Here is a 41,934-nt window from a genome sequence, read left to right as displayed (position 1 = left end):
TCCGCGGACGAGGCATCGACAGCCTCCCCAGCATCCGCACCACCACCGCAGAAACGCCTGACTAGACTGCCCGCAACCGTTCACTTTTCAAGCGCCGGAATCGACCAGTTCTGCAGCGCCGCCGACAATGAGCACAAGCTAGCGGCATCGACGGTGCGAGTAAAGGGGGCTACGTGAATAGCCGGCCGGGGCGACTGTGCGCCATGGGATTCTGCGCGGCCGCGCAGAATCCTCGGCCCAAATCTGACCTCCGCCCAGTGTGGTGGGCACCGGAATCCACACGCGGGCGGGCGTCCGAGCCGGACCCGTGATCGCGCGGTGTGAGCGTGCACGTGCGAAGAACGCCTCGGCGCCCTATGGAAAGTCGTCCAAACGTGAACCCCTTCCTCAACTGTGGGCGACAGGCGCCGGCCACCCGGACGCTGGCGGCGCGGGGACGGCACGACGCGCGCCGGGCGGACTCGACGACTACCACGAGGGGCCGCAGCAGCGGCCGGACTTCAACCCGAAGCCCGGACCTTGCGATCGGTGACTGTGCGGCGGCGGGTCACAGCGACCCAAAGACCGCGTCGGGGTCGGCCCGAAGTTCGAGTCTGTCGAGCAGGGGCTCCAGCTCTCGCTCCTCGAATCGGAAGTGCGACTCCATGATCGCCGCGAAGCCCTCCAGATGCTGCGCGAGGCTCGCGGGGGATGCGGCGGATTGCACCGCCGCGTCGAAGCGGGTCACAAGGGTGGAGATCATGTCGTGATCCTGCTGGAGCAAGCGGACGACGCGAGCAGCCTCTGGGTACTGCGCGACGAGGGCTGGGAAGAGCAGCGCGTCTTCCCCTCGATGGTGTCCGTCGAGGGCCACGCAGAACCCGTGGCAGAAGAGCAGGAGGTCTCGCGAAGCGTCCGGGACATCACCGTCGTCGCGGGCTGCCTCCTGTGCGGTGGCGAGCGCGAGACGAAGCCGTGAGTGCGCCTCGAGGAGCTGTCGTCGCCATGCGACGAGCCGGGGAATGTCGCTCACGCGACGATATCGGTACGAGCTTTCATAAGTGACCGCCTTGTTCGAGCGCCGAGCTGATCATGGGACCAGGCAACGCCGTGCCAGCTTAGTCGCGGCAGGCATCGTGGTTTGAGTGCCAGCGCTCACGATCGCGATTGCTCAGCGTCCGCCGGCCCGCGTGGACGTACGTGGTGCGCGACAACGCCGCGTTGGTTCTCCGGCCGGGTGGCACGGAACAGAACGAGGTGCTCGCGGTTGGCTTGCGCGCCAAGAATGGTGGAAAGTCGCGCGATCTCCTCGAAACCGAATGCCGCATGCATCTGCAAGGAGGCGACGTTGTCTTCGTCGGTGAAGTAGTGCACGGCATCGGCACGCGCCCACACCCACTCGACGCGCGCCCGGGTCAGAGCCAGACCGATGCCCTCTCGGCGATGGGAAGGATGTACGGCCAGACCACCGAGGTAATACCCCTCCGGCGCACCGCCTTCGGGGGCCGATTGGTGATGCGTCTTGGCGGCTGCGACGATCTTGCCGTCGACGACTGCGACCACGACGAGCCGATCGTCGAGATCGCTCATGACTGCGAAGTCCCAAGCTCGCCTGCCGCACGCTTCATGGACGGCGTTGATCTCCGCGAGGTCGTCGAGCGATGCCGACCGGATGATCACGTCGCCGAGCGTAGTGCGCGCCGCGAGACAGGAACAGCTTCACGACACCACCCTGTGCTTCCCCAGTCCGGAGGTTCCTCAACCGGGCACCGCGCGCTCGTGCCATTCCGCACGCAAGGCGGCCGCGGTCTTTCACGATGCGGGCGTGGCTCGCGACAAAGTAGGCGCGGCGTGGGGATCCATACCCGACAATGATCGAGTCATGAGACGTCATTGGACACCGCTCGCCTTCGCCTACCTAGGGCTCGCGATCGTCGGCCTGATCGGCACCTGGTACTTCAACGTGCTCGCGATCATCCAGATGCGGGACTACCTCGGCGACCTGGCGACCAGTGGTCCTGCCGTGTCGTCGTTCACGGTCGACCTGCTCGTGGTAGCTGTCGCAGGGAGCATCTTCATCATCGTCGAGGCTCGGCGCCTGCGGATGCGTTTCGGCTGGCTCTACGTCGCCGGTGCGGCGATCACCGCGTTTGCCTTCACCTTCCCGCTGTTCCTCGCGATGCGCCAGCGACGCACCACCGAGCTCGCCCGCTCCGAATTGTGACGCCCCTGGCGATGCGGGGCGGCGATGCGGGGCTGCGGCTGAACGCGCCTGAGGGACTGATCGCGCCTGAGGGAGGGAGCCGACCGGTCGCCAGCTTCAGTGCGTCGGTGCGAGGCCCCACGACGTGCGATCGATGACTCGCGGGGATCTCTCCGCGAGCAGGGGGAATGATCGCTGGTTGCGCGGAACCTGCGCGTGGAGCGGCTCGACTGATGGGGTCACCTCCTTCGATCCGGCGCGGCCATCTCGAACCAGCCCGGGCTCGCGGGCCTCGCCAGGAAGATCCCGAGCGGCGAGTCCTCCTGCCTCGCTCGCCGCCTGTTCACGGTAACGCCGGACCTCGGGGGCAAGGCGGTGAGAGGACACATCAGCTGTCGTTGATCTCCATGGTCATGTAGGCCGCGCCGCCCCATCCGAAGGTCACCTGCTGATCGGGTGTCATGCCCGGGGGCCGCTGATCTTCGGCGAGCTTGTCAAAGGCGAGCGACACTCCAACCGCCCGCTCCGCGGTGGCATCGTGGGGCGTGCACTGTACTTCGGTCGCAGCGCCATCGGTCAGCAGCAGGCAGTTCTGCGGTCCGTGCCCGCTCGATACTCTGGCGACCCAGAGCGCCCATCCGTAGTGGACGCCGAGTGGCTGCGCCCACATTGTCACGCCGTTGGCGGGGAACATCGGCGCATCGGGCCGCGAGGAGACGTCGATGAACTCGCCGCGCACCCTGTCGACGAGCAGAGGGATGGACACACGACCGTTCGCGGTGAGGTCGGTCGCAGCGGGCCTTATGAGAGACGGCGTGGTGGCCGCGCCAGCGCGGATCGGGTCCGGCACCGTCTGCGCCCCGTCGACCGCGCCGAGGGCGGCCGCGAACAGCGTGACCGAGGCGACGAGGCCGACGATCAGAAGGCGGCGGGGCGAGGGGCGGCCTGTGGCCGGTCCGTCGGCCGTCGGGCCCGCGTCGGATGCCGGTCCTCGGTGAGTGAAGGGATCGGGGGTGGAGGCCTCGGGCCCTGGGGTGCCTGCCGTCCATGACGGCGCGGGTGCGGCCTCAGACCGGGCTGCGAGGGCGAGCCCTTCGAGCTCGGACAGACGCTCCAACGCGACTTCGTCCCCGGCGATGTCGGCGTCCCGGTCGTACGCGCGGCGACGTAGTGCGGCCAGTTCCGCACGGGCAGCGGCATCCATCGTCAGCCGATCCTGCCCGCGCCGGGTGTGCGCGTCTTTGAGCTCGCCACGTTGTCACGCTACGCCCCGACAGGGGCGGCAGCGACAGGGTTCACAAGACGGATCTTCGGGTGCTCTTGGGCCCAAAGGCTCGGTTGGAGTCGTGCGCGCCCTCAGCCGTATCAGCCCCGTCCGGGCCGTTCTCCTCATCCGACGCGCGTCCGGCGTCGGTCGACGCTCGGACCGTGATCGTCGACCCGATGATCGCGATGATCCCGATCCCCAGGGCGAGGGCCAACGCGGTGAAGCCGCCGAGGGTCGATGAGATCGTGGCACCGACGAGCGCGTAGCACGCGGTCGCCGTGTACCAGATGGACCCGTGGCTGATCACGACGAACAGGACCGCGGTTCCAGCGGCTGCCGCCACGACGAGCAGCTGCCACGTGGTGCCCCAGCCCCCGCCGATGGGGGCGCCGGTCGCCTGAACGACGGTGGCGACGTTCAGGTACAGGGCGATGGAGGTCCATCCGGCGTACAGCCCTTCCGACAGATACAGAACCGTGCGGTCAATGCGTCGCCATCCGGCGACCTCTTCCCGGTGGGCCGTGATCCTCCGCCACGCGACGACGTGGGCGGCCACGATGACGACGAACACCACGAGTGTCAGTGGCGACTGCTGACCGAGGGATGCCGCCGCCAGCCACACGCCGAAGCCGGCGTAGACGACGCTCAGGGGCGCCACGAGACGGTCCCTCAGGGGCGATTCCCGCACCGCCGGGCGGAGCTGCAGGATCGACCACAGGATGCTCGCCGTGATGATGACCGCCCAGATCGAGAACATCGCCCCCGGCGGGATCAGCGGCGAGAACTCGACTCCGGATCGGAGCTGGTTCGGCGACCAGAGCGTGAACGCCAGATTGGAGACGAGCTGGCCTACCGCGAAGAAGACCACGCATGCGCGGCCCACGAGACGGCGGTCGATACGGACGCCTCGACGTGCTTGCGACGCTTCGACGGAAGATGACATCGGATACCTCGTCCCCTTCGGGATCGACTTCTCACGGCCACTCCCGCAGACCGCTCGATGGGTCCGCGCGAGAAGAGCTGCGCTCGATGGTGTCTTCCGGATATCGGCTCCGTGCGGATGCACCCGTCGAACATTCGCGCGCACGCCGAACTCCGCATCGGCATCCGACGACCGGGCGGCTGGAGGGAGGGGGTTCTCTTAGCGCTCACGCAGTTGTTTGGCAGATACTGATGCATAAGATGCAGTCACTGTAATTTAGCGGAGAGGAATCGCATGCCCGAGAAGACCCGTCCGCCCCTCGTCGACGAGGGGCGACAGCATCCGTCACCCGTCGTGCGAGCGGTCGACGTCACCCGCACCTACGGACGCGGCGATGCCGCTTTCCACGCCCTCCGAGGTGTGAACCTCGAGGTGCGCCGCGGCGAGTCACTGGCGATCGTGGGCAAGTCCGGCTCGGGCAAGTCCACCCTCATGCATCTGCTCGCCCTGCTCGACCGCCCGACGGGCGGACGCATCGAAATCGACGGGCGCGACGTCGCCGTCCTTCGCGAGCGCGACGCCAACGCCCTGCGGAACGCGCAGTTCGGCTTCGTGTTCCAGCAGTTCTTCCTCACGGCCGGGCAGACCGTGTTCGAGAACGTGAGCCTTCCTCTCGTCATCGGCGGCATGCCCGCCAGGGAGCGGCGGCGCCGGGCGATGGATGCGCTCACCGCGCTCGGAATGGCAGACAAAGCCGACAACCGAGCCAACGATCTCTCCGGCGGCCAGAAGCAGCGAGTCGCCATCGCCCGCGCCCTCGTGAACGACCCGTCGGTCATCTTCGCCGACGAACCGACCGGCAATCTCGACTCCGCGACCGGTCAGACCGTGGAGGAGATCCTCTTCGGGCTGCAGCGCGAACGTGGCATCACACTCGTCGTGGTCACCCATGACGCCGATCTCGCCCGCCGCTGCGATCGCACGATCACGATCGCCGACGGGCTCATCGCCGCAGACTCCGTGCCTGGCGATCTCGCGACCGAGGGGGTGAGCGGATGAAGACCGCAGACATCCTCCGCGCTGCTGCGCGCAACTCCTTCCGCAGCAAGCTGCGGACGACGTTGACAGTGCTCAGCCTGTTCGTCGGAGCCTTCGCCCTGACGCTCACGACAGCTCTGGGAGCCGGCGTCAGCGACTACGTCCAGCGTCAGGTCGCGACGCTCGGCGCGAACGACATCCTCCTCGTCTCGCCGGCTGCGACGACGTCGACGTCCGACGGCCCGACCGAGTACGACCCCGACGGGCGCCAGCAGTCGGGCCAGGCGACGCCGCTGACCTCGGGAACACTCCTCAATCAGGCTGACGTCGACACGATCGACGGCATCGACGGCGTGCGCCGCGTCGACGCGATCGACCAGATCTCGGTCGACTGGATTGAGGCATCCAGCGGCGGCGCGCGCTACGAGGTCGACATCAACCCGACGTCCTCGATCGGGCAGAGCGACCTCGTCGCCGGCGAGCAGCTCGACCAGGATTCCTCGGAAGCCCAGATCGTCCTGCCTGAGGACTACGTGAGCGCCCTGGGCTTCGAGGACGCGGATGCCGCGATCGGCCAGAAGGTCAGCCTCGGATACACCGACGCCGAGCAGGCGCAGCAGCAGGTCGAGGCGACGGTCGTCGGTGTGGCCCGTGCGAGCCTCTTCGCCGCCGGCGCCGGGACCAACTCGGCGCTCACCGCAGAGGTGGCGGATGCGCAGGCCGTTCCCGGGCAGCCGCGCGCCTGGCCGATCGCTGTCGCGTATCTGGACGGGTCGGGAAGCGGCGGAGCAGTGACCGAAGACGATATCGCCGCCGTGAAGTCCGACCTCCAGGCCGACGACCTCGCCGGGCAGACGATCGAGGATCAGCTCGGCGTCGTGCAGACGGTCATCAACGGGATCATCGGGGTGCTGAGCACCTTCGCCGTCGTGGCACTGCTGGCCGCATCCTTCGGCATCGTCAACACGCTGCTCATGAGCGTGCAGGAGCGCACTCGCGAGATCGGCCTCATGAAGGCGATGGGGATGTCGAACGGGCGGGTCTTCGCGCTGTTCAGCCTCGAGGCCGCGGTCATCGGGCTGCTGGGAGCGACGATCGGGGCCCTCGCGGCGATCCTCGTGGGGTCGGCGATCGCGAACGTCGCGGCCGACACCCTGCTGGCCGACCTTCCGGGCCTGCGGATCCTGCTGTTCGATCCGGTCAATGTGATCGCTGTGGTCGGCATCATCACGGTCATCGCGTTCCTGTCCGGCGTCCTCCCGGCGCGACGGGCGGCGCGCCAGAACCCGATCGAGTCGCTACGGTACGAGTGACCCCAGGAGTGCAGATCATGTCGACCCCACCGCCTCCGCGGCGACGCGACGCCGTCGCGAAGACCGCCGCGATCGAGCGTGCCGCCATCGATCTCGTGATCGAGCACGGCTACGACTCGGTGACGGTCGACATGATCTGCGCCCGGGCCCACGTCAGCCAGCGCACCTTCTTCAATCACTTCCGGACGAAGGATGCCGCGGTCATCGGCGCCGGTCCTCCATCGATCGACGAGCGGGCGGCACGCGAGTTCATCGTGTCGAGCGGACCGCTTCTGATCGGCGCGGCCCAGCTCATCCGCATCGATCCGGGTGCCATGGCCGCCGATCCCGAGCTCCTCGCCCGCCGCATCCGGGCCGTCGGGACCAGCTCCGCCCTCATGGCGAGGCAGATGGAGCGGCTGGCCGGCCTCGAGCAGGAGCTCGCCGAGATCATCCTGCTACGGCTGCGCACGCAGTTCCCATCAGAGGATGCGTCGCGCCTCGCCGTGCAGGCGGAGCTCACGACGCATATCCTCGCGGGAGTCATGCGGTACATCGGGCAGTCCTGGGCCAAGCAGGTCGAGGCGGGCGATGCGCCGCAGATCGACCCCTCCGCCATCGGCGAGGTGCTCTCCGCCACGCTCGCGAAACTGGGGTGACGGCGGCCTCCGAGCCCATGTCACCCTGGAACTTTCGTTACTTGCGTTCGGTTAACTAGACATTTCGTAATGCCTGTTACATGATGGGACCGGCGCTCACCGTCGAGCTCCCACGAGAAAGGTCCACCGATGGCAATCCTCACCCCCCGCCTGCGCCGCGCCAGTCTCGCGACCGCCGCGCTCGCCGCTGCTGGCATCCTCATCGCCGGCTGTACCGCCGCCTCGGGGGCCGACAAGAGCTCCGACGAGGGAGCGTCCGCCGCCCCTGTCGACATCCTGGGCACCGACATCGCCGTCGATGAGGATGCGCGCGCGCTGCTCCCCGCCGACGTCGCCGAGGCCGGCGCCGTCAAGGTCGCGACGGACGCCCCGTACGCACCCTTCGAGATGTTCGTCGAGGAAGGCTCGGAGGAGCTCACGGGCGTCGACGTGCTCCTCGGCCAGGCGATCGGGGCCAAGCTGGGCATCGACTTCGACTTCGCCCAGCAGGGCTTCGACGGCATCATCCCCGCCCTCCAGGCCGGCAACTTCGACGTCGCGATGTCGGCGATGACCTCGAGCGTCGAGCGCATGGATGTGCTGACGTTCGTGGACTACTCGGCGTCGGGAACCGGCATCCTCACCCGCGCCGGCAACCCCGACAAGATCGAGACCTACCTCGACCTGTGCGGAAAGGACGTCGCCGTTCAGACCGCGACGAGCCAGGTCGACCTCGTCAACGAAGTGTGGCAGGCAGACTGCAAGGCCGAAGGCCTCGAGCCCGTGAACCTCAGCGAGTTCCCCTCGGATTCCGACGCCCAGCTCGCGATCACCGCGGGCAAGGCCGTCGCCTCGCTGCTCACGAAGCCCAGCGCCGGGTACGTCGCGAAGACGACGAACGACGGCAAGACCTTCATGGTGGTCGAGGACTCCACCGCCCCGAACGGCTACGATGCGACGCTGAACGGCATCGGGGTGCTCAAGGACGACCAGGAGCTCGCCGAAGCGATCCAGGCGGCACTCCAGAGCCTCATGGATGACGGGACCTACACGGCGATCCTCGGCGAATTCGGCGTGGAGGGCATCGGCATCGACGCAGCGACCATCAACGGCGCCAACTCCTGAGCCGACTCCGGTGCGGCCGCCGTCGTCGGCGGCCGCACCGGTTCACCGCGGAAGCGGCACGCCGTTCCGCAAACCGATCGATCACCCCACCACGAACCTGAACTCACCGAGGAGCATCATGGCCGCACCGTCGCCGCAGGTCGTCACCCCGACCGCGGGGGACGCATCGGAGCCCCGCAGCCCCGCGCCTATCACCGCTGTCCCGCTGCGCCACCCGTGGAGGTGGGTGTCCGGCATCATCGTGGGCCTTGTCGCCGCCTCGCTCGCCCTCGCCTTCGCGCAGAATCCCAACATCGACTGGCCGACCGTCGGCGAGTACCTGTTCGCACCACTGACGCTTCAGGGTCTCGCGACCACGATCTTCCTCACCGTCGCCGCCATGGCGATCGGGCTCGGCGGCGGCATCGTCGTCGCCATCATGCGCCTCTCTCCCAACCCCGTCATGCGGGTGGTGAGCGGTCTGTTCGTCTGGGTGTTCCGTGGCACGCCCGTGCTTCTGCAGCTCATCTTCTGGGGCTTCATCGGGGCTTTCCTGCCGGAGATCGTGCTCGGCATCCCCTTCACCAGCATCGAGTTCTGGTCGGTCGAGACGAGCGACCTGATCCCGGCCACCATCGCCGCCCTCCTCGCACTGGGCCTCAACGAGATGGCCTACGCCTCCGAGATCGTGCGTGCCGGCATCCAGTCCGTCGACCACGGCCAGACCGAGGCGGCGCACTCTCTCGGCATGACGCCGGGGCGGACGATGCGGCGCATCGTGCTGCCGCAGGCCATGCGCGTCATCGTTCCGCCGATGGGCAACGAGGTCATCACGATGCTCAAGACGACGGCCCTCGTGTCGGTGATCGCCGGCCGCGATCTCATGTCGAACCTGCAGGCCGCCTACGCACAGAACTTCAAGATCATCCCGCTGCTCATCGTCGCGGCGATCTGGTACCTCGCGCTCACGAGCATCCTCGCGATCCCGCAGGCATGGCTCGAGCGCCGATTCGGCCGCGGCGTCGCCGGCGCCCGCGAGTCGGCCGTCAGCCGCGTGCTGCGCACCTGGAAGGGCGGAAAGAAGTGACCATCATGCTCCCCACCGAACCCACCGACGCCCTCGCGACCGACACGACCGCGATCATCGATGCGCGCGACGTGCACAAGCGCTTCGGCTCGCTCGAGGTGCTCAAGGGCATCACGCTCCAGGTCGAGCGCGGACAGGTCGCGTGCCTTCTCGGCCCCTCCGGCTCAGGCAAGTCCACGTTCCTGCGCTGCATCAACCACCTCGAGAAGATCGACGCCGGCATGATCCGCGTCGCCGGCCGCACTGTCGGCTACGAGGAGCGCAACGGCAAGCTCTACGAGTTGCGCGAGAAGGATGTCGCGAGCCAGCGCCGGGGCGTCGGCATGGTCTTCCAGCGGTTCAACCTCTTCCCGCACATGACGGCGCTGGAGAACATCATCGAGGCGCCGATGCAGGTGCGCGGCACCTCCCGCGCTGCGGCCAAGGAGCGCGCGGCGGAGCTGCTGAACCGCGTCGGTCTCGGCGACAAGGCCGGCGCTTACCCGAGCGCGCTCTCGGGCGGTCAGCAGCAGCGGATCGCGATCGCCCGCGCCCTCGCGATGGACCCCGAGGTCATGCTCTTCGACGAGCCGACGTCGGCGCTCGACCCCGAGCTCGTCGGCGACGTGCTCGACGTCATGCGCGACCTCGCGGCATCCGGCATGACCATGATCGTCGTGACCCACGAGATCGGCTTCGCCCGCGAGGTCGGCGACGTAGCGGTCTTCATGGACGGCGGCGTCGTGGTCGAGCAGGGTCGCCCGGCGGATGTGCTGGTCAACCCGCGTGAAGCTCGGACCCAGGCGTTCCTCGCCAAGGTGCTGTGATGACGGCCGCTCCACGCGCCGCCGCGCCGCCGTCCGCGGTCGCGCTCCGCGACCTCGCGCAGGCGGCCATGCCCGTCTTCCGGCGCGAGCTCGCCGAGCTTGTCTCGATCGACTCCGGCTCCGACTCGCCGGCCGGTGTCGACGCCGTCGGCGACTGGTGCGCCGCTCGGCTCGCGTCCCTCGGGCTCGACGTCGAGCGGATCCCCACTCCTGCCGTTGCGGGCAGGCGCTTCGGCGGCGTCGTCGTCGGGCGCCTGCGGGGGAGCGGCAGCCGACGCATCCTGCTCTTCGCGCACCTGGACACCGTCTTCGTCGAGGGCACTGCGGCCGCGCGGCCCTATCGGGAGGAGGGCGGGCGGGCGTACGGGCCCGGGGTCTGCGACGACAAGGGCGGCGCGCTGGCCGGGGTCCACGCGGCCGAGCTGCTGATCCACGCCGGCTTCACCGACTTCGCCGAGCTCGTGATCGCGCTGACCCCGGACGAGGAGGTGGGTTCGCCCGCGTCCGGCAGTGTTCTCACCGGGCTCGCGGCGGAAGCGGATGCTGCGCTCTGCCTCGAATGCGCGCGGGAGAACGGCGACCTCGTCGTCGCGCGGAAGGGTGTCGCCGATGTGCGCATCGACATCCGGGGGCGCGCCGCTCACTCCGGGGTCGAGCCGCACCGAGGCCGCAACGCCGCCGTCGAGGCCGCACATCTGCTGCTCGATGTGCAGGCCCTCAACGGCATCCGGCCGGATGTCGCGGTCAACATCGGCGTCGTGAGCGCCGGGGAGCGCACCAACGTCATCCCGGCCGCGGCCCTCCTCTCGGGTGAGGTGCGTTCGACGACACTGGCCGACCTCGAGTGGGCACTCGATGCGATCGAGGAACGCGCAGCAGCGACCGTGATCGACGGCGTCACGGCAGGCGTCGAGCGCCTCGCCGTCTGCCCTCCGCTCGAGACGGGGTCGACGCTCGCACTGTTCGAGAAGGCGATCGCGGCCGGAGAGGAACTCGGCATCGAGCTCTCCGGCGCTGCGACCGGCGGTGTCTCGGACGCCAACTTCGTCGCCGCGACCGGCACGCCGGTCCTCGACGGCCTGGGCCCGATCGGCGGCGACGACCACGCCGAGTCGGAGTGGCTCGACCTCGAGAGCGTTCCTGAGCGACTCGCTCTGCTCGCCGCCCTCGTCGTGCGCATCGCGAGCGAGTGAGCGCGATACTGTCGACTGCGGAGGTGCTCGAGATGGCCGATGCCGGCATTGCGGAATCGATCCGTCGGGGATTGAGCGACTGCTCTCCTGCCGAGCGCAAAGTCGCCCGCGTGCTGCTGGCCGCCTACCCCTCGGCGGGATTCGAGACGGTCGCACGGCTCGCCGACCGCGCGGGGGTGAGCGGGCCGACCGTCCTGCGTTTCGTTCAGCGGCTGGGCTACCGCGGGTTCCCCGACTTCCAGGAGGCACTGCGCCGCGATCTCGATGAGCGCTCGGCCTCGCCGCTGCGGATCCACCAGACCCGGGTTCTCGCCGAGGAGCCGAGCGGGTCGCTCCACAGCCGGGCAGCGGCGATCTCGACGGCCACGCTCCAGCGCACCTTCGACGAGCTCAGCACCCACGACCTCGACCGATGCGTCGAGCTGATCTCGGGAGCATCCGGGTCCGTCGTCATCGCCGGCGGCCGGTACAGCGGGCTGCTCGGACGAATTCTTGCGCTGCACCTCGAGCAGCTCCGCCCACGCGTCCGCATGCTCCCCGACGAGCCGTCCGCGCGCGCGGCGATGGTGGCCGACCTCGGTCGGCGCGACGTGCTGGTGCTCTTCGACTACCGGCGCTACGAGGAGCACACGCTGCGGCTCGCCCGCGTGGCCCGCGCCCAGCACACATCAGTCGTGCTCTTCACGGATGCCTGGCTCTCGCCGATCTCGTCGGAGGCCGACGTCGTTCTCACCAGCGAAACGGCGGCGCCTTCCCCCTTCGACGCGCTGACACCGGTCATGGCGCTGATCGAGACCGTTGTGGCGGGATGCTTCGACCGGCTCGGCGACGCGGCCGTGGGCCGCATGGCCCAGGCCGATCAGCTGGCCGGCGAGCTCGGCCTCTACTGAGCGGGTTCAGACCCGCCCCACGGGGCACGCAATGACAGTTGGATGCGCCCGGCCGTCGCAACGGCCGGGCGCATCGCAGTCCGCGGGTCAGTCCGCGTCGGCGATCTCGACGCGGAGGTCGGCGAACGAGACGTGGCCGCCGGACGTGGTCCAGGCGCGTGTGCCCTGGTCGCGGGTCAGGGTCGTCTCGAACCGCGGGTCGGTCTCGTAGGTGACGCCTGTGCCGACACCCGAGGCTGAGGCCACGACGGCCTGGCCGAGGTCGCGCATCGTGTAAGCGCCACCCGCGCCGTCGATGGAGTCCCACAAGTCGGCGACGGGTGCGGCATCCTCACCGCCGGGCTTCACCTTGGTCGCGCCCTTGCCCTTGGCGATCGCGGCGTTGTGGCGCAGGTCGATGCTGTCGCCGGCGTTCGCATAGCTCCAGCGCACGCCCGTGACGGTCTGGTCAGTCCGCGCCGCGTTCGACACGTCGATGATCGAGGCGCCGTGCTCGCCGATGACACGTCCCTGCCCCGTCGTGCGGTCGAGGACGACGGCCGTCGTCTCGTCGACGCCGAGCACGTACGGGTGCCCGGTCGCGAGTGCGAGGGTGATCGCCCGGCCCTCCCGGCCCCACGTCGTGAAGTGGCTGTCGAGCAGGACGCCGTCGACGAAGCCGAAGCCGCCGTACGGGAGGTAGCCGAGCGCAGTGGCGTCATCGAGGTAACCGGCGGTCGCACCGTCGCGCCAGGCCTGGTACGACTCTCCGCCCGTGACCATGTCCGCCCCCTGCTGGATCGTGAGTCCGGCGCTGACGCCGGCGACGACCCCGCGGGCGGCGACGCTGCGGATAGCGGTCATGGCCGGCGTGTCGGCGCAGTCGCTGAAGGCCTCGAGTTCGGCGTCCGCGCACTCGAACAGCGTCCGGGCGTACCGCATCTGGTCGCCCCCGCCGAAGAAGACGCCCGTGGACGCCGCGATCTCGGCAGCGACGCCGGTGTCGAGGGCCCTCGCCGGGGTGTAGCCATCGCCGGCGTAGTCGACAGCCTCGTCGATCGGCACCGAATAGGTCTCGGCCCCGAAGCTCTGGAAGAGGCCCGAGTAGTAGAGGCCGTTCGCCGCCGCGTTGTTCTCGTCGGGGTTCGCGGCCTGCTCCGGCGTCGCGGCGGACGAAGCGGCTGCCGTCACGATCGCGATGCGCGCATGCTGAGGACCCGCGCCGTCGGGGTCGGCGAGGTCGACGATCGCTTGGAGGATCTCGGCGTTCTCCTTGAGGTTGCCACCGATCAGGACGGCGTGCGGGGAGGACTTCTTAGGCGCCTGCACCGGTGGTGCGGCGATCGCGGATGCCGCGGGGACGAGGACCAACGCGGTGCCCAGGGCGAAGGCGCCGAACGCGGAGGAGGGTCGATGCACGGTTTCTCCTTTGAAACATGAGATACAGAATGACTATTATCGCGCACGAATCTAATGCATGTTACAGAACGACGGAAGAGGCTGCGCGATGATGCGACTCGATTCCCTGCTCGATGTCGAAAGCCCCGACGACCCGGCACCGGCCCGCGTCTCCGTGGAGGCGATGCACGCGGTCTCGCCCGAGACCGAGGAGCTCGTGGACGAGGTGCTGCGCTACGCGCGGGAACGGATGCTGTTCGCCGACGGGCGCGTCACCCGATCGCGACATACCACCACAGGAACACACCGAGAACGGCCAGGTTGACGTCCGGGCAGGAGCGCCTTGAGCAGTCGTGATCAAGGCACCGTCGGTGCTGGCCCGACAGGCAGCCTGATACGTGTCAGCTGCTAGGAGCAGCCGCCCACAACGATGGTGCGGACGGCTGCGTACGCTCCGCGCCTACCCACGCTCGTTGTCGAGAGAGCTGAAGTGCTCGTCCGGAGCCTCGGGCGCGATCCGTTCGTAGACGTCCTGCCATCGCAACCATTGGAAAGCGAACCAACTGATCCGGTCACCCTCGATCTCATCAGTTGACGCGCGAATCTTGAACCAAGTGGCCAGACTCCACGTCACTTGTCGTCGAAGGGATCGCATCGGCCGCAAGAGTTCAATGACAAGCGTCGCGGCCACCCCCGCGACGAGAGCGCTCCTCGTCGCTGTGACGAGGAGCGTCGGGGTAGTCAACTTGTCCGAGATCCACGAGGTGAGGCCGATTGCGATCGCGCCCGGCAGAGCAATGTTGACCAGCACCTCCAAGATCGGAAGGTCGCGGTTCGTCCTTCCGCGGTACCAAAACACCGCCGCGACAACCATCCATATGCCAGCGCCAATGAGCGCCAGCGCGGCGACCCACACTGAGACGGCCGCCATCGCAACCAGAATCGCGAAGGGGCTTCCTCGCTCGCGAGCACTCTGCATCTGCTCGTCGATTCGCAGTGCTTCCTGGATCGCGACAAGACCGCAGGCGATTGACGATAGCCCGAGCCCGAAGCCGCTGGCTGAAACAAAAGCGGCCGTCGCACTGGTTCCTTCAAATCCGGTCACGGCGGCGGCCGCCACTAGTACTCCGGCCAGGACCAGAGCAGCACCTTGGAGATCCGCGGGAACGAGAAAACAACCGACGCCACAGACCAGTGCGGCGCTCCAGTAGATTACGCGAAGGGTTCGCGCTCTCGGAGCTCGGGCGGGTACGCGAATACTCGCCGCGACGGCGGCGACGATCAGAGATGACACTCCAACGACTACTAGCCACGGAATGGAGAGCACGGTCAGGAGAACTGCCGCAACGTTTGCGAGCCCGAAGAAGCCGAGGGCGACGCCATACCTGCGAACAAACGACGCACGTTTCTGGTCACCAGCCTCCACGGGTAGATAATGACACCATTCAGAGTTCGCGAACGATCGGCGCAGCACACAATTCGCTCCGCGGCACGGCTCATTGCTCTCGCGACCAACGAATTGCCGATGGAGGTCACTCAGGACCGCGAACTCGGTGGTGTGGCGTTGCGAGCGGAGATTGACGACAACCGCGCCGCCACGATCGGCCTGCTGCCCCAGCGCAAGTGGGCGACACGGATCGATCTGCCAGGATTCTCCGAGATCATGCCGAATCCTGGGCTTCCTCGGCGACTGCCGGCTGACGCGATCCTGGTTTCGCTGCTCGGCGACCTTGCCCGTATCGGCAGTTCAGGCGGCGTGGATGATGACGGCGAACTAAGCATCCCTCGCGAAGGCGAGTATGAGACGTGGCCCACTCGGAGGGCGCGGACCTATGTCGCCCTCACTCTCCTCGCGCTGGTCGCCACCGAACGCATCCCCTCGATGATGTCCAACGGGCGCCTATGGGCACGCGACATCGCGGTCGTGGAGCTTCGTGGCCTCCTCGGCACTCATGCAGGCTTACGCAGACTCCTCACGCGACAATTGGCACAGGAGCGAACCCGCCCCGCGCCTCGCTAACCCATGACGTTGCCCTGAACGCGCGCCCACCGGAGCGGTCGTTGCGTTCACTCGATGTGTGGCGGCCAGGGAGGCGTCCGCAAGCCGGTCCCCGACCGTGCGACTTCGTCCTTGGAGATGGCCGACGACCGCCGTCTGTGACCAGCCCAGGGATCAGATATCCGCCGACGTGCCAGGTCGCCCCCACCACGACGATCCGCATGCTGGACCTCCCTGTCCTCGGCGTTACAGGTTGATGTGGATGCGGTAGAGGCTGGTGGATGCGGTGATGTAGAGCGTCGTACCGTCCTCGCCTCCGAAGCAGACATTGGACACGATCTCGGGAACGGGGATCGCGCCGACACGGACACCCTCCGCATCGAAGACGACGACGCCGGTGGCGCTGGATGCCCAGACGCGCCCGCGGGCGTCGACGCGCAGGCCGTCGCACACTCCGTCGCCGATCAGCGCGAAGGTCTCTCCCTGATCGCATGCGCCGTCGCGCACGCGGTAGCGGCGGATGTGGCGGGGGACGCCCGGCTGCGTGGCCCCTGCCGTGTCCGACACGTAGAGGACGGTCTCATCCGGTGAGAACGCGAGTCCGTTCGGATGCACCATATCGGTGATCACCGGCCGCAGCTCTCCCATCCGCTCGTCGAAGCGGAACACGAAGCATCCTTCGTACTCGGGCGCCGCGGCGTGTCCTTCGTGATCGGAAAGGATGCCGTAGGGCGGATCGGTGAACCAGATCGCGCCGTCCGAAGTGACCACCACGTCGTTCGGCGAATTGAACCGCACACCGTCCCACCGATCGACGATCGGCGTCACGACCCCGTCGACGTCGCGCTCGATCCGGCGCAGTCCGTGTGAGCACTGCACGACCCGACCCTCGAGATCGAGGGTCCGACCGTTCGTGAACTCGACTCCGGCTCGATACACGTCTACGCGGCCGGTCGCGGCGTCGAACTGCAGGATCCTGTCGTTCGGGATATCGCTGCAGCGCACGGCTCCAGCATCCGGGAGCCAGACCGGTCCCTCGGCCCACGCCATACCGGTGTACAGGCGCTCCAGCTGTGCACCCGGCTGAATCAGAGGCGTGGTCTCGGTCATTCCAGTGTCAACTGTGTCATGTTGCTACCGAACGCGCCGACGGGCCTGCCGATCCTGGGAGCCGAAACCGCGTCGGGGTGCGCGGCGTCGTCGATGAGGCCGTCCGGCCGGTCGCGGGGCCCAAAGGGGGTCCCTCAGAGTTCTTTGGGGATGCGGTCAGGCGGCGGGCGGGGTAGCCGGAGTCAGCACGATGAGCGGACTGTGCGCGATCATCTCGTCGACATCGTCTCTGCGCCATCGGCGTGCGGCGGCCTCGATGAGCGGCCGCGCTTCGTGGGGATCGGTGATGACCCGTGCCGTGGCAGGGACGTCGGCGTGGATGCCCTGCTTCAAGTGCACGATGACGTGGGGGTCTGCGGTGATGTTGTGTATCCAGTCCCTTGTGCGGTCTCGACGCGGCATCCCTGTGATGAACAGCACGCCGTCCTCATCGTGCAGGAAGATCTCGATGCGGCGAGGTAGCCCGCTACGGCGCCCGGTCGTCGTCAGGTCGATGAGCTGACTTCGGTGCAGGGCCGTGGTGACGTCGTTGTTCACACCTATTGAAGCAATCTCGCTGCGGCACACATTCCACACGATCGTTGAGACATCCCGGGCGTAACGCTGATGGCCAACGTCCCCGGCAGCACAGCCAGGTCGGTCGCCAGCGGGTCGTTGGGCGCTTGATCGCCGGGCGTAAGCCGGTCCTCCAGCGTGCGCGCGCCCGAGGACTCGCCCGTCGCCTGGGAACGCGGCGGCTCTGGTGCACGATGACCCAGCCCGGTGAAAACGCCCGCGTGGCCGCCCTATTCGCGCGGCCACGCGGAGAGTGTCGCAGCCGCAATCGGGCTAGGACGCCGTCCCGTGTCAGTGGTCGTCGCGGGGACGCTCCTCGCCGTTCTCGGGCGCGTCGGACTCGTCTCCAGCAGGTGACATCTCGCCGGCGGGCGACTCCGGCTCGTCGGCCGCGACGTCGGCCTGATCGGGCCGCGTAGCGGTACCACCGTCTTCCGCGGAGTGCTCGGCGGACGCCGGCGACTCCCCCGACTCCGGCTCAATGCTCGTTCCATCCGGAGCGCCACTCGTGGCCTCGGTCTCGGATTCGACGTCACTCGTCGCGTTGCCGGCTTCGCCCGACTCGGTGACGGGCTCGGGCTCGGCGAGGGTCTCCGACTCGTCAGGAGTCTCCGCCGGGGCGGCGTCATCCGTCACGCCGGGCGTGGAGTCCGAGGCCGGGGCCGCCACGTCTGCGAGCTCATCGCGATCCCTCGAATCCGTGCTCGCCGGCGCCGGAGTGACGTCCGACACCTCGACATCGGGGGCCTGCGCGGCTCCAGGCTCAGACACAGCCGGCTCCTCAGCGTCCGCGACCTGTGGAGCGGACGCCACATCGGGCTCCCCCGCCTCGGACACGGCTGCGCGCTCAGCCTCGGCCGGAGCGCCCTCGACTGTCAGCTCCCCCGCCTCGGGCTCGGCTGCGGACTCGGCCTCAGGCGCAGCAACCTCGGCTGCGGACTCGGCCCCAGGCGCAACGACCTCAGCTGTCGGCTCCCCCGCCCAGGGCTCGGCAGCGGGCTCGGCCTCAGGCGCAGCAACCTCGGGTGCGGAGTCGGCCCCAGGCGCAACGACCTCAGCTGTCGGCTCCCCCGCCCAGGGCTCGGCAGCTGGCTCGGCCTCAGGCGCAGCAACCTCGGGTGCGAACTCGGCCTCCGGCGCGACACCCTCCGCTGCGGACTCCGCCTCGATAGGTGCAGGCGTCGAGTCCGACACCTCGATGTCGGGGCCTTCCTCGATCTCGGGCACAGCGACCTCGGAGGTCTCGGCCGCGACCGAGCCGCCCACCGCACGCTGGCGACGCTGCCGCCGGGTCTCGAACGCCGCAGCGCCCGCAGCCCCGGCAGCACCGACGGCACCCGAACCCGCAACCTCACCCGAAGCCTCGGCACCAGCAGCACCCACACCGGCGCCCACAAGCACACCCGCCGCCGCAGCATCCGACTCGCCATCCGGTCCATCGCCCTCGGGACCCGAGCCGCCGTCGCCACCGCCGTCACCCTCGTCGCGGCGGCGCCGGCGCTCAGCGCGCCGCTCCTTCGCGCCCTCGACGAGGTTGTACAGGGTCGGGAGCACGAGCAGCGTCAGCACGGTCGACGACACGAGGCCGCCGATGACGACGATCGCAAGGGGCTGCGAGATGAAGCCGCCCTGGCCGGTGATGCCGAGCGCCATGGGCGTGAGCGCGAAGATCGTTGCCAGCGCCGTCATGAGGATCGGGCGGAGACGTCGCGAGCCACCGGCGACGGTGGCGTCGTGGGCGGTCAGGCCCTTCTCGCGGTACTGGTTCACGAGGTCGACGAGCACGATCGCGTTCGTCACGACGATGCCGATCAGCATCAGCACGCCGATGAGCGATGCGACGCCGAGCGGAACGCCCGTGATGATCTGCAGCAGGATCGCGCCGGTCGCCGCGAACGGCACCGACACGAGCAGCAGCAGCGGCTGGCGCAGCGACTTGAAGGTCGCGACCATCACGATGTAGACGATCAGGATCGCCGCGAGCAGCGCGAGGCCGAGCTGCGAGAAGGCATCCTGCTGCTGGGTCACGACACCACCGAGCGTGGCGTCAGCCGCCGACGGCAGTTCGGCGTCGGCAAGGGCCGTCGTCACCGATGCCGTCGCCGTCTGCAGGTTGTCGGTCGACGGAGTCACGGTGACGGTCGACGTGCGCTGGCCGCCCTCGGTGGTGATCGAGGTGGGGCCTTCGCTCTCTTCGACGGTCGCGACCTGCTCGAGCGGGATCGGGCCGGTGGCGCTCGGCACCTGCAGCTGCCGCAGGTCGTCGAGCGACGCGGGCGTCTCGGACGCCGCGAGGTACACCGTGAGCGACGTGTCGTCGATCTCGACGGTGCCGATCGACTGCGGCTGCATCGTGTTCGACACCAGCGCGCCGACCGCGACCTCCGAGAGGCCGAGCTCCGCGGCCTTGTCGCGGTCCACCGTCACGGCGATGTACGGCAGCGAGGCCGACAGGTTGCTCGTGACCTGGCCCACGCCGTCGGCGCCTTCGACGGCCGAGATGACAGCATCCGTCGCGTCCTGCAGGGTCGAGGAATCGGGAGCGGTGACGTCGATCGCGATGTCGGTGGAGCCGAAGCCGCCGCCACCCGCGGCGACGGTGATCTCGCCGGCATCGTCGAGATCGGCGACCGCGCCCTGAACCTCTTCGCGCAGCGCCACCTGGTCGACGCCGGGGTCGGTCGTGATCGAGTACGTGATGCCGCTGCCGCCGCCCGAGAAGGCGTCGCGGAGGGCCGAACCGCTCGAGCCGATCGACACCTGCACGGTCTCGATGCCGTCGATGCCGAGGAGCACCTCCTCGACCTGCTCGGCTGCGGCGCTCTCGGCTTCGAGCGAGGGGGCGGGGCCGATGTCCTGCGTCATCGTGAAGGTGTTCTGGCCCGAGTCGCCCAGGAAGTTGGTCTTCATGAAGGGAGCGGCGGCGATCGTGCCGACGAGCACCAGCACGGCGAGCGCGAGGGTGATCCACGAGTGGCGGAGGGTCCAGCGGAGGATCGGCAGGTACGACTTCTGCAGGCGGCTCGGCGGCGCGGCCGGGTCCTCCGGATCGACCGCGACGCCCTCGGCGTCGAGGATCGGCTTGCCGGGCTTGAGGAACCAGTACGCGAGCACCGGAACGATGGTGAGCGCGACGAACAGCGACGCGGTCATCGCGATCGTCACGGTCATCGCGAACGGACGGAACAGCTCGCCCGTGACATCGCCGACGAACGCGATCGGCAGGAACACCGCGACCGTCACGATCGTCGACGCCGTGATGGCCGACGCCACCTCGCGCACCGCGCGACGGATCGAGTCGCCCTTGTCTGCGTCGCCGACGTAATGCCTCTTGATGTTCTCGATGACGACGATGGAGTCGTCGACCACACGCCCGATCGCGATCGTGATCGCGCCGAGGGTCAGGATGTTGAGCGAGTAGCCGAACGCCTGCAGACCGATGAACGTGATGAGGATGCTGGTCGGGATCGAGATCGCCGCGACGAGAGTCGAGCGCACCGACAGCAGGAAGATGAAGATCACGATCACCGCGAAGACGAGGCCGAGCAGGCCTTCCTTCGCGAGGGTGTCGATGGACTCCTGGATGTACGGCGCCTGGTCGAACACGACCGTGAACTCGGCGCCGTCGAGCGAGTCCTCGAGGTCGGGCAGCACCGCGAGCACGCCGCGCGACACATCCACCGTGTTGGCGGCGGGCAGCTTCGTGACCGCGATCGTGAGCGCAGGCTCGCCGTTCACGCGCGAGATGGTCGTGACCGGATCGGCCTCCTCTTCGACGGTCGAGACGTCGCCGATAGTCTTCGGGCCCGCGACGAACTGGTCGGCCGTCGACGGCACGAGCGGCAGAGCCGCGATCTCGTCGACCGACGAGATCTTCGCGCCGGTCTGCACCGTCAGCGTCTCGTCGCCCTCGGTGATCTCGCCGCCGGGGAACAGCACGCCGTTCTGGTCGAGCGCATCGCGGATCGCCTGCTGCGTATAGCCCGCCTCGGCGAGCTTCGCCTGGTCGGGGGTGATCGTCACGCGCTGGCCCACGCCGCCGACGATCTGCGCGGCGTTGACGCCCGCGACATCCTCGAGATCCGGGATGACGGATGCCTCGAGCTGCGCTTGGATCGTCGCCTCGTCGTCGTAGCCGGTCACGGCCAGCTGGATCACCGGGAAGTCGTCGATGCTCGCTGAGATGACGCTCGGCTCGACGCCGGTCGGCAGCTGCGACTTGATGCGGTTGATCGCCTGCGTCATCTTCTGCTCGGCGGTCGCGAGGTCGGTGCCGTACGTGAAGGACGCCTGCACGATCGAGGCATTCGTCGTGCTCGTCGCACTCGTCGACTCGAGCCCGGAAACGCCCTGGATGGCGGTCTCGATGGGCACCGACACGTCGTTGCTCACCACCTCGGGCGACGCGCCAGGGTACGTCGAGACGACGATGAGCGCAGGGAACTCGATCGAGGGGATCAGTTCCTGCTTGAGGTTCGTGAGCGCGAGCCCGCCGAAGATGGCGGCGACGATCGTGATCAGCGCGATGAGCGCGCGGTTCTTGAGACTCAGAACGGCGAGGTTCGACACACGGAGGCCTTCGCTGGTGAGGTGATGCAGGGGGAGGGCGCGAGCCCGCTCGATACGGAGATGTATCGGTTTCAGTATTTCATGCGGCTCTCATGAGAACGCTCTCCCGAGCAGCAGCCCCAGTCCTGCCGCGATGGCGGCGAGCGCGAGCGTGCCGAAGAGGTTGAGGGCGGCGTGGCGCCGGCGCTTCCGCTGGGCGAGCAGCACGGTCTCGACCGAGACCGTGCTGAATGTCGTGTACCCGCCGAGCAGACCGAGCCCGAGCACGAGCGAGAGCTCGGGGGCGATCGCCGTGCCGAGCCCGGTGATCACGCCGAGCACGAACGAGCCCGACACGTTCACCACGAGGATCCCGACGGGGAACCGCGCGCCTCCCGCCGGCGTCGACCACCGGTCGACGACATACCGCAGCCCCGCTCCGATACCGCCCGCAAGCGCGGCGACCAGCAGCCACGGGCTCACTCGGCGTCCTCGGGGTACTCGACCTCGCCGGGCCGGTCGGCGATCCGGCGCCCGATGAACAGTCCGACGATCGCGCCGATGACACCCGCGATGACGGATGCTGCCGCCAGCCCCGCCGCGAGCCACGGCGTCGTGACCCACAGAGCCGTGGCCACCGCGAACGCGCTGTACGTGGTGAAGCCGCCCATGATCCCCGTCCCGAGGAACGAGCGCAGCACCGGCCGCCGGTCGTCGAGCCAGCCGACGACGACCCCCAGGATGAGGGACCCGACCACGTTGATCCCGAGCGTCACCCACGGCACGGCCGTCGGGTCGGTCACGGGGTCGAGCACGAGCGCCCTGGCGAGGACGCCGATCGCGCCGCCCGCCACCGTCACCCCGAGGATCCGGGGATCGACGGGCTGCGGCATCCCTTCACGGTACTCGCCCGGCGATCGCGGATACCCGGAGCGTTTCGTCTTCGCGCGCCAGAGCGCGCTCCGCTCAACGACCGGTGGTTCCCGGCCGCAGCAGCCCGCGGATCGCGGACTCCGGCGTGATCGACAGGTCGAGCAGGTTTCCCTCGCGGTACCTCGTGAACACGCGCGGGTCGATGTAGGAACCGCGCGCGACCGCCGGCGTGTTGCCGAGGGCCTCGGCCGTCGCCCGCACCGCGAGCACCTCGGCGCGCTTGCGGTCGGTCTTGGTGTCGACGGTGCCGATGCGCGCGAGCGCCTCGGCGGCGAGGATCGTGCCGCGCAGCGTGCGGAAGTCCTTCGCGGTGAACTTGCCGCCCGTGAGCGCCCGCACGTACGCGTTCACCTCCGCCGGGGTCAGCGCGACGCGGCGTCCACCGCGCTGCCACGCGAGCAGCGGCGAGCGCGGCCGGCCCGCGGCCAGGATCTCCATCGCGGCGGCGAGGTCGGCGTCCTCGAGCTCGAGCACCTGGTGCTTGCCGCTCTTGCCCGGAAACGCGAAGGAGACGACGGGCGCCTCGACCGAGACATCACGTCGCTGCAGCGTCGTGAGGCCCCGACTGCCGTGCGCGGCGAGATAGCGCTCCGAGCCGATGCGCGGCGCCGCGTCGTCGAGCAGGCGGAACGCGACCGCCAGCACCCGCTCGCGGTCGAGGGCCTCGCGCCGGATCGACGTGGTGACGCGTGCTCGGGCGCGCGGCAAGGCCTCGGCGAGCGCGAGCGACCGCGCGAACTTGCCACGGTCGCGGCCCGCGGTCCAGTCGGGGTGGTAGACGTACTGCCGGCGCCCGGCGTCGTCCACGCCCACCGCCTGGATGTGCGCGTCGGGGCGCGTGCTGATCCACACGTCCTGCCACGCGGGCGGGATCACCAGGCCGTGTATCCGGTCCAGGTGCCGGGGCGCGGGCGCGCGACCCTTCGCGTCGAGATACCGGAAGCCCGTCCCGGCCCGCACCCGACGGAAGCCGGGGTCCTCGTAGGGACGGACGCGCGCGAGCTTCGGCATCCGTTCACGCTACCGGGGTCGCGGGGTCGGCCGACGGGCGTGGGGGACCCGGCGACCGGATCTCCGCCGCGGTCAGTGGTTGCGGATCATCGAGATCAGCTCGGACTTCCTCTTGCTCGAGTAGCCCTTCAACCCCAGCTCCTTCGCGCGCTTGCGCAGCTCGGGAACTGTGCGGTCGTCGTAGTCCTTCGCGTTCGCACCGCGTCTGCCCACCGTCTTTCGGCCCTGTGCCGCCGCGGCATTCGAGATGCGCGCGGCCTTCTCCTTCGAGGCGCCGTCCTTGCGGAGCTCCTCGTACATCTCGCGGTCCTTTAGGGTCGATCCGCGTCGTCCTGGCATGGCTTCCTCCTTCGTCCACCGCCGCGAAGGCGGGTTTCACAGGCCCTTCCCTCCGGTCACGGGCAGGATCGCGCCCGACGTGAACGACGCGTCGTCGCTCGCGAGGTACACGTAGGCGCCGGCCAGCTCGGCGGGCTGACCCGCGCGGCCCAGCGGCGTGTCCTGTCCGAAGGTCGCGAGGCGCTCGGCATCCCATCCCGTCGCGGGGATGAGGGGGGTCCAGATCGGCCCCGGCGCGACGCCGTTCACGCGGATGCCCTTCGGTCCGAGATCCTCGGCGAGCGCCTTGATGAAAGCGACCTGCGCCGCCTTGGTCATCGCGTAGTCGATGAGCGAGGGCGACGGGTTGAACGCCTGGATCGACGTCGTGACGATGATCGACGACCCGGGCTTCAGGTGCGGGATCGCGGCGCGCGCGGTGAACATCTGCGCGTACAGGTTGGTGCGGAACACGCGGTCCATCTCCGCGGTCTCGAGGGTCGCGAGGCTGTCGCGGTCCTTCTGGTACGCCGCATTGAGCACGAGCACGTCGAGTCCGCCGAGCTCGTCGACGGTGCGCCGGACGATCTCGGCGCAGAAGTCCTCGTCGCGCAGGTCGCCCTTCAGCGGCAGCGCCCGCGCGCCGGCCTCGGTGATCCAGCGCGCGGTGTCGTCGGCGTCCTCCTGCTCTTCGGGCATATGGGTCAGCGCGACGTCCGCACCCTCGCGGGCGAACGCGATCGCGACCGCGCGGCCGATGCCGGAGTCGCCGCCGGTGATGAGAGCACGGCGTTCGGACAGACGCTGCGCGCCCTGATACGAGCGTTCCCCGTGGTCGGGCGTGGGACGCGTGTCGTCGGTGAGGCCCGGCTGCTCCTGGTGCTGCGCCGGGAAGCCGTCCTTGCGGTGAGCGGTCGTCGGATCGGTCGCGGATGTGCTCATACCCGCGAAGTTACGTACGCGGCCCGGAACGCTCACGGGGGTTGACAGCGCCCGTCGGATCGCCCTACGCACAGAGCCGGTGGGCCCGGCGTATCACCGGCGAACGAGGGTCGTCAAGCCCCTACGGACCCCGCCCCTCGGGTGCCACTGTCGAGATGTGCCCACGAGGCATCCGATGCATCACATGCATCGACGAAGCAGAAGGAGAGCCTCCTATGAACCTCGCCCTGATCATCATCATCGTCGTCGCGATCGTGCTCGCGATCGTCGGCGGCCTCAACTCGGCGCTGAGCTGGCTGCTGTGGGTTGCCATCATCGTCGGCGTCATCGCCTTGATCGCCTTCCTGTTCCGAGTGATCAGCGGGAACCGCAGCACCTGACACCTGCACCCCACCGGATCAGAGGACGGACGGATGCCGCGGCCATTGCTGGCCGCGGCATCCGTCTGTCCTGCGGGGACATGCACCCGGACTACAGGTTCGCGTCGGCGTAGACGCGGAGCGCGTCGCGCACGAACTCCGCGCCGTGCGTGCCGCCCTGGCTCGTCGCGTAGTTCGCGCCGAACCGCGGGTCGGCGACGTACATCTCGCCGAGGCCGATCACGTAGCCCTTCACGTCGCCGCCGGGCGCTGCCGCCGGGGTTCCGGGGATGCCCGTCAGCCACTCGACGTGCCGCTTCGCGACCGCCTGGGCCTCATCGCTGTCGGGGGCGATCCCGGATTCCGCGGCGGCGATCCAGTCGCGGCCGAGGTCCGAGACCCGCTGCTGCCACGCCGCCTTCTCATCGGCGCTCATCGAGCGCCACCAGCGGTCACTGTCGTCGTACGCCTTCTTCCCCCAGCGCTGTTCGACCTCGTCCTTGTACTGCGTGTGGTCGAAGCCGTCGAACATGTTCTCTGCCATCAGTCGTTCACCTCCTCTCACTGCACTGATCGTGTTCTCGACCGACGCGATCTGCCGCGCCAGCCTGTCCTGCTCCTGCCGGAGCCATGCAAGGTGCGCCTCGAGGGCGGGCACCTCGCCCGTCTCCCGCTCGATCACCGCGGCGATCTGCGGCAGCCCGAGTCCGAGCTCGCGCAGCAGCAGGATGCGCTGCAGCCGCACGAGCGCGGCCTGGCCGTAGTACCGATAGCCGTTGTGGCCGACGCTCGACGGCAAGAGCAGGCCGATGTCGTCGTAGTGGCGGAGTGTGCGGCTCGTCGTGCCGGCGAGCTTCGCGATCTGCTGGATCGACCACTCCTGCTCCTCTTCCATGACGCCCTCCTCCCTCTCGTCTCCTCGTCGGGTCGTCGTGTGGACCACGCTAAAGGTTGACGTTGCGTCAATGTCAAGGGGCGGCACCCGTCTCCTCCAGGTCTATTCGCAGCCTGACGCTTGACACACACGCGATATATCGTGTTACTCTCTCATCACGCGATATATCGCGACACGGATCAACCCCTAGAACTACCGCAGGAGAAGCAGTCATGACCCTGGAGAAGTGGATCATCCACCCGGGCGAGACGCGCGTCATCGACATCGAAGACGTGCGCACGCTCAAGATCGGCCTCGTCGGCGGACAGGTCGACGTGATCGCCCACGACGAGCCCGGCATCCGCATCGAAGTGCACGACGTCACCGTCAAGGACCTCCGCATCGAGGTCGCCGACGACCACGTCGAGATCGACCACCCGCAGCTGCGCTGGGACAACTTCCTCGAGGTGTTCCGCAACTTCGGCACCTCCGGCCCGAAGGCCGAGATCAGCGTCGCGGTCCCCCGCGACGTGGCGCTCACCCTGGGCGTCGTCAGCGCCAGCGCCCTCGTCTCGGGCCTCAAGGCCAACGCCTCGCTCAACACCGTGTCGGGCGACATCATCGTCGACGGCATCACCGGCGACGTCTCGGTCAACGCCGTCTCGGGCGACGTGCAGGTGCGCGAGCTCGTCGGAGCCCTCAGCGCCAACAGCGTCTCGGGCGATGTCGCCGCCACCGGAACCCTCCGCAAGGCCACGATCGACACCGTCTCGGGCGCAGCGCTCGTCGACTCGACGGGCGACATCCTCTCGGTCGGCCTCAACACCGTCAGCGGCAGCTCGACCGTGCGCCTCGACGAGGGCCACCCGGCCAACTACGTCATCCGCAGCGTCAGCGGCCGCGTGCAGGTGGACGGCGTCGTGCGCTCCGGCAACGGCACCGGCCCGACCACCAACTACGCCGGCTCGGTCGGCGAGCTCAGCGGCAGCTTCGCCGACGTGCGCGCCCACAGCGTCTCGGGCGACATCACCGTGCTGCGCCGCGCGGCTTCTCCGGTGACGGATGCTGCACCCCCCGCGTCCGTCGACGCCCACGCGTCGGCTTCGGCCGAGGCATCGGCTCCGGCCGCGGCTTCGGCCGATGCTTGGGCTCCGGCTCCGGCCGAGGCATCGGCTCCGGCTTCGACGGCGCCCGAGGCGGCGGCCCCTGACGCCGGCGTCGATGAAGCGGCCGCCGGCGACTCGGCGGCCCGCTTCGACCAGGAAGGTCTGTGAACCAAATGACCCCGGTCTTCTCGCACGGCGATCTTCGCCTGTACCTGCTGAACCTGCTCGATGAAGGGCCGCGTCACGGCTACGACATCATGCAGGCCCTGTCGGACCGCACCGGGGGCACCTACACCCCCAGCGCCGGCACCATCTATCCGCGTCTGGCGAAGCTCGAAGAAGAGGGCCTCGTGACCAAGACCGTTGACGGACGCAAGACCGTCTACGCCATCACGGAGGCCGGCCACGCCGAGGTCCAGTCGCGCGCGGGCGAGCTCGAGGGCATCGAGGCCGGCCTCGCCGATTCGGTGCGACTCATCGCCGACGAGGTGCGCGGGAGCGTCCGCGAGGCGATGAAGAGCCTCCGCGCCGACCTCGCCGCCGCGTCCCGCGACGAACGCCAGTCCACGCCGCAGCCCTCCCGCGAGGACGACCCCCGCGTGCGCAGCCGCGAGCAGGTGCAGCGCGTCGACGCCCTCGTGAACGAGTTCCGCGCCAACGTGCGCGGCGACGTCCGCGTCCACGTCGCCCGCGGCGGCGAGCTCGCCGCGTCGATCGTCGACCAGCTCGCGACCGAGCTCGACCGCGTGGCCCGCGACGTGACACGCGCGCTGCGCGGCTGAGCCGCAGCATCCCTCAGTCGAACGCCCTGAGCCTCCTCGGAAGCTCAGGGCGTTTCGTCTCGGGCCTGCGAACGAGTCCGATCCCCGCGATCAGGCGGGCCAGATCTCCTCATCGTCGGGGACGGGCTCGCCGAGCGGGACGATCAGGATCGGGCGGTGCTGGCGATGCGCGAGGCGCGCTCCGACGGAGCCGGTGAAGAACTCCCGGACCGACTCCCCGAAGCCGCGCTTTCGGGTTCCGACGACGAGCAGGCGCGCGTCGATCTCGTCGGCGAAGTGCTTGAGCGCCATTGCCGGGTCGCCGACGAGCTGGCGCACCGTCCAGTCCGGCCCGGAATCGCCGAGGACGGATGCTGCGGCATCCTGCACCTTCGCGAGCTCGCCTTCGCCGGCCGCGATGTTGATGTCGATGGGCGCCGAGTGGACGTACCCGTCGGGGTCCTCGTAGGTGACGAAGCGCGTGACGTCGACGTGCACCACCACGAGCGGCGACTGGAGGAGCTTCGCATAGCGCGCCGCCTCCTTCAGGACGCGCGGCGACTGGTCGGGGATCACACCCGCGATCACCGCCCCGTGCAGGCTTGCATCGGTCGTCGCATCGCCTTCCGGCTCGGATGCCTCGTCGGTCATATGTCCGCACTCCTCGTTCACCGATGGCGTCGGAACGGCCGGGCTACCGGGGCTCCGTGTTATCCTGAATGCTACTCTTACCGGTTCGAAGCCGGTTTCGTGAATGCCCGGGTTTGCGAGGCTGAGAGCCCGCAAGAATAGCCCGCGACCTTAAATGAGGGGGTCTCGCATGGGGCGTGGCCGTCAGAAGGCGAAGCACACCAAGATCGCCCGTGAGCTGAAGTACGACACGTACAACGTGAACTACTCCGCACTCGAGCGCGAGCTCGGTCACCATGACGACGAGTACGTCGACAAGTGGGCCGACCAGTACAACGACGAAGACGAGGACGAGACCTCGCCGCTCTCGTCGTCGCAGGCGTAACACCTCGCACGTCGGCCGCCGCGGTGGCCCGACCGGTGTTCACCGACCCCAGACGACCCGGACACCCGGCAGTCCCGGGATGCCTCACCAGGCGCCGTGTCGGCGCTCCCAGTCGTCCTCGACGGTGTGGGGGCGGGCAGCGACGGCGCCTGCGGGGATCGCTGCTGCGACGACGATCGCCAGCACGATGAGGGGGCCCGTCCACGAGTCCGTCGCCTCGTGGAGCAGCCCGATGCCGAACGGGAACAGCGCGGCGATCGCGTAGCCGCCGCTCTGCGCGAACCCGCTCAGGGCGACCGAACCCTCGTGCGTGCGTGTGCGCAGCCCGAGGAGGACGAGGATCATCGGGAACAGCAGAGGTGCGAGCCCGAGCAGCACCACCCAGAGCCACGGCGCGCTCGTCGGCACGAACAGGAACCCGGCGATGCCGGCGAACCCGCACGCGACCGCGACCCCGAACAGCAGTCGCGTGGCGTTCCAGCGCGTGACCAGCAGCGGCACCACGAGGGATGCCGGCAGGCCCATGAATCCGAAGAGAGAGAGCAGCGCACCCGCCGCCGCCGGCGTGACGCCCGAGATGTCGACGAGCAGCTGAGGCATCCACGCGAACGACGTGTACGCGATCGTGCTCGACACCGCGAACGACACGAGCAGCGCCCACGCGAGCGGGATCCGCCACATGCGGCCGAACGCCTGCGGGCTCGGCTCCTCGATGTCGTCGTCGTCCTTCTCGGCCTGGGCGGCGCGGTGGCGCATCACGAGGCCGATCCACGGGATCATCGCGACCAGGGCGAAGACGGCCCACAGGCCCAGCGAAAGGTGCCAGTCCGCAGCATCCGCCATCGGAACGGCGATGAGGGGCGGCAGGAAGGTCGACACGGCCATCGTGGTCGAGAAGATCGTCGTCATCAGGCCGATGCGGTCGGGGAAGTACCGCTTCACCAGCGGCGGCAGCAGGATGTTGCCCGTGCCCACCGCGGCGAACACCAGAGCGGTGCCGGCCAGCAGCAGCCCCCAGCTCGGTGCGAAGCTGCGCGCGACGAGCCCGAGCGTCACGACCGCCATGGCCGCGACCGCGAGGCGTTCGAGCCCGAACCGGCGCTCGAGGGCGGGCGTCAGCAGCCCGAAGATCGCGAAGCACACGGGCGGCGCCGTGCCGATGAGCCCGATGACCGCCGGCGGGACGGCGAAGTCCGCCGCGATGTGGTCGTACAGGGGCGACAGCGAGGCGACCGCCGAACGCAGCGAGAACGCGAACAGCACGATCCCGACGAGCGCGAGGGTCCTCCCCTGCCAGAGCGGGCGGGCAGGAGACGACTTCACCTATCCACCCTACGGGCGTGGACGGATGCCTCGGCCCGGCCCCGACAGGGGAGTCAGGACTCCTGCGAGCCCTCGACCCAGGCGAGGTACTCGTCGGTGACGGTGCCCGTGATGTAGCGGCCGTCGAAGCAGCTCATGTCGAGGTCCTCGACGTCGGAGCCCTCGAGGATCGCCGCCTTGAGGTCTTCGACCTCCTGGTAGACGACGAAGTCGGCGCCGAGCTCCTCCGCGATCTGCGGAATCGTGCGGCCGTGGGCCACCAGCTCGTGCCGCGACGGCATGTTGATGCCGTACACGTGCGGGTAACGCACCGGCGGCGCGGCCGAGGCGAACGTGACGCTCTTGGCTCCGGCATCCCGTGCCATCTGGATGATCTCCTTCGACGTCGTGCCGCGCACGATGGAGTCGTCGATGAGGAGCACGTTCTTGCCCTTGAACTCGCTCGACATGGCATTGAGCTTCTGACGCACGCTCTTCTTGCGCACCGCCTGGCCCGGCATGATGAACGTGCGGCCGACGTAGCGGTTCTTGTAGAAGCCCTCGCGGTACTCGACGCCGAGCTTGCGGGCCACCTGCATGGCCGCCGGGCGCGACGAGTCGGGGATCGGCATGACGACGTCGATCGCTTCCTTTGGCGTGTACTTCGCGATGGTGTCGGCGAGCCGGTCGCCCATGCGCAGGCGCGCCTCGTACACCGAGATGCCGTTCATGACCGAGTCGGGACGGGCGAGGTAGACGTACTCGAACGAGCACGGCACGAGCTGCGGGTCGCTCGCGCACTGCTGCGTGTGCAGGTTGCCCTCGAGGTCGATGAAGACGGCTTCGCCCGGGTCGACGTCGCGCACGACCTCGAACTCGCCGTTCTCGAGCACGAGCGACTCGCTGGTGACGACCCACTCGTAATGGCCGTCCTCGTTCTTGCGGGTGCCGAGGATGAGGGGACGGATGCCGAACGGGTCGCGGAACGCCAGCAGACCGTAGCCCGCGATCAGCGCGATGGCCGCGTACGATCCTTCGACGCGCTCGTGCACGCGGCTCACGGCATGGAACACCTGGGCCGGGTCGAGCTCGAGACCCGAGATGGAGGACTGCAGCTCGTTCGCGAGGACGTTGACCAGCAGCTCCGTGTCGGACGACGTGTTGAGGTGGCGGCGGTCCTTGTGGAAGAGCTCCTCGGTGAGCTCGCGCGTGTTCGTGAGGTTGCCGTTGTGCACCAGCACGATGCCGTACGGGGCGTTGACGTAGAAGGGCTGCGCCTCTTCCTCGTTCGACGCCGTGCCCTTGGTCGCGTAGCGCACGTGGCCCAGGCCGATCTCACCGAGGAGCGCACGCATGTCGCGCGTGCGGAACGACTCGCGCACCTGTCCCTTCACCTTGTGCATGTGCACGACGCCGTTGCGCTCGGCGGTCGAGATGCCCGTGGAGTCCTGACCCCGGTGCTGGAGGAGGAGGAGGGAGTCGTAGATCTCCTGGTTGACGGACCCGCGGCCCACCATTCCGACGATTCCGCACATGCGTGTTGCCTGCTCCTGCTGTGTTCTGACTGCGGCTCAGCGAGCCGTGTGGTCTGCGTACGCGCCGACGAGACGCACCGCGCCGCCGTCGACGCCCTTGGCGCCCTGCTCCCAGTGGCCGTCGGCGGGCCGGTCGCCGGTGTGCACGACACCCACCTGCCACGTCGCGATGCCTTCACGGGAGAGAGCGGATGCTGCGGCCTCGGCCTTGTCGGAGGCGACAACCGCGAGGAACCCGATGCCCAGGTTCCAGGTGCCCTCGGTCGCCTCGAGCTCGAGGCCGCCGAGGTCGGCGAGGACGCGGAACACCGGCGAGGGCGACCACGTCGAGCGATCGACCTCGACCCACGTGCCCTGCGGGAGCACACGGGCGAGGTTCGCGGCGATGCCGCCGCCGGTGACGTGGCTGAGGGAGTGCACCGCGTCGCCGGTCTCGGTGATGAGGCGCAGCAGGGGCAGCGTGTAGAGGCGGGTCGGCTCGAGCAGGGCCTCGCCCCACGTCGTGCCGAAGTCGGCGGCGTTGTCGCCGTACTGGATGCCCGAGCCCGCCACGATGTGACGCACCAGCGAGTAGCCGTTGGAGTGCAGGCCCGAGCTCGCGAGCGCGAGGACGACGTCGCCGTCGCGCACCCGCTCCGCGCCCAGCACGCGGTCGGCCTCGACGACGCCGGTCGCGGCGCCCGCGACGTCGTAGTCGTTGACGCCCAGCAGGCCCGGGTGCTCGGCGGTCTCGCCGCCCACGAGGGCCGTGCCGGTGGCCGAGCAGCCCTCGGCGATGCCGCGGACGATGTCGGCGATGCGCTCGGGGAAGACCTTGCCGCACGCGATGTAGTCGGTCATGAACAGCGGTCTCGCGCCGACCACGACGATGTCGTCGACGACCATGCCCACGAGGTCCTGCCCGATCGTGTCGTGCTTGTCGATCGCCTGCGCGATCGCGACCTTCGTGCCGACGCCGTCCGTGCTGGTGGCCAGCAGCGGCTTGTCGTAGGCCTTGAACGCGGCAGCGTCGAAGAGTCCGGCGAAGCCGCCGACGCCCCCGAGCACCTCGGGGCCGTGGGTGCGACGCACCGCCGACTTCATCAGCTCGACGGCGAGGTCGCCGGCGGCGGTGTCGACGCCCGCAGCCTGGTAGGGGTTCACAGGCTGTTCGGGGCGGGAGGGGGCATCGCGTTCGGATGAGGCCACGGCTACCAGCCTACCGGCGCCCCACCTGGACGGATGCCGGGGGCCGCCGCTGTTACGCCGGGTCGCGGCATCCGTCCAGATCATGCTGGTCAGCCCGGCCGCGACGTCGATGCCCGGTTCTACAATGGCCCCATGGGCGGCGCCGGTGCTCCGGAGTGGCTGATCCGCGAAGACGCCGGTCAGCCGGTTCTTCTCGCCCTCTACCTGCGCCAGGTGCTCGGCATCCGTTCTCCGGAGGAGCTTCCGCACCTCCGCGGCATCCCTCCGCGCGCGAACGACCGGTCCGAAGAAGCCCAGGCGCTGCTGGAACGGCAATGGCGCGAATTCTGGGCGATGACCGTCGAGCCGCAGGCGCACCCGTCGCCGGTCCCCCTCGATCTCGTCGACGGCTTCGACACCGCGCTCGCCCTTCCCACCGAGGGCTGCGACGAGCTGCGCGCGGCCTTCGAACCGCATGCGATCGAGGCCGTGGCGTTCGCGCAGTCTGCGAACGCGCGCTACCGCAAAGAGGCGTCGCACAGCACCGGCACGGCGTACCGCGCCTACGCGGGGGCGATCGCAGAGCACGAGCGTCAGGTCGGCCGACGGGCGCACTCGTTCGAGCTGAACGTGCAGGTGCTGCCGCTGAATCAGCGCGGGGTGTGGTGGATCGGCTCGCTCACGATCGCCGTCACCGACGGACTGCGCGGCGATGTCGCGGCGTTCGACGCCGCGATCCACCCGATCATCGCCGAGCTGGCGTAGCGCTCGGGCTCAGTGGGCGGGGCCGTGGCCGTTGGTGCCGGGCTCCGGGTCGACGTGCACCTGCTCGTGGTCGACGGCGACCTGGTGCGTGTGACGGCGTGAACGGCGATCGAGGATCAGCGCGAGGACGCCGCCCAGAGCGAGGCCGATCGGGGCGCAGATGAGCGCCAGGAAGCCGAACACCTGACCCTGCGAATACATGACCCCGGTGTTCGGGCTCGCACCGGCGGTGCCGTTGAACGCGAACGTGAGGATCATCGCGACGAAGACGCCCACCAGCGCACCGACGATCAGGAACACCGAGATCTTCGGTGCACGTCGCACGCGCACGGTCTCGATGCGGTCCTGGCTGTGCTCGGGCATGCCTCCATTGTCCCACTCGGCGAGCCGCACCGCGCCATAGGAGAGGCGGCGCCCCGCTCGGAAGCCGAGAGCGGGACGCCGCCGGGGTGACGGCAGGCTTCAGCCGGCCGTCTGGTCTCCGTTGCCGCCGGCCGTCGCACGGCGGCGGGAGACCACGATCCAGACCACGGCCCCGATCCCGAGAGCCAGGGCGATCCCCACGAGCACCCACGGCCACACGGGCGCCGTCGTCCGGTCGGCGGAGAGGGCCTCGGCCTCGGCGGCCTCGGCCACCGGCACCTCCTCAGCCTTCACCGGCGCTGCAGCGACCGCGCAGTCGCCCGCCGCCGGGAGCACGGCCGACACCGGGTCGAGCTCGTCGCCCGCCGCGTACGTGCCGAACGCGGCGGCGCCGGCGTCGGTCAGGGTCGCCGGGAGCGCGTCGAGCACGAGCCCGTCGTCGGTCACCTCGAGGTCGGGCAGGGCGAACTCGGCGAACCGGATGCCCGCGGCCGTCACCGGCTCACCCGCCTGCGTCGTGCCGCTGACGTCGAACACCAGGTAGCCGGTGTCGCCCGCGAGTTCCACGCGGGCGTTCGTCAGCGTCGTGTCGAGCGCGCCCTGGTGACCGGTGAAACGGATGCTGCCGCCATAGGTGACGAGACCGGTCCGGGTCGCGGCATCCACCGCTCCATCACCCGCCGTCCAGACGAACTCGGGGTACTCGTACGCGACATCGGTCAGCTCCCAGCCGCCGGCGGCGATCCCCTCGATGTATGTGCGGAAGGTCTCCTTGAAGCCCCAGTCCAGGGTGGCGGCCTCCACGAAGCAGCCGGCGGCGATCGCGGCGCGGGCGAGGGTGAAACGGATGCCGCGGTCCACGGACCCCTGGAACGTCAGAGTGTGCTCACCGTCCTCGAGCGCGGCGGGCAGCGAACCCGTCCACGTCGCTTTGCCCGAGGCATCCGCCGCCACTTCGCCCAGGAGCGTCGGCGTCGAGTACACGACGACCTTGATGCCCTCCTCGTTCGGGGTGAAGCCCGACGCTGAGACCGTGACCGGCTCGCCCTTCTGCAGCGCGGCGAGGGTGTCGTCGTCGAGGTCGATGCCCGTCGAGGCCGGCGGAGCGGCGGGGAGCGACGTCGTGCGCGTGGTCGACGCGGGAGCCGCCGCGACGGTGCCCGTCGAACCCGCGGGCGCGGCCGCCGGGACGCCGATCGTGAACGCGAGCGGGTCGAGCTCGGTCGTGTAGCCCTGGAACACCTGGTTGCGACCGGCCGCGGTCAGAGTCGCCGGCACTCGTGAGTACGAGACCGTGCCGTTGGCGGTGACGCGCACCGCGGCCGACAGGTCGAGGTTCGCGAAGGCGACCTGCGAGCCGCCGCTCGTGACGTACAGGGTCGCGGCGTTCGGTGACGTGATGCGCACCTGCGGGTTCGCGATCGTGACGTCGAGCACGCCGCCGTGGCCGGTGAAGCGGACCGACCCGGTGTACGAGACGGTGCCCGTGCCGGTCGTCGCGTCATACGTGCTGCCCGTGGCCTGGCCGAACTGGAACACACCGCCGGAGCGCGTCGCGCCGCCCGTCACGGCGATGCTGCCGTGCGCGATGCTGCCCGTGATGTAGCTCGCGAAGCTCGACGAGATCGCCCACGCGAGCGAGCCGCCCTGCACCGACGCCGGCGGGGTCGCCGGCGTGCCGGGGTCGACCGGGGGCTCCGGGTCGGTCGGCGGCGTCACCTCGGGGAAGAGCTTCGTCCAGTGATCGGCCGTGAACGGCACGTCGCCGCGGGCGTAGATCGTGTCGGCGCCCGGGTTGGAGTGCTGCCGCCACACGATCACCTCGTACTGCTTCGCGCGGTCGAGCTTCGCTGCGGGGGCGACGAGGTCGACCGTGAACGAGCCGCCCGAGATCGGGCGCACGTACTGCATGGCCGCGAAGCCGTCGCCGGCGGTGACCACCGATTCGGTGCCCTTCTCGATGATGGCGGCGTAGGCGCCGGTGACGTCTCCGAGGTTCGAGGCGGCGACCTGGACGGTCGCGCCGGCGGTGGCCGAGGCATCCGTCACCGTCACGTCGACGGCCGGAACAGGCGTGGGATCGGCGAAGGCGATGGGGACGGCGAGCTCATTGACCGCCTGCACGACACCGCCGGCACCGACGGTGAACACGGCGAGGGTCGCGCCTTCGAGACGCTTCGCCTCGAGGGTCGCCTCGTCGATCTCGACGGTCCACGCGAAGTCCGCCGTGCCGTCGCCGTTGTCGGTCCACTTCAGGTACGGCGCCTGCGTCTGCACGCCCTGCGCCCAGACCGAGTAGGCGTTCGACCGCTGGCCCGAGACCGCGCCGGCCGAGGGGCGCCACGACTCCTCGAGCCAGCCGATCTGCGCGTACACACCAGCGGGCTGCCCCGCCGACGGCCCGTAGATCGCCTTGCCCGCGGTGCTGTAGTCGGTGCCGGTGATCGTGATCGTGTCGCCCTCGGGGTCGAGGCCTTCGGTCTTCGACACCGCGAGGGATGGCGACGGAGCCGGCTCGGCGAACGTGATCGGCGTGTACGTCTCGAACGCGGCGTACTTCGCGCCCGCCCCCGAGTAGGTGTAGACGCCGTAGTTTCCGGCGAGCACCTGGGACGCCTCGCTGCGCGAGATGGTGAGTGTCGTCTCGAAGGTGCCGTCGGCGGCGATCGCGATCCCTCCGCGCGCAGCGCCGCCGATGGACGCGACATCAGCCGCGTGCACACCCCACTTCGTGTCGATGCCGGGTCGTGCGGACGTCGGCGCACCGGAGGAAGGCGTCCACTCATCGAGGAACTTGCCGAAGACGATGTACGAGCCGCCGAACTTCCCCGCGAGCGGCGGCCGGGTGCCGTCGGTCGCCGGCGGGTTCGGGACGAACCCCGAACCCGACACCGTGACGGTCTCGCCGTCGGGGTCCAGCCCGGTCGTCTTCGACACCGTCACGGTGGGTGCCGGGGCCTCGGGCTCGGGATCGACCGGCGGCGCGGTGATCTCGTATGACACGGCGGACGAGGTCGAGCCGGTGAACGCCGCCGGATCGGCGGGCGTGAACACGGCCGTCAGCTGCGCGATCCCGGCGGTGGCGATGCTCGCCGTGATCGTCGTGCCGACGACTGCGGAGCCGAGCTGCGTCTCCCCGTTGAAGTACGAGACGGTTCCGGATGCTGCGGGCTCGACGGTCGCGCCGAGCGCGAAGTCCGCGCCGGCCAGGCTCGAGGCGGCCGGGTCGACAGTCAGCGTCGTGGTCGTCGCGACGGCGGGGAGCGGCTGCCACGCGATGGCCGTCGAGGCGTTCTGGCTCGGGTCGGTGAAACCTCCGCCGTGGGCCTTGGAGGTGTAGACGGTGTACTGGGCGCCTTCGGCGTGCGCGGGGACGCTCAGCTGAACGCTGAACGTTCCGGACTCCGTCATCGGCGCGGTGCGGCCGGCGCCGGTGGAACCCTCCGCGTTGCCGGGCGACACCCAGACCACGTCGCTCATCGTGCCCCCGTAGAAGCCGCTGAGACCTGCGGCGCCGACGCCGACGTAGACCCCCGGCGCGACGCCCGAGAAGCCGGAGCCGGTGACGGTGATCGTGCCGCCCGCGCGTGGGGCCTGCGTGGCCGAGACGGATGGTCCGGCGGCGAAGGCCGGGACGGCGGTGAGGGCTCCTGCCACGACGAGCAGGAAGGCGAGGAGCGCGGCGATGCTCGCGCGGCTGCGATCCAGGAACGGCTGCGTATTCACGGGTGTCTCCGGCGCCGCGCACGCCGAAGCGCACCGGCGCATCAGTGCGATTCGGGTTGGTTGCTTAGGTTTGGCTAACCTAATATCGACTCGAACGTAAGGCACTCTCACAGCCGACGTCAAGCCTAAGGTAAGGCTCACCTAATGTCTCGCACCTCATCTTCCGGCCGCGGATCGGCGCGCCTCACCGGCGTGATCGCCCTGCTCGTGGCCGCCGTGGCCCTCGCCGGCTGTGCCGCCCCGGCCGCCGACGCTGCCGACGCGGACTGCCCCGCAGCATCCGTTCCGCTGGCGTCGCTGACTCTCGCCGAGAACCCGCGCACCTCGACCGGACCCTCCACGGCCTGCCTGGCGTCGCACGCGATCGAGCCTGTCGCGGCTGACGACGCCCCCGACCTGCCCGTGACGGTGACGGATGCTGAGGGCCGCGCGGTCGAGATCACCGATGTCAGCCGCATCCTGCCGGTCGACATCTCGGGCACGATCGCGGCGACCGTGTTCGGCCTGGGCCTCGGCGACGCGGTCGTCGGACGCGACTCATCGACGTCGTTCGACGGCACCGAGGACTTGCCCGTGGTGACGAAGTCGGGGCACACGCTCAACGCCGAGGCGATCCTCGAGCTCGCCCCGACCGTGATGCTGACCGACACCTCGATCGGCCCGAAGGAGGTGCGCCAGCAGCTGCGTGACGCCGGCATCGCCGTCGTCGTGGTCTCGAGCGAGCGGCGCGCCGACACGGTCGCCGACCTCGTTTCGGAGATCGCCGGAGCGCTGGGCGTTCCCGGCCGAGGTGACGCGCTCGCAGAGCGGCTCGATGCCGACGTCGTGGCGGCGCGCGCCGAGGTGGCCGAGATCGCGCCGGCGGCAGCATCCGATCGTCCGCGCATGCTCTTCCTCTACGTGCGGGGCAGCGCGAACGTCTACTACATCTTCGGGCGCGACTCGGGGGCGGATTCCCTGATCGAGGCGGTCGGCGGCGTCGACGTGGCGAGCGAGATCGGCTGGGAGGGCATGAAGCCCATGACCGCCGAGGCCCTCGTCGCCGCGCAGCCCGACCTCGTCGTGATGATGACCGACGGCCTCGCATCCGTGGGTGGGGTCGACGGGCTGTTCGAGCGCATCCCGGCGCTGCAGCAGACGCCCGCGGGCGAGCACCGCCGGGTGGTCGACATGGCGGATGCCGAGATCCTGAGCTTCGGGCCGCGCACGGCGGAAGTCATCCGGGCGCTCGCACGTGCCGTCTACGCGCCGGCGTCGAGCGCGACCCCGGAGCCGGCGTCGTGACGGGGACGATAACGGCTGCCGAGGTCGAGGCCGCGGAGGGCGGGACGGCCGAGGTCGTCACCGAGGTGCCGGCCTCGCACCGCCGTCGCCGGTTCGCGCTCATGACGGCGGGGCTGTCGGTCGCCATCGTGCTCGTGGTGGTGGTGTCGCTCGGCCTCGGGCAATACTGGCTCACCCCGACTCAGGTGCTGGGCGTGCTGCTGCAGGCCATCGGGATCGACACCTCCTGGGCGCCGGAGGCGCCGACCGCGGCCGGAGTGATCCTCGACATCCGGCTCCCCCGCATCGTGCTGGGCCTCCTCGTCGGCGCGGCGCTGGCCGTGGCGGGGGTGCTCATGCAGGCGATCTTCGGCAACCCGCTCGCCGACGCGGCCGTCGTCGGCGTCTCGTCGGGTGCGGCGTTCGGGGCAGCGGCGAGCCTCACGTTCGGACTCGCGGTGTTCGGCATGTGGACGACCCCGGCCTTCGCCTTCGCCGGAGGGCTCATCGCGGTGTTCTCGGTGTATCTGATCAGCCGCTCGGGCGGCCGCACCGAGGTCGTGACACTGCTGCTCACCGGCATCGCGATCAACGCCGTCGCGGGCGCGGGCCTGGCGTTCCTCACGTTCGTCGGCACGACCTCGACCCGTGAGCAGATCGTGTTCTGGCAACTCGGCAGCCTCAACGGCGCGCTGTGGCGGAACATCGCGATCGTCGCGCCGCTCGTGGCGGTCGGCGTGGCCGCGGCGGTGTTCGTCGCGCACCGTCTCGACCTGTTCGCGCTCGGTGAGCGCACCGCGCGTCACCTCGGCGTTCGGGTGGAGCTGCTGCGCGTCGTCGTGATCATCATGGTCGCGCTGCTCGTGTGTGCGGCCGTCGCGTTCGCCGGGATCATCGGCTTCGTCGGCCTCGTCGTCCCCCACCTCATGCGCATGGCGATCGGCCCCGCGCACCTGCCGCTCATGGTGGCGAGCGCCCTCGGCGGCGCCCTGCTGATCGCGGTCGCCGACCTCATCGCCCGCACCGCCGTGCCGCTCGCGGACCTGCCGATCGGCATGATCACCTCGCTCGTGGGCGGCCCGTTCTTCCTGTGGCTGCTCCTGCGCACGCGCCGCAAGGCGGGGGGCTGGGGATGAGCACGACGACGGATGCCGCGACCCCGGCGGTCGCTGTCGCTCCGGGGAAGGTGCGGCTCAGCGCCCGCGGCGTCACCGTGACGCCGCACGGCGCCGCACGGCCGGTGCTCGCGGACGCCGGGATCGAACTCCGGGCGGGTGAGCTCCACGCCCTCGTCGGCCCGAACGGCGCCGGCAAGTCGACGCTGTTCGGGGTGCTCGCGGGGGATGTCACCCCGGACTCCGGCGACGTGAGCCTCGACGGAACGCCGCTGGGCAGCATCCGTCCCCGCCTTCTCGCGCAGCGGCGCGCGGTGCTGCTGCAGCAGAACGCCGTGTCATTCCCGTTCACGGTGGAGCAGGTCGTGCGCATGGGTCGTGCGCCGTGGGCGCGCACGCCCGCCGAAGATCACGACGATGCGGCGGTGGCACGGGCGCTCGAGATGACGGATCTCGTGCCGCTCGCCGGGCGCGGCGTCACGTCGCTGTCAGGCGGCGAGCGCGCGCGGGCCGCCCTGGCACGGGTGCTCGCGCAGGCGTGCGACGTGCTGCTGCTCGACGAGCCCACCGCGGCGCTCGACCTGCGGCACCAGGAGGACGTGCTGCGCATCGCGCGGGGTCGTGCGCGGGAGGGCGCGGCGGTGGCCGTGGTGCTGCACGACCTCAATGCGGCGCTCGGCGTCGCCGACCGCGTAACGCTGCTCTCGCGGGGTCGGGTCGTCGCATCGGGTGCGCCGTCGGAGGTGCTGACGGCCGCCGCGATCGAGGAGGTCTACGGGCAGCGGGTCGACGTCTTCGCGCACCCGGTCTCGGGCACGCCCGTGGTCACGCCGCGCCGCTGACCGGCACTCGGCCTCTGCTCCCTGTCGTTGGGCGAGCGAGGACCGAGCGAGACGAAGCGCGCACCCGACGCAGACACCTGACCCGCGGGGTCAGGGCCGCAGCGGCAGGAGGTCCGAGATGTCGGCGCGCGTACCCGAGGCGCTGATGCGGCCCGCGGCGGCAGCATCCGTCCACTGCTCTGCGCCGGTCGCGAGGGCGATCCACGTCGCGGGATCCGTCTCGACGACGTTCGGCGGCGTGCCGCGCGTGTGCCGAGGCCCCTCGACGACCTGCACCGCACCGAACGGCGGCACGCGTACCTCGACCGAGTTGCCCGGCGCCTTCTCGGCCAGCAGCTGCAGCAGGTAGCGCACGGCCGTCGCGTTGTCGGTGCGGGCGGGCGGGACGGATGCTTCCACCGCCGCCGCGACCGCGCTCAGGGCGGCGCGGCCGTCGTCGGTCGAGATCTTGCGGGCCACCCCTCCACGCTACGCCGCCCCGGGGCGTGGGGCGTGGCGGCGGGCCGTCGGGCTGCCGGGGGCGCCCCTC

The 41,934-nt window shown here is 69.7% G+C and carries 39 protein-coding genes and 2 pseudogenes; 19 read left to right on the top strand and 22 right to left on the bottom strand.

The genetic code is table 11. The features are described from left to right. Positions 1 to 547: 547 nt before the first annotated feature. Both RS82_RS01115 and RS82_RS20530 read right to left on the bottom strand, forming a co-directional pair. Positions 548 to 1,012: a hemerythrin domain-containing protein gene (locus RS82_RS01115; protein ID WP_045296328.1), complete on the bottom strand. Its 465-nt coding sequence runs from the start codon at positions 1,010 to 1,012 to the stop codon at positions 548 to 550. Positions 1,013 to 1,134: 122 nt separating this feature from the next. Further along, positions 1,135 to 1,659 carry a GNAT family N-acetyltransferase gene (locus RS82_RS20530; protein ID WP_052676635.1) on the bottom strand — a complete coding sequence of 175 codons (525 nt, stop codon included), beginning with the start codon at positions 1,657 to 1,659 and terminating at the stop codon, positions 1,135 to 1,137. A 202-nt stretch (positions 1,660 to 1,861) separates the two neighbouring features. Between RS82_RS20530 and RS82_RS01105 the strand changes: the two genes are divergently transcribed. Further along, on the top strand, positions 1,862 to 2,203 hold the full coding sequence (locus tag RS82_RS01105) for a DUF2834 domain-containing protein (RefSeq protein ID WP_045296327.1): 342 nt from the start codon (positions 1,862 to 1,864) through the stop codon (positions 2,201 to 2,203). 367 nt (positions 2,204 to 2,570) lie between these two features. On the opposite strand, the gene RS82_RS21605 is transcribed toward RS82_RS01105, so the two are convergent. Together RS82_RS21605 and RS82_RS01095 are read right to left on the bottom strand one after the other, a co-directional pair. Next, positions 2,571 to 3,386: a hypothetical protein gene (locus RS82_RS21605; RefSeq protein ID WP_052676634.1), complete on the bottom strand. Its 816-nt coding sequence runs from the start codon at positions 3,384 to 3,386 to the stop codon at positions 2,571 to 2,573. Between the two features lie 91 nt (positions 3,387 to 3,477). After that, positions 3,478 to 4,392, bottom strand: a complete 915-nt coding sequence (locus RS82_RS01095; protein ID WP_045296326.1) for a hypothetical protein — start codon at positions 4,390 to 4,392, stop codon at positions 3,478 to 3,480. Between the two features lie 273 nt (positions 4,393 to 4,665). On the opposite strand from RS82_RS01095, the gene RS82_RS01090 reads away from it, so the two are divergent. The 8 genes from RS82_RS01090 (at position 4,666) to RS82_RS01055 (ending at position 12,419) form a co-directional block, all read left to right on the top strand. Next, on the top strand, positions 4,666 to 5,430 hold the full coding sequence (locus RS82_RS01090) for an ABC transporter ATP-binding protein (protein ID WP_045296325.1): 765 nt from the start codon (positions 4,666 to 4,668) through the stop codon (positions 5,428 to 5,430). Further along, a complete protein-coding gene (locus tag RS82_RS01085; protein ID WP_045296324.1) occupies positions 5,427 to 6,722 on the top strand; it encodes an ABC transporter permease in 1,296 nt (431 codons plus the stop codon). Before RS82_RS01090 ends, RS82_RS01085 begins: the two co-directional genes overlap by 4 nt. 17 nt (positions 6,723 to 6,739) lie before the next feature. Further along, positions 6,740 to 7,360, top strand: a complete 621-nt coding sequence (locus tag RS82_RS20520) for a TetR/AcrR family transcriptional regulator (protein WP_084695388.1) — start codon at positions 6,740 to 6,742, stop codon at positions 7,358 to 7,360. 129 nt (positions 7,361 to 7,489) lie between these two features. Beyond that, positions 7,490 to 8,464: an ABC transporter substrate-binding protein gene (locus tag RS82_RS01075; protein WP_084695387.1), complete on the top strand. Its 975-nt coding sequence runs from the start codon at positions 7,490 to 7,492 to the stop codon at positions 8,462 to 8,464. A gap of 118 nt (positions 8,465 to 8,582) precedes the next feature. Continuing rightward, positions 8,583 to 9,530: an amino acid ABC transporter permease gene (locus tag RS82_RS01070; protein ID WP_045296323.1), complete on the top strand. Its 948-nt coding sequence runs from the start codon at positions 8,583 to 8,585 to the stop codon at positions 9,528 to 9,530. A gap of 5 nt (positions 9,531 to 9,535) precedes the next feature. Next, positions 9,536 to 10,336, top strand: a complete 801-nt coding sequence (locus RS82_RS01065; RefSeq protein WP_045296337.1) for an amino acid ABC transporter ATP-binding protein — start codon at positions 9,536 to 9,538, stop codon at positions 10,334 to 10,336. After that, complete coding sequence (locus RS82_RS01060; protein WP_045296322.1) at positions 10,336 to 11,529, top strand: M20 family metallopeptidase; 1,194 nt, start codon at positions 10,336 to 10,338, stop codon at positions 11,527 to 11,529. The genes RS82_RS01065 and RS82_RS01060 overlap by 1 nt, the downstream gene beginning before the upstream one ends. Further along, positions 11,526 to 12,419: a MurR/RpiR family transcriptional regulator gene (locus tag RS82_RS01055; RefSeq protein ID WP_245619477.1), complete on the top strand. Its 894-nt coding sequence runs from the start codon at positions 11,526 to 11,528 to the stop codon at positions 12,417 to 12,419. The genes RS82_RS01060 and RS82_RS01055 overlap by 4 nt, the downstream gene beginning before the upstream one ends. Positions 12,420 to 12,506: 87 nt before the next feature. On the opposite strand, the gene RS82_RS01050 is transcribed toward RS82_RS01055, so the two are convergent. Continuing rightward, the gene (locus RS82_RS01050; RefSeq protein WP_052676632.1) at positions 12,507 to 13,817 is read right to left on the bottom strand and encodes a cyanophycinase; all 1,311 of its coding nucleotides are present in this window, start codon (positions 13,815 to 13,817) and stop codon (positions 12,507 to 12,509) included. An 88-nt stretch (positions 13,818 to 13,905) separates the two neighbouring features. Between RS82_RS01050 and RS82_RS01045 the strand changes: the two genes are divergently transcribed. Next, on the top strand, positions 13,906 to 14,121 hold the full coding sequence (locus RS82_RS01045) for a hypothetical protein (RefSeq protein ID WP_045296321.1): 216 nt from the start codon (positions 13,906 to 13,908) through the stop codon (positions 14,119 to 14,121). 135 nt (positions 14,122 to 14,256) lie between these two features. Here RS82_RS01045 and RS82_RS01040 read toward each other — a convergent pair whose 3' ends face one another. Then, the gene (locus RS82_RS01040) at positions 14,257 to 15,222 is read right to left on the bottom strand and encodes a hypothetical protein (RefSeq protein WP_157005251.1); all 966 of its coding nucleotides are present in this window, start codon (positions 15,220 to 15,222) and stop codon (positions 14,257 to 14,259) included. Between the two features lie 99 nt (positions 15,223 to 15,321). Here RS82_RS01040 and RS82_RS01035 point away from each other — a divergent pair, with 99 nt between their 5' ends. Next, positions 15,322 to 15,816, top strand: coding sequence for a hypothetical protein (locus RS82_RS01035; RefSeq protein ID WP_045296319.1), 495 nt, complete (start codon positions 15,322 to 15,324; stop codon positions 15,814 to 15,816). Positions 15,817 to 16,041: 225 nt separating this feature from the next. Here the strand turns inward: RS82_RS01035 and RS82_RS01030 are convergent, their stop codons facing one another. The 8 genes and pseudogenes from RS82_RS01030 to RS82_RS00995 all read right to left on the bottom strand — a co-directional run bounded on the left by RS82_RS01030 (position 16,042) and on the right by RS82_RS00995 (position 25,212). Next, positions 16,042 to 16,905, bottom strand: coding sequence for an SMP-30/gluconolactonase/LRE family protein (locus tag RS82_RS01030; protein ID WP_045296318.1), 864 nt, complete (start codon positions 16,903 to 16,905; stop codon positions 16,042 to 16,044). Between the two features lie 156 nt (positions 16,906 to 17,061). After that, positions 17,062 to 17,442 carry a nitroreductase family deazaflavin-dependent oxidoreductase gene (locus RS82_RS21480; protein ID WP_052676631.1) on the bottom strand — a complete coding sequence of 127 codons (381 nt, stop codon included), beginning with the start codon at positions 17,440 to 17,442 and terminating at the stop codon, positions 17,062 to 17,064. Between the two features lie 1,422 nt (positions 17,443 to 18,864). Then, positions 18,865 to 22,029 (bottom strand): annotated as a pseudogene (locus RS82_RS01020) (efflux RND transporter permease subunit); the annotation flags it as partial. A 90-nt stretch (positions 22,030 to 22,119) separates the two neighbouring features. Next, the gene (locus RS82_RS01015; RefSeq protein WP_045296317.1) at positions 22,120 to 22,491 is read right to left on the bottom strand and encodes a fluoride efflux transporter FluC; all 372 of its coding nucleotides are present in this window, start codon (positions 22,489 to 22,491) and stop codon (positions 22,120 to 22,122) included. Next, positions 22,488 to 22,901, bottom strand: coding sequence for a fluoride efflux transporter FluC (locus tag RS82_RS01010; protein WP_045296314.1), 414 nt, complete (start codon positions 22,899 to 22,901; stop codon positions 22,488 to 22,490). Before RS82_RS01010 ends, RS82_RS01015 begins: the two co-directional genes overlap by 4 nt. Before the next feature lie 73 nt (positions 22,902 to 22,974). Next, positions 22,975 to 23,952, bottom strand: a complete 978-nt coding sequence (locus tag RS82_RS01005; protein WP_045296312.1) for a DNA topoisomerase IB — start codon at positions 23,950 to 23,952, stop codon at positions 22,975 to 22,977. 72 nt (positions 23,953 to 24,024) lie between these two features. Continuing rightward, the gene (locus tag RS82_RS01000) at positions 24,025 to 24,291 is read right to left on the bottom strand and encodes a DUF7218 family protein (protein ID WP_045296310.1); all 267 of its coding nucleotides are present in this window, start codon (positions 24,289 to 24,291) and stop codon (positions 24,025 to 24,027) included. Between the two features lie 36 nt (positions 24,292 to 24,327). After that, on the bottom strand, positions 24,328 to 25,212 hold the full coding sequence (locus RS82_RS00995; protein WP_045296309.1) for an SDR family oxidoreductase: 885 nt from the start codon (positions 25,210 to 25,212) through the stop codon (positions 24,328 to 24,330). 215 nt (positions 25,213 to 25,427) lie between these two features. Here RS82_RS00995 and RS82_RS21475 point away from each other — a divergent pair, with 215 nt between their 5' ends. Continuing rightward, positions 25,428 to 25,592, top strand: a complete 165-nt coding sequence (locus tag RS82_RS21475; RefSeq protein ID WP_169748664.1) for a hypothetical protein — start codon at positions 25,428 to 25,430, stop codon at positions 25,590 to 25,592. A gap of 91 nt (positions 25,593 to 25,683) precedes the next feature. On the opposite strand, the gene RS82_RS00990 is transcribed toward RS82_RS21475, so the two are convergent. Further along, positions 25,684 to 26,466 carry a MerR family transcriptional regulator gene (locus tag RS82_RS00990; protein WP_045296307.1) on the bottom strand — a complete coding sequence of 261 codons (783 nt, stop codon included), beginning with the start codon at positions 26,464 to 26,466 and terminating at the stop codon, positions 25,684 to 25,686. Positions 26,467 to 26,678: 212 nt separating this feature from the next. Here RS82_RS00990 and RS82_RS00985 point away from each other — a divergent pair. Further along, positions 26,679 to 27,551: pseudogene (locus RS82_RS00985) on the top strand (DUF4097 family beta strand repeat-containing protein); the annotation flags it as partial. 173 nt (positions 27,552 to 27,724) lie between these two features. After that, positions 27,725 to 28,333 carry a PadR family transcriptional regulator gene (locus RS82_RS00980; RefSeq protein WP_045296305.1) on the top strand — a complete coding sequence of 203 codons (609 nt, stop codon included), beginning with the start codon at positions 27,725 to 27,727 and terminating at the stop codon, positions 28,331 to 28,333. A 90-nt stretch (positions 28,334 to 28,423) separates the two neighbouring features. On the opposite strand, the gene RS82_RS00975 is transcribed toward RS82_RS00980, so the two are convergent. Further along, positions 28,424 to 28,963, bottom strand: a complete 540-nt coding sequence (locus RS82_RS00975) for a universal stress protein (RefSeq protein WP_045296304.1) — start codon at positions 28,961 to 28,963, stop codon at positions 28,424 to 28,426. 169 nt (positions 28,964 to 29,132) lie between these two features. Here RS82_RS00975 and RS82_RS00970 point away from each other — a divergent pair, with 169 nt between their 5' ends. Continuing rightward, positions 29,133 to 29,327 (top strand): DUF3073 domain-containing protein, encoded by a 195-nt coding sequence (locus RS82_RS00970; protein ID WP_045296302.1) that lies wholly within the window; start codon positions 29,133 to 29,135, stop codon positions 29,325 to 29,327. An 84-nt stretch (positions 29,328 to 29,411) separates the two neighbouring features. Here the strand turns inward: RS82_RS00970 and RS82_RS00965 are convergent, their stop codons facing one another. The 3 genes from RS82_RS00965 to purM are packed head-to-tail and all read right to left on the bottom strand — an operon-like array spanning position 29,412 to position 33,352. Next, positions 29,412 to 30,650, bottom strand: coding sequence for an MFS transporter (locus RS82_RS00965; protein ID WP_045296300.1), 1,239 nt, complete (start codon positions 30,648 to 30,650; stop codon positions 29,412 to 29,414). A 53-nt stretch (positions 30,651 to 30,703) separates the two neighbouring features. Then, positions 30,704 to 32,164 (bottom strand): amidophosphoribosyltransferase, encoded by a 1,461-nt coding sequence (purF, locus tag RS82_RS00960; protein WP_045296298.1) that lies wholly within the window; start codon positions 32,162 to 32,164, stop codon positions 30,704 to 30,706. A 36-nt stretch (positions 32,165 to 32,200) separates the two neighbouring features. After that, positions 32,201 to 33,352 carry a phosphoribosylformylglycinamidine cyclo-ligase gene (purM, locus tag RS82_RS00955; RefSeq protein ID WP_045296295.1) on the bottom strand — a complete coding sequence of 384 codons (1,152 nt, stop codon included), beginning with the start codon at positions 33,350 to 33,352 and terminating at the stop codon, positions 32,201 to 32,203. A 132-nt stretch (positions 33,353 to 33,484) separates the two neighbouring features. Between purM and RS82_RS00950 the strand changes: the two genes are divergently transcribed. After that, the gene (locus RS82_RS00950; protein WP_045296293.1) at positions 33,485 to 34,096 is read left to right on the top strand and encodes a hypothetical protein; all 612 of its coding nucleotides are present in this window, start codon (positions 33,485 to 33,487) and stop codon (positions 34,094 to 34,096) included. A 9-nt stretch (positions 34,097 to 34,105) separates the two neighbouring features. On the opposite strand, the gene RS82_RS00945 is transcribed toward RS82_RS00950, so the two are convergent. Together RS82_RS00945 and RS82_RS00940 are read right to left on the bottom strand one after the other, a co-directional pair. Further along, entirely contained in the window at positions 34,106 to 34,459 is a 354-nt protein-coding gene (locus RS82_RS00945) for a hypothetical protein (RefSeq protein ID WP_045296291.1), read from the bottom strand. Positions 34,460 to 34,558: 99 nt separating this feature from the next. Continuing rightward, the gene (locus RS82_RS00940; protein ID WP_045296289.1) at positions 34,559 to 38,185 is read right to left on the bottom strand and encodes an HtaA domain-containing protein; all 3,627 of its coding nucleotides are present in this window, start codon (positions 38,183 to 38,185) and stop codon (positions 34,559 to 34,561) included. A 144-nt stretch (positions 38,186 to 38,329) separates the two neighbouring features. Between RS82_RS00940 and RS82_RS00935 the strand changes: the two genes are divergently transcribed. The 3 genes from RS82_RS00935 (at position 38,330) to RS82_RS00925 (ending at position 41,405) form a co-directional block, all read left to right on the top strand. Further along, entirely contained in the window at positions 38,330 to 39,469 is a 1,140-nt protein-coding gene (locus tag RS82_RS00935) for a heme/hemin ABC transporter substrate-binding protein (protein WP_045296288.1), read from the top strand. A 101-nt stretch (positions 39,470 to 39,570) separates the two neighbouring features. Next, positions 39,571 to 40,584 carry a FecCD family ABC transporter permease gene (locus RS82_RS00930; RefSeq protein WP_045296329.1) on the top strand — a complete coding sequence of 338 codons (1,014 nt, stop codon included), beginning with the start codon at positions 39,571 to 39,573 and terminating at the stop codon, positions 40,582 to 40,584. Next, on the top strand, positions 40,581 to 41,405 hold the full coding sequence (locus tag RS82_RS00925; RefSeq protein WP_045296287.1) for a heme ABC transporter ATP-binding protein: 825 nt from the start codon (positions 40,581 to 40,583) through the stop codon (positions 41,403 to 41,405). The genes RS82_RS00930 and RS82_RS00925 overlap by 4 nt, the downstream gene beginning before the upstream one ends. Before the next feature lie 90 nt (positions 41,406 to 41,495). Here RS82_RS00925 and RS82_RS00920 read toward each other — a convergent pair whose 3' ends face one another. Further along, entirely contained in the window at positions 41,496 to 41,864 is a 369-nt protein-coding gene (locus RS82_RS00920; protein WP_045296286.1) for a sterol carrier family protein, read from the bottom strand. Between the last annotated feature and the right edge of the window lie 70 nt (positions 41,865 to 41,934).

Source organism: Microbacterium trichothecenolyticum, assembly GCF_000956465.1.
GTDB lineage: Bacteria > Actinomycetota > Actinomycetes > Actinomycetales > Microbacteriaceae > Microbacterium > Microbacterium trichothecenolyticum.
Note: the sequence above shows the minus strand (reverse complement) of the source record. Positions and strands in the feature narration are given on the sequence as shown.

Excerpts from the sequence above, each read along its gene's own strand:
- RS82_RS01105 (WP_045296327.1), top strand. The coding sequence starts at position 1,862 with ATGAGACGTCATTGGACACCGCTCGCCTTCGCCTACCTAGGGCTCGCG.
- RS82_RS21605 (WP_052676634.1), bottom strand. The coding sequence starts at position 3,386 with ATGGATGCCGCTGCCCGTGCGGAACTGGCCGCACTACGTCGCCGCGCG.
- RS82_RS01095 (WP_045296326.1), bottom strand. The coding sequence starts at position 4,392 with ATGTCATCTTCCGTCGAAGCGTCGCAAGCACGTCGAGGCGTCCGTATC.
- RS82_RS01090 (WP_045296325.1), top strand. The coding sequence starts at position 4,666 with ATGCCCGAGAAGACCCGTCCGCCCCTCGTCGACGAGGGGCGACAGCAT.
- RS82_RS01085 (WP_045296324.1), top strand. The coding sequence starts at position 5,427 with ATGAAGACCGCAGACATCCTCCGCGCTGCTGCGCGCAACTCCTTCCGC.
- RS82_RS20520 (WP_084695388.1), top strand. The coding sequence starts at position 6,740 with ATGTCGACCCCACCGCCTCCGCGGCGACGCGACGCCGTCGCGAAGACC.
- RS82_RS01075 (WP_084695387.1), top strand. The coding sequence starts at position 7,490 with ATGGCAATCCTCACCCCCCGCCTGCGCCGCGCCAGTCTCGCGACCGCC.
- RS82_RS01070 (WP_045296323.1), top strand. The coding sequence starts at position 8,583 with ATGGCCGCACCGTCGCCGCAGGTCGTCACCCCGACCGCGGGGGACGCA.
- RS82_RS01065 (WP_045296337.1), top strand. The coding sequence starts at position 9,536 with ATGCTCCCCACCGAACCCACCGACGCCCTCGCGACCGACACGACCGCG.
- RS82_RS01060 (WP_045296322.1), top strand. The coding sequence starts at position 10,336 with ATGACGGCCGCTCCACGCGCCGCCGCGCCGCCGTCCGCGGTCGCGCTC.
- RS82_RS01045 (WP_045296321.1), top strand. The coding sequence starts at position 13,906 with ATGATGCGACTCGATTCCCTGCTCGATGTCGAAAGCCCCGACGACCCG.
- RS82_RS01035 (WP_045296319.1), top strand. The coding sequence starts at position 15,322 with ATGGAGGTCACTCAGGACCGCGAACTCGGTGGTGTGGCGTTGCGAGCG.
- RS82_RS01030 (WP_045296318.1), bottom strand. The coding sequence starts at position 16,905 with ATGACCGAGACCACGCCTCTGATTCAGCCGGGTGCACAGCTGGAGCGC.
- RS82_RS01010 (WP_045296314.1), bottom strand. The coding sequence starts at position 22,901 with ATGCCGCAGCCCGTCGATCCCCGGATCCTCGGGGTGACGGTGGCGGGC.
- RS82_RS01005 (WP_045296312.1), bottom strand. The coding sequence starts at position 23,952 with ATGCCGAAGCTCGCGCGCGTCCGTCCCTACGAGGACCCCGGCTTCCGT.
- RS82_RS01000 (WP_045296310.1), bottom strand. The coding sequence starts at position 24,291 with ATGCCAGGACGACGCGGATCGACCCTAAAGGACCGCGAGATGTACGAG.
- RS82_RS00995 (WP_045296309.1), bottom strand. The coding sequence starts at position 25,212 with ATGAGCACATCCGCGACCGATCCGACGACCGCTCACCGCAAGGACGGC.
- RS82_RS21475 (WP_169748664.1), top strand. The coding sequence starts at position 25,428 with ATGAACCTCGCCCTGATCATCATCATCGTCGTCGCGATCGTGCTCGCG.
- RS82_RS00990 (WP_045296307.1), bottom strand. The coding sequence starts at position 26,466 with ATGGAAGAGGAGCAGGAGTGGTCGATCCAGCAGATCGCGAAGCTCGCC.
- RS82_RS00980 (WP_045296305.1), top strand. The coding sequence starts at position 27,725 with ATGACCCCGGTCTTCTCGCACGGCGATCTTCGCCTGTACCTGCTGAAC.
- RS82_RS00975 (WP_045296304.1), bottom strand. The coding sequence starts at position 28,963 with ATGACCGACGAGGCATCCGAGCCGGAAGGCGATGCGACGACCGATGCA.
- RS82_RS00970 (WP_045296302.1), top strand. The coding sequence starts at position 29,133 with ATGGGGCGTGGCCGTCAGAAGGCGAAGCACACCAAGATCGCCCGTGAG.
- purF (WP_045296298.1), bottom strand. The coding sequence starts at position 32,164 with ATGTGCGGAATCGTCGGAATGGTGGGCCGCGGGTCCGTCAACCAGGAG.
- RS82_RS00950 (WP_045296293.1), top strand. The coding sequence starts at position 33,485 with ATGGGCGGCGCCGGTGCTCCGGAGTGGCTGATCCGCGAAGACGCCGGT.
- RS82_RS00945 (WP_045296291.1), bottom strand. The coding sequence starts at position 34,459 with ATGCCCGAGCACAGCCAGGACCGCATCGAGACCGTGCGCGTGCGACGT.
- RS82_RS00935 (WP_045296288.1), top strand. The coding sequence starts at position 38,330 with ATGTCTCGCACCTCATCTTCCGGCCGCGGATCGGCGCGCCTCACCGGC.
- RS82_RS00930 (WP_045296329.1), top strand. The coding sequence starts at position 39,571 with ATGACGGCGGGGCTGTCGGTCGCCATCGTGCTCGTGGTGGTGGTGTCG.
- RS82_RS00925 (WP_045296287.1), top strand. The coding sequence starts at position 40,581 with ATGAGCACGACGACGGATGCCGCGACCCCGGCGGTCGCTGTCGCTCCG.